Source organism: Lacrimispora sp. (assembly GCF_031982545.1).
In the GTDB taxonomy this organism is placed as follows: Bacteria; Bacillota; Clostridia; order Lachnospirales; family Lachnospiraceae; genus Lacrimispora.
In genome coordinates, this window is sequence record NZ_DALYXB010000013.1 from 57,672 (window position 1) to 115,342 (window position 57,671).

49 protein-coding genes (2 of these 49 cut by a window edge) are annotated in these 57,671 nt (G+C 41.8%); 38 read left to right on the plus strand and 11 right to left on the minus strand.

The window, feature by feature from the left end; translation table 11 throughout:
* From ABS301_RS20135 to ABS301_RS20190, 12 genes are all read left to right on the plus strand, one after another.
* Window positions 1-452: the 3' end of a LysM peptidoglycan-binding domain-containing protein gene (locus ABS301_RS20135; protein WP_349673908.1), read on the plus strand. 799 nt of this gene lie to the left of the window's left edge; only the last 452 of its 1,251 coding nucleotides appear in the window; its start codon lies off the left edge, out of view; its stop codon occupies window positions 450-452.
* Between the two features lie 72 nt (window positions 453-524).
* On the plus strand, window positions 525-1,799 hold the full coding sequence (locus ABS301_RS20140; RefSeq protein ID WP_349673909.1) for a DUF5711 family protein: 1,275 nt from the start codon (window positions 525-527) through the stop codon (window positions 1,797-1,799).
* Window positions 1,796-3,775: a transketolase gene (tkt, locus tag ABS301_RS20145; RefSeq protein WP_349673910.1), complete on the plus strand. Its 1,980-nt coding sequence runs from the start codon at window positions 1,796-1,798 to the stop codon at window positions 3,773-3,775. The genes ABS301_RS20140 and tkt overlap by 4 nt, the downstream gene beginning before the upstream one ends.
* A gap of 45 nt (window positions 3,776-3,820) precedes the next feature.
* Window positions 3,821-4,765 carry an ROK family glucokinase gene (locus tag ABS301_RS20150; RefSeq protein WP_349673911.1) on the plus strand — a complete coding sequence of 315 codons (945 nt, stop codon included), beginning with the start codon at window positions 3,821-3,823 and terminating at the stop codon, window positions 4,763-4,765.
* 346 nt (window positions 4,766-5,111) lie between these two features.
* A complete protein-coding gene (locus tag ABS301_RS20155; protein ID WP_349673912.1) occupies window positions 5,112-6,782 on the plus strand; it encodes a putative manganese-dependent inorganic diphosphatase in 1,671 nt (556 codons plus the stop codon).
* 15 nt (window positions 6,783-6,797) lie between these two features.
* Window positions 6,798-7,436 carry a flavin reductase family protein gene (locus tag ABS301_RS20160; protein ID WP_349673913.1) on the plus strand — a complete coding sequence of 213 codons (639 nt, stop codon included), beginning with the start codon at window positions 6,798-6,800 and terminating at the stop codon, window positions 7,434-7,436.
* A complete protein-coding gene (locus ABS301_RS20165; protein WP_349673914.1) occupies window positions 7,433-7,966 on the plus strand; it encodes a shikimate kinase in 534 nt (177 codons plus the stop codon). The genes ABS301_RS20160 and ABS301_RS20165 overlap by 4 nt, the downstream gene beginning before the upstream one ends.
* A gap of 303 nt (window positions 7,967-8,269) precedes the next feature.
* A complete protein-coding gene (locus ABS301_RS20170; RefSeq protein ID WP_349673915.1) occupies window positions 8,270-9,952 on the plus strand; it encodes a peptide ABC transporter substrate-binding protein in 1,683 nt (560 codons plus the stop codon).
* Window positions 9,953-10,042: 90 nt separating this feature from the next.
* A complete protein-coding gene (locus tag ABS301_RS20175; protein ID WP_349673916.1) occupies window positions 10,043-10,990 on the plus strand; it encodes an ABC transporter permease in 948 nt (315 codons plus the stop codon).
* Window positions 10,977-12,038, plus strand: a complete 1,062-nt coding sequence (locus ABS301_RS20180; RefSeq protein WP_349673917.1) for an ABC transporter permease — start codon at window positions 10,977-10,979, stop codon at window positions 12,036-12,038. Before ABS301_RS20175 ends, ABS301_RS20180 begins: the two co-directional genes overlap by 14 nt.
* A 10-nt stretch (window positions 12,039-12,048) precedes the next feature.
* Window positions 12,049-13,131 carry an ABC transporter ATP-binding protein gene (locus ABS301_RS20185; protein ID WP_349673918.1) on the plus strand — a complete coding sequence of 361 codons (1,083 nt, stop codon included), beginning with the start codon at window positions 12,049-12,051 and terminating at the stop codon, window positions 13,129-13,131.
* A complete protein-coding gene (locus ABS301_RS20190) occupies window positions 13,118-14,065 on the plus strand; it encodes an ABC transporter ATP-binding protein (protein WP_349673919.1) in 948 nt (315 codons plus the stop codon). Before ABS301_RS20185 ends, ABS301_RS20190 begins: the two co-directional genes overlap by 14 nt.
* A 58-nt stretch (window positions 14,066-14,123) precedes the next feature.
* Here the strand turns inward: ABS301_RS20190 and ABS301_RS20195 are convergent, their stop codons facing one another.
* Window positions 14,124-15,803, minus strand: a complete 1,680-nt coding sequence (locus tag ABS301_RS20195; protein WP_349673920.1) for a methyl-accepting chemotaxis protein — start codon at window positions 15,801-15,803, stop codon at window positions 14,124-14,126.
* Window positions 15,804-16,231: 428 nt separating this feature from the next.
* Between ABS301_RS20195 and ABS301_RS20200 the strand changes: the two genes are divergently transcribed.
* Together ABS301_RS20200 and ABS301_RS20205 are read left to right on the plus strand one after the other, a co-directional pair.
* Entirely contained in the window at window positions 16,232-18,496 is a 2,265-nt protein-coding gene (locus ABS301_RS20200; protein WP_349673921.1) for a glycosyltransferase, read from the plus strand.
* Window positions 18,497-18,520: 24 nt separating this feature from the next.
* Window positions 18,521-20,419 carry a glycosyltransferase family protein gene (locus ABS301_RS20205; RefSeq protein WP_349673922.1) on the plus strand — a complete coding sequence of 633 codons (1,899 nt, stop codon included), beginning with the start codon at window positions 18,521-18,523 and terminating at the stop codon, window positions 20,417-20,419.
* Window positions 20,420-20,485: 66 nt separating this feature from the next.
* Here the strand turns inward: ABS301_RS20205 and ABS301_RS20210 are convergent, their stop codons facing one another.
* The 3 genes from ABS301_RS20210 to ABS301_RS20220 all read right to left on the minus strand — a co-directional run bounded on the left by ABS301_RS20210 (window position 20,486) and on the right by ABS301_RS20220 (window position 21,757).
* Window positions 20,486-20,701, minus strand: a complete 216-nt coding sequence (locus tag ABS301_RS20210) for a hypothetical protein (RefSeq protein WP_349673923.1) — start codon at window positions 20,699-20,701, stop codon at window positions 20,486-20,488.
* A gap of 121 nt (window positions 20,702-20,822) precedes the next feature.
* Complete coding sequence (locus ABS301_RS20215; protein WP_349673924.1) at window positions 20,823-21,545, minus strand: hypothetical protein; 723 nt, start codon at window positions 21,543-21,545, stop codon at window positions 20,823-20,825.
* A 26-nt stretch (window positions 21,546-21,571) separates the two neighbouring features.
* Complete coding sequence (locus ABS301_RS20220) at window positions 21,572-21,757, minus strand: hypothetical protein (protein ID WP_349673925.1); 186 nt, start codon at window positions 21,755-21,757, stop codon at window positions 21,572-21,574.
* Between the two features lie 475 nt (window positions 21,758-22,232).
* On the opposite strand from ABS301_RS20220, the gene ABS301_RS20225 reads away from it, so the two are divergent.
* From ABS301_RS20225 to brnQ, 14 genes are all read left to right on the plus strand, one after another.
* Window positions 22,233-23,351 (plus strand): C45 family autoproteolytic acyltransferase/hydrolase, encoded by a 1,119-nt coding sequence (locus tag ABS301_RS20225; RefSeq protein WP_349673926.1) that lies wholly within the window; start codon window positions 22,233-22,235, stop codon window positions 23,349-23,351.
* A gap of 18 nt (window positions 23,352-23,369) precedes the next feature.
* On the plus strand, window positions 23,370-24,245 hold the full coding sequence (locus ABS301_RS20230) for an AraC family transcriptional regulator (protein ID WP_349673927.1): 876 nt from the start codon (window positions 23,370-23,372) through the stop codon (window positions 24,243-24,245).
* 108 nt (window positions 24,246-24,353) lie between these two features.
* On the plus strand, window positions 24,354-25,139 hold the full coding sequence (locus tag ABS301_RS20235) for an AAC(3) family N-acetyltransferase (protein WP_349673928.1): 786 nt from the start codon (window positions 24,354-24,356) through the stop codon (window positions 25,137-25,139).
* A 162-nt stretch (window positions 25,140-25,301) separates the two neighbouring features.
* Complete coding sequence (locus tag ABS301_RS20240) at window positions 25,302-25,811, plus strand: QueT transporter family protein (RefSeq protein ID WP_349673929.1); 510 nt, start codon at window positions 25,302-25,304, stop codon at window positions 25,809-25,811.
* A 181-nt stretch (window positions 25,812-25,992) separates the two neighbouring features.
* A complete protein-coding gene (locus ABS301_RS20245; RefSeq protein ID WP_349673930.1) occupies window positions 25,993-26,886 on the plus strand; it encodes a hypothetical protein in 894 nt (297 codons plus the stop codon).
* 257 nt (window positions 26,887-27,143) lie between these two features.
* On the plus strand, window positions 27,144-28,523 hold the full coding sequence (murC, locus tag ABS301_RS20250) for a UDP-N-acetylmuramate--L-alanine ligase (protein WP_349673931.1): 1,380 nt from the start codon (window positions 27,144-27,146) through the stop codon (window positions 28,521-28,523).
* A gap of 263 nt (window positions 28,524-28,786) precedes the next feature.
* Window positions 28,787-29,821, plus strand: a complete 1,035-nt coding sequence (locus ABS301_RS20255) for a DnaD domain protein (RefSeq protein WP_349673932.1) — start codon at window positions 28,787-28,789, stop codon at window positions 29,819-29,821.
* A 33-nt stretch (window positions 29,822-29,854) separates the two neighbouring features.
* Complete coding sequence (locus ABS301_RS20260; protein ID WP_349673933.1) at window positions 29,855-30,859, plus strand: ATP-binding protein; 1,005 nt, start codon at window positions 29,855-29,857, stop codon at window positions 30,857-30,859.
* A gap of 258 nt (window positions 30,860-31,117) precedes the next feature.
* The gene (locus tag ABS301_RS20265) at window positions 31,118-32,404 is read left to right on the plus strand and encodes a citrate transporter (RefSeq protein WP_349673934.1); all 1,287 of its coding nucleotides are present in this window, start codon (window positions 31,118-31,120) and stop codon (window positions 32,402-32,404) included.
* A gap of 39 nt (window positions 32,405-32,443) precedes the next feature.
* A complete protein-coding gene (locus tag ABS301_RS20270) occupies window positions 32,444-34,570 on the plus strand; it encodes a hydantoinase/oxoprolinase family protein (protein WP_349673935.1) in 2,127 nt (708 codons plus the stop codon).
* Window positions 34,560-35,195, plus strand: a complete 636-nt coding sequence (locus ABS301_RS20275) for a hypothetical protein (RefSeq protein WP_349673936.1) — start codon at window positions 34,560-34,562, stop codon at window positions 35,193-35,195. Before ABS301_RS20270 ends, ABS301_RS20275 begins: the two co-directional genes overlap by 11 nt.
* A gap of 148 nt (window positions 35,196-35,343) precedes the next feature.
* Window positions 35,344-36,081: a GntR family transcriptional regulator gene (locus tag ABS301_RS20280; protein WP_349673937.1), complete on the plus strand. Its 738-nt coding sequence runs from the start codon at window positions 35,344-35,346 to the stop codon at window positions 36,079-36,081.
* A gap of 209 nt (window positions 36,082-36,290) precedes the next feature.
* Window positions 36,291-37,469 carry a ribose-phosphate pyrophosphokinase gene (locus ABS301_RS20285; protein ID WP_349673938.1) on the plus strand — a complete coding sequence of 393 codons (1,179 nt, stop codon included), beginning with the start codon at window positions 36,291-36,293 and terminating at the stop codon, window positions 37,467-37,469.
* A 10-nt stretch (window positions 37,470-37,479) separates the two neighbouring features.
* Window positions 37,480-38,799, plus strand: a complete 1,320-nt coding sequence (gene brnQ / locus ABS301_RS20290) for a branched-chain amino acid transport system II carrier protein (RefSeq protein WP_349673987.1) — start codon at window positions 37,480-37,482, stop codon at window positions 38,797-38,799.
* A gap of 48 nt (window positions 38,800-38,847) precedes the next feature.
* On the opposite strand, the gene ABS301_RS20295 is transcribed toward brnQ, so the two are convergent.
* From ABS301_RS20295 to asnS, 3 genes are all read right to left on the minus strand, one after another.
* Window positions 38,848-40,710, minus strand: coding sequence for an ATP-binding protein (locus tag ABS301_RS20295; RefSeq protein ID WP_349673939.1), 1,863 nt, complete (start codon window positions 40,708-40,710; stop codon window positions 38,848-38,850).
* A gap of 3 nt (window positions 40,711-40,713) precedes the next feature.
* Window positions 40,714-41,784, minus strand: a complete 1,071-nt coding sequence (locus tag ABS301_RS20300; protein ID WP_349673940.1) for a metallophosphoesterase family protein — start codon at window positions 41,782-41,784, stop codon at window positions 40,714-40,716.
* A gap of 163 nt (window positions 41,785-41,947) precedes the next feature.
* Entirely contained in the window at window positions 41,948-43,339 is a 1,392-nt protein-coding gene (asnS, locus tag ABS301_RS20305; protein ID WP_349673941.1) for an asparagine--tRNA ligase, read from the minus strand.
* 245 nt (window positions 43,340-43,584) lie between these two features.
* Here asnS and ABS301_RS20310 point away from each other — a divergent pair, with 245 nt between their 5' ends.
* The 7 genes from ABS301_RS20310 to ABS301_RS20340 all read left to right on the plus strand — a co-directional run bounded on the left by ABS301_RS20310 (window position 43,585) and on the right by ABS301_RS20340 (window position 51,331).
* Window positions 43,585-44,859, plus strand: coding sequence for a glucose-1-phosphate adenylyltransferase (locus ABS301_RS20310; RefSeq protein WP_349673942.1), 1,275 nt, complete (start codon window positions 43,585-43,587; stop codon window positions 44,857-44,859).
* A complete protein-coding gene (gene glgD / locus ABS301_RS20315) occupies window positions 44,856-45,977 on the plus strand; it encodes a glucose-1-phosphate adenylyltransferase subunit GlgD (RefSeq protein WP_170824088.1) in 1,122 nt (373 codons plus the stop codon). The genes ABS301_RS20310 and glgD overlap by 4 nt, the downstream gene beginning before the upstream one ends.
* 26 nt (window positions 45,978-46,003) lie before the next feature.
* On the plus strand, window positions 46,004-46,291 hold the full coding sequence (gene spoVG / locus ABS301_RS20320; RefSeq protein ID WP_349673943.1) for a septation regulator SpoVG: 288 nt from the start codon (window positions 46,004-46,006) through the stop codon (window positions 46,289-46,291).
* Between the two features lie 143 nt (window positions 46,292-46,434).
* The gene (locus ABS301_RS20325; protein ID WP_349673944.1) at window positions 46,435-47,421 is read left to right on the plus strand and encodes a diaminopimelate dehydrogenase; all 987 of its coding nucleotides are present in this window, start codon (window positions 46,435-46,437) and stop codon (window positions 47,419-47,421) included.
* 21 nt (window positions 47,422-47,442) lie between these two features.
* The gene (locus ABS301_RS20330) at window positions 47,443-47,853 is read left to right on the plus strand and encodes a DUF3783 domain-containing protein (RefSeq protein WP_349673945.1); all 411 of its coding nucleotides are present in this window, start codon (window positions 47,443-47,445) and stop codon (window positions 47,851-47,853) included.
* Window positions 47,850-49,577, plus strand: a complete 1,728-nt coding sequence (locus ABS301_RS20335) for an ABC transporter ATP-binding protein (protein WP_349673946.1) — start codon at window positions 47,850-47,852, stop codon at window positions 49,575-49,577. Before ABS301_RS20330 ends, ABS301_RS20335 begins: the two co-directional genes overlap by 4 nt.
* Window positions 49,574-51,331, plus strand: coding sequence for an ABC transporter ATP-binding protein (locus ABS301_RS20340; protein WP_349673947.1), 1,758 nt, complete (start codon window positions 49,574-49,576; stop codon window positions 51,329-51,331). Before ABS301_RS20335 ends, ABS301_RS20340 begins: the two co-directional genes overlap by 4 nt.
* Window positions 51,332-51,374: 43 nt before the next feature.
* On the opposite strand, the gene ABS301_RS20345 is transcribed toward ABS301_RS20340, so the two are convergent.
* The 4 genes from ABS301_RS20345 to ABS301_RS20360 all read right to left on the minus strand — a co-directional run bounded on the left by ABS301_RS20345 (window position 51,375) and on the right by ABS301_RS20360 (window position 54,865).
* Window positions 51,375-52,124 (minus strand): phosphotransferase family protein, encoded by a 750-nt coding sequence (locus ABS301_RS20345; RefSeq protein WP_349667684.1) that lies wholly within the window; start codon window positions 52,122-52,124, stop codon window positions 51,375-51,377.
* A 129-nt stretch (window positions 52,125-52,253) separates the two neighbouring features.
* Entirely contained in the window at window positions 52,254-54,164 is a 1,911-nt protein-coding gene (gene glgB / locus ABS301_RS20350) for a 1,4-alpha-glucan branching protein GlgB (protein ID WP_349673948.1), read from the minus strand.
* A gap of 87 nt (window positions 54,165-54,251) precedes the next feature.
* Window positions 54,252-54,470: a YaaL family protein gene (locus ABS301_RS20355; RefSeq protein ID WP_104439700.1), complete on the minus strand. Its 219-nt coding sequence runs from the start codon at window positions 54,468-54,470 to the stop codon at window positions 54,252-54,254.
* A gap of 98 nt (window positions 54,471-54,568) precedes the next feature.
* Entirely contained in the window at window positions 54,569-54,865 is a 297-nt protein-coding gene (locus ABS301_RS20360; RefSeq protein WP_349673988.1) for an ArsR/SmtB family transcription factor, read from the minus strand.
* A 405-nt stretch (window positions 54,866-55,270) separates the two neighbouring features.
* Between ABS301_RS20360 and ABS301_RS20365 the strand changes: the two genes are divergently transcribed.
* The 3 genes in view from ABS301_RS20365 to ABS301_RS20375 are tightly spaced (at most 37 nt apart) and all read left to right on the plus strand, a layout consistent with a single transcriptional unit that may run on beyond the window.
* A complete protein-coding gene (locus ABS301_RS20365) occupies window positions 55,271-55,780 on the plus strand; it encodes a prepilin peptidase (protein WP_349673949.1) in 510 nt (169 codons plus the stop codon).
* A 14-nt stretch (window positions 55,781-55,794) separates the two neighbouring features.
* Window positions 55,795-56,796: a P-loop NTPase family protein gene (locus ABS301_RS20370; protein ID WP_349673950.1), complete on the plus strand. Its 1,002-nt coding sequence runs from the start codon at window positions 55,795-55,797 to the stop codon at window positions 56,794-56,796.
* Window positions 56,797-56,833: 37 nt separating this feature from the next.
* Window positions 56,834-57,671, plus strand: partial view of a TadA family conjugal transfer-associated ATPase gene (locus ABS301_RS20375; protein WP_349673989.1) — the 5' portion only. Its footprint extends 359 nt past the window's final position; the window shows 838 of its 1,197 coding nt (coding positions 1-838); it begins with the start codon at window positions 56,834-56,836; the stop codon falls past the right edge of the window.

Consider the following 57,671-nt stretch of genomic DNA (forward strand, 5'->3'; position numbering starts at 1 on the left):
TGGGTGATAAGGCCCAGCAAAAGGGTGAAAAAAAGGAATCGGGAGTAGTGGTGGAGGAAGCAGATGGAGAAGTTTATCCGACCTCTGCAGTCAACAAGGAAACCATGTCTGAAACCATGCCGGGAGCCACACAGGCGCAGACAGCAGTACAGGCTGGGGAGTCAGCGGGTGAGACAGTCAGTGAGACAGCTGCAGCCGCAGAGTCAGAGCCACCAGCACAAAAGGTAGTAGAAGAGAAGGTGACACAGGCAGCCAAACCTGAGACACCACCTGCAACCCAGGCAGCATCGACGGATGGCCAACGGATTCATACCGTGGTAGAAGGAGAGACACTGTATGGGATTTGTATTGCTGAATATAAGAGCGTTAATAAATTAAAGGAAATTTGTGAACTGAATGGACTGGAAGATGAAAATAAGATAGTTGCGGGCCAGAAATTGCGTCTTCCGTAGAAAAACTTAATGCGTTTCTCTCTAATTTGATGTATACTACAATTACATATGGGCATTTTTAGGAGAAACTGCATGAGCGATATGAACTCTATGAACAGAGAGATAAAGAAAGACCAGCTGCGGCGTCAGATTGTCCCGGCTTCACCGCAAAAGGACGAGGACAGCAATGAAATCATAAAAAGAGCCCGCACAAAGGTTAAAAAGAAAAAGTTAAAGATTTTTCTGGTGGTGCTTTTTATCCTGTCTGCAGGTGCAGTCAGTCTGTATACATATTTGAATTATTATCAGTATACTGGATTCAGCGTCGTCTGGGAAAAATCGCTCAATGAAGGAAGCTACGTTGGATATTTGGACTTTGGAACCAATGTGTTAAAGTACAGCAAGGATGGAGCTTCCTATATTGATAACCAGGGCAAAGAGGTATGGATACAGAGCTATGAGATGAAATCACCGGTTGCCAGTGTCAATGGCCCTTATGTGGTCATTGCAGATCAACAGGGTAATTCCATCTATATCTTTGATAAAACGGGGAATACCGGAGTGGCAAACACGGTACTGCCTATTATAAAGGCGTCTGTGTCAGCCCATGGAGTGGTGGCCGCGATCTTAGAAGATACTACTTCCAATTATGTTTATTTTTATAAACGGGATGGCAGTTCTCTGGATGTGAAGATCAAAGCTTTATTAGGAGGAGATTCCGGTTATCCGGTGGATATCAGCTTATCTCCTGATGGAACACAGCTGATTGGGTCTTATGCATTTTTAAAGAATGGAACAATGAATGGAAGAGTTGCCTTTCATAATTTTGCAGAAATCGGTAAAAGTGTTCCGGACAGGCTTGTGGGGGGATTTGATGAACCTTATGAGTCAACATTTGTAGCACAGGTAAGGTTTCTTGATGATACATACTCCTGCGCATTTGCAGATAACGGTATTTCGTTTTATTCCACAAAGAATGCACTTTCTCCGGAGTTGATTAAGCAGATTCCGGCTGAAAATGAGATAAAAAGTGTATTTTATTCGGACAAGTATGCAGGAATGATTACCGATAACCCTGAGGGGGAAAATCCTTATAAGCTTTCTGTATATAAATCCAATGGGAACCTGATGTTTACCAGCGGTTTCCAATATCAGTACACCCATGCCGATATTGACGGAAACCTGGTAATTTTGTATAATGAAGACTCTTGCAGAGTCTATAACATGTCAGGAAGGCTTAAATTTTCCGGTACATTTGATTTTCCCATAACAAAAATCCGAAACGGCAGATTTCCCAATACTCTGATCGTATCCGGACCCCAGAACATGAAAGAAATAAGATTACAAATAGGAGGACAATACCAATGAGCAACATCGATACTATGTCAATTAATGCAATCCGCATCCTTTCTGCCGATGCAATCCAGAAAGCCAACTCCGGACATCCGGGACTTCCTTTAGGCTGCGCATCTGCTGCGTATGAATTATGGGCAAATCACATGAATCATAATCCTGCAGATCCAACATGGGCTAACAGAGACCGTTTTATCCTGTCTGGAGGTCATGGATCCATGCTGTTGTATTCTATGCTTCATCTGTTTGGATATGGTAATTTATCCAAAGAGGATGTGATGAATTTCCGCCAGCTTGGCTCTAAAACTCCTGGACATCCGGAGTATGGCCATACGGTAGGAGTTGAGGCAACCACAGGTCCTCTTGGAGCTGGTATGGGTATGGCAGTCGGTATGGCTATTGCCGAAAGTCATCTTGCTGCTGTATTTAATAAGGACAACTATCCGGTAGTTGATCATTACACCTTTGCTTTGGGTGGAGACGGCTGTATGATGGAAGGAATCTCCTCCGAAGTATTTTCTCTTGCAGGAACTCTTGGTCTGGGTAAATTAATTGTTTTTTATGATTCCAATAAAATTTCCATTGAAGGCAGTACAGATATCGCATTTACAGAAAATGTACAAAAACGTATGGAAGCATTTGGTTTCCAGATTATTACGGTTGAGGATGGGAATGATTTAGAGGCCATCGGACGTGCAATCGAAGAGGCAAAGGCAGATACAGAGCATCCTTCCTTTATCACCATAAAGACACAGATTGGCTTTGGCTGTCCTGCAAAGCAGGGTAAGGCAAGCGCTCACGGGGAACCTCTGGGTGCTGATAACATTACTGCATTAAAGGAAAACTTAGGCTGGCCATCTATGGAACCATTCTATGTTCCGGAGGAAGTTTACAGCCATTACAGAAAGCTTGCTGAGGAAAAAGCTGAGACAGAAGCAGCATGGAATGTGATGTTTGCTGCTTACTGCCAGGAGTATCCGGACATGGAAGAACTTTGGAATGCTTATCATGATCCGGATGCAGGAGAAAAATCCATCGAGGCATGCGCTGATTTCTGGAAAAAGCCGGAGAAGGCAGATGCAACCAGAAATTTATCCGGGCAGATTTTAAACAGAATTAAGACATATATGCCGAACTTAATTGGCGGTTCTGCGGATTTAGCACCGTCCAATAAGACTAATATGTCAGATATGGGAGATTACAGCAAGGAGAATCCTGCTGGCAGAAATATGCATTTCGGAGTCCGGGAACTTGGAATGACAGCCATAGGAAACGGTATGATGCTTCACGGCGGACTTCGTACCTATGTGTCTACTTTCTTTGTTTTCAGCGATTATACAAAACCGATGGCACGTCTTTCCGCTTTAATGGGAGTACCGTTATCCTTCGTATTCACCCACGACAGTATTGGTGTTGGTGAAGACGGTCCTACTCATGAGCCAATCGAGCAGCTAGCCATGTTACGTGCATTGCCAAACTTCCATGTATTCCGTCCCTGTGATGAAACAGAGACAGAAGCAGCATGGTATTCTGCACTGACTTCCAAAAAGACACCGACAGCTCTGGTTCTTACCAGACAGAATCTGACGCCTATGCCAGGAAGCAGCAAAGAGGCATTAAAGGGTGGCTATGTAATCGATGACTGTGAAGGAACACCAGATCTGATTCTTATTGCCAGCGGATCAGAAGTAGAACTGTCTGTAAAGGCAAAAGCACTTATCCCTGATCAGAAAGTCCGTGTAGTTTCCATGCCATGTATGGATTTATTTGAGGAGCAGACCCAGGAGTATAAGGAATCCGTGCTTCCAAAGGCAGTTAGAAAACGTGTGGCAGTGGAAGCGTTAAGCGATTTCGGCTGGGGTAAATATGTGGGCCTTGACGGTGCTTATGTGACGATGACTGGATTCGGAGCAAGCGGACCTGCTAATCTGTTATTTGACCATTTTGGATTTACGCCTGAGCATGTGGCAGAAGTGGCAAAATCCTTATAATTAACTGCTTCTGTGGTACAAAAGCATAAAGGAGTGTATCTGGATATGGGAAAAAAGTGTGTTGGCATAGACGTGGGAGGAACATCTGTTAAGATCGGAATATTTGAAATAACAGGGGAACTTCTTCATAAGTGGGAGGTTGGTACCAGAACGGAAGAGAACGGAAGATACGTTCTTGATGATGTATCTGCTTCCATTCTGGAAACACTTAAAAAGCTTGATCTCTCTCTTGATGAGATTAAAGGCATAGGAATGGGAGTTCCTGGACCGGTTATGCCGGATGGATATGTGGAGGTCTGCGTTAATTTAGGCTGGCGTGATTTATATCCGGGCAGAGAACTGAGCAGCAGGCTGGACGGAATTCCAGTGCTGTGCGGAAATGATGCCAATGTGGCTGCCCTGGGCGAGATGTGGCAGGGCGGTGGAAAAGGATACGAAGACATCGTTATGGTCACTCTGGGCACAGGCGTGGGCGGTGGCGTAATCATAGGAGAGAAGATTATTGCCGGCAAGCACGGACTGGCAGGTGAAATAGGTCATATTCATATCCGGGATGAAGAGACAGAACATTGCAACTGCGGCGGCGTAGGCTGTGTGGAGCAGATTGCAAGTGCTACTGGTATTGCGAGGGAAGCAAGACGCAAGATGGCTTCTACGGATATACCTTCTGTATTACGGGATTTCGGAGACGATGTTACTGCCAAGGAAGTATTAGATGCGGCAAAGGCTGGAGATGAACTGGCAAAGGCTGTGATCGATATCGTGGGTCATTATCTTGGTCTTGCACTGGCTCAGATTACCATGGTCATTGACCCGGAAGTATTTGTTATAGGTGGAGGTGTATCAAAGGCAGGACAATATCTCATTGATGAGATATTCCGCCATTATGACAGGTTTACCCCTATATCAAAAAGCAAGAGCAAAATCGTTCTTGCAACACTGGGCAATGATGCTGGGATCTACGGTGCAGCAAGACTGATTCTTGACTGATGATGAGCATGTAATAGATAAGGAAGGCAGAGAGAATGAACGCTCTCTCTGCTTTCCTTTTTGCATTGAGAGGGAAATGTTCTCACTAAGAGAGGGATTGAAGCAGTCATCGCTTATTTACAATTTACTAAATTATGATATAATGGGAATACTTCACAAAGGATAAAACCTTGTAAAATGAGGAGACCCCGGCTGCCAGGCAGTCGGGGCAATTATGAAAAATCTATGTGCAATTTGACCATTTAAGCGTTTTTGTTTGTTTAATTTCTATACAATTAGTATAAAAAATACATGTGAACACAATATGAACGCTGTGTAAACAGATTATGAAATAAAGGAGGAACCCATGGAGGAGAACCGTAGAAACAGGAAAACAATTGTAATTGGACATAAAAACCCGGATACAGATTCCATTTGTTCAGCTGTCTGTTATGCCAATTTAAAAAGGCTGCTGACAAAGGAAGACTATCAGCCGGGAAGAGCTGGGCGGGTGAATGAAGAAACCCAGTTCGTACTTAATTATTTTGGAGTTGAACCTCCGGAACTGACAGAGAATGTAAAGACCCAGGTGATGGATATTGAGATAAGGGAGACCCGCGGGGTAAAGAAAAACTTATCTCTGAAAAATGGCTGGAATTTAATGCAGGAGGCAAATGCTGTTACCATACCTGCCGTGACTGACGATGGAATGTTAGAGGGGCTTATTACAGTTGGTGATATTGCAAAGTCCTATATGAATGTGTATGACAGCAGTATTTTATCAAAAGCCAATACCCAGTATGCCAACATTGTGGAGACTTTAGAAGGAAACATGGTGGTTGGTGATGTCAGCGATTATTTTAATAACGGAAAGGTATTAATTGCTGCAGCCAATCCGGACATGATGGAATACTATATTGCCAAAGGTGATCTGGTTATTCTAGGGAACCGCTATGAATCTCAGTTGTGTGCCATTGAGATGGAAGCAGCCTGCATTATTGTCTGTGAAGGTGCCGCAGTCTCCATGACCATAAAGAAGCTGGCCCAGGAGCGCGGGTGTGCAGTTATGACAACTCCGTATGATACCTATACCGCTGCCCGTCTGGTAAATCAGAGTATTCCCATCAGTTATTTTATGAAAACAGACGGACTGATTACCTTCGAAGTAGAGGATTATATTGACGATATTAAGGATGTAATGGCCAGTAAACGTCACCGTGACTTCCCTGTTCTTGATAAGAATGGAAAATACAAAGGAATGATATCACGTAGAAACCTTCTTGGCGCCAAGGGAAAACGTCTGATTCTGGTTGACCATAATGAGCGGTCCCAGGCTGTTGAGGGAATGGAAAGTGCTGAGGTGCTGGAGATTATTGATCACCACAGACTTGGAACTGTGGAAACCATAGCTCCGGTATTCTTCCGCAACCAGCCGGTTGGATGTACGGCTACGATTATATACCAGATGTATCAGGAAAATCACGTGGAGATAGAACCGAAGATTGCCGGTTTGTTGTGCAGCGCCATCATTTCTGACACGCTGCTGTTTCGTTCGCCTACCTGCACAGAGGCAGATAAGAGAGCGGCCCTTAATCTTGCAGACATTGCTGGGATTGAAGTGGAAAAATACGCTTCCTCCATGTTTGCAGCAGGAAGCAATTTAAAAGGGAAAACAGACGGAGAGATATTCTATCAGGACTTTAAAAAGTTTACATTTGGAAAGGTGAACTTTGGAGTAGGACAGATCAGCTCCTTAAACTCAAAGGAACTTGATGAATTAAAAGAGAGAATGCTTCCGTATATGAAAAAAGCCAGAGAGGAACATGGGGTAGACATGATGTTCTTTATGCTGACCAGTATTCTTACGGAATCCACGGAACTTCTTTGTGAGGGACAGGGTGCGAAACAACTGATTGCAACTGCATTCCGTTCAGAGGATTCCATAGACAGTGGTGAAGATCATCTGGTTAGTCTTCCTGGTGTTGTATCCAGGAAAAAGCAGCTGATTCCTGGTATTATGCTAGCCGTACAGGAATAGAGAGAGGCAGGAGTCATGAAAGATAAGAATAACAGAGAGTCCGGGCAGGCAAAGCCATCCGGCAAGATAGACTGGAAGCCTGGAAATATGCTTTACCCAGTACCTGCAGTTATGGTGAGCTGTATGCGGCAGGGAGAAAAGCCCAATATCATTACGATAGCCTGGGCGGGGACGATCTGTTCTTCTCCTGCGATGCTGTCCATCTCCATCAGGCGGGAGCGCTATTCCTATAATATTATTAAGGAATCCGGTGAGTTTGCTTTAAATCTGGTGACTGCGGATCTGGTTCGGGCAGCGGATTACTGCGGTGTGAAATCGGGTAGAGACGTGGATAAATTTGCGGATATGAAATTAACCCCCTGTTCTTTAACAAATATAGGAGTGCCGGGAATCGCAGAAAGCCCGGTGATTCTCTCCTGTAAAGTTACAGAGATCAAGCCCCTTGGAAGTCATGATCTTTTTCTCGCTGAGGTAGTGGGCGTAACGGTAGATAACCGGTATATGGATGAGCAGAACAAATTTCATCTGAATCAGTCCAAACTGATTACTTATTCCCATGGAGAATATTTTGAACTTGGAAAAAAGGTGGGCACTTTTGGCTATTCAGTAAGAAAATCGGATAAGAAGTCAAAGGACAGGAGGAAAAGGAAATGAGAAGAAACCAGAATCTTGACAACATTACCTTAATTGGAATGCCGGCATCAGGAAAGAGTACTGTAGGGGTTCTTTTAGCAAAGCGTCTGGGGTATTCCTTTGTTGATGTGGATATACTAATCCAGGAACAAGAGGGGCGGCTGCTAAAAGAGATCATTGCTGAGGAGGGACAAGAGGGCTTTCTTCATGTAGAGAACAGGGTGAATGCAGAGCTTTCCGTTCATAACAGTGTCATTGCCCCGGGAGGAAGTGTTATTTACGGAAAGGAAGCCATGGAACATCTGAAAAAGATCAGTACAGTGGTTTATTTAAAACTCAGTTATGAAGCAGTAGAGGAACGGCTTGGTAATTTGACGGATCGTGGAGTTGTGCTGAAAGATGGAATGACACTAAAGGATTTGTACGAAGAGCGGATTCCTTATTATGAGCAGTACGCGGATATCACCGTTGATGAGAGCGGAATTGATGCCGGCGGTATCGTTGATGTTTTAAGAAGCATATTGGAAGAGCGTTTCGGATTGGAAACATAATGGAATAAAAGCAAGACGTTGAATTGATAAGATTCTGCGTCTTATTTTATTTGTACCAGCATATTTATATAAAAAATGAGGTGATAATATTAATTTATTTAACGTATTGATTAAATAAATTAAGTAAGCAATTCAAAAATTAATTTATTGATTTTATAATAAGCAATGGATATTGAAAACTATTGACAAATATATAAAAATATCATAAAGTTATAGAAAATTAAGACTAAGGCGTCTGAACAGAAAATAATTCTGCCAGATACCTTAATTTTTTTAAATTTAATTAAAATGGGAGGTAATTAAATGAAGAAAGCCATAAAAAAAATGGTGTCACTGGGAATCTCCGGACTAATGGTCTGGTCTTTGATCGCTTGTGGCAATTCCAAACCTGCGGCTCCAGTATCAGGCACAACTCAGGCTGCGGCGGAAACAAAGGCGGCGGAAGCAGCAAAAGGGAATGCATTAAACGTACATATCGATGTGGAGGTTGCTTCGATGGACCCCCAGATAGCAACAGATGGAACATCATTCGAAGTAATTGCAGATACAACGGATGGACTTTATGAACTGGATGCAGACGGGAACCCGGTCCCCGCATTGGCAGAGAGTGTGGATAAGAGCGCAGATGGGCTGACTCTTACCTATCATTTAAGGGATGCAAAATGGTCCAATGGAACACCTGTTACAGCTAAGGATTTTGTATTTGCATGGAGAAGAGCAGTGAATCCTGTAACGGCAAGCGAATACGCTTTTATTGTTGGAATCGCAGGGATTAAAAACGCAGATGCGGTATCTTCTGGTGAAAAACCGTTAGAAGAACTGGGAGTAACGGCGGTTGATGATAAGACACTGAAAGTAGAACTTGACGTACCGGTGCCATTTTTTGAATCTTTAATGGCTTTCCCAACCTTCTATCCGGTAAATGAAGAATTTTTCACCAAGTGTGGGGATCAGTATGCGAGTACACCGGATACGCTGCTGTCAAACGGACCATTTAAGATTACCGCCTATGAGCCGGCGGCTACTACCATCACTTTGGAAAAGAATCCGGATTACTGGGATGCAGGAAAGGTAAAACTTGATGGTATTAATTATCAGGTTATTAAGGATTCCCAGCAGGCAATGCTTGCATATCAGAACGGAGATTTGGACTTAGTCACACTTTCTGGTGAGCAGGTGGAGCAGTTCCAGGCAGATCCTGAATTTAAGAATATTATGGCTGGATATTTATGGTATATGTCACCCAATACCAAAGTGGCAGGACTTGAAAATCTTAATTTAAGAAAGGCATTGTCCCTTTGCTTTGACAAAGAGGCAGTGTGCAAAAATATTTTAAAGGATGGTTCGATTCCGGCATATTTTGCAGTACCAACCCTTCTTGCAACAGGTCCTGACGGAAAAGATTATAGAGAAGATGCAGGAAGCAACTACTTTAAGACAGATAAAGCGGAAGCTTTGAAATATTGGGAAGAGGCGAAGAAAGAGCTGGGAGTTGAGAGCCTGACTTACACTATGATTGTGGAAGATACGGAATCCGCCATTAATGTGGCACAGTTCCTTCAGTCAGAGATTCAGACCACGCTTCCGGGTATCACCATTAACTTAGAGCAGATGCCTAAGAAAAACCGTGTAGAGCGGATGCAGGAAGGTACTTTTGAACTTGGTCTTACCCGTTGGGGACCGGACTATGCGGATCCTATGACTTATCTTGACATGTGGATTACTGACAGCCCCAACAACTATGGCTTCTGGTCCAATGCTGAATATGACTCCATCATCCAGTCCGCTAAGAAAGGGGATCTTGCACTTGATCCTGCAGCAAGATGGAAAGCCTTAATTGGTGCAGAAAAGATTGTTTGTGACAATGCGGTGATTCTTCCGGTTTACCAGAAGGGAAATGCAGTAATGCAGAAAGCTGGTGTTGAAGGCGTGGAATTCCATTCCATCGCGATCAACCGTTATTTTAAGAATACGACTAAGAAATAAGACTTTGTGAGTTTTATATTCTGGCTGCCGGAGGGGTTACAGGTCCTGCCTGTTATTCCTCTGGCTGCTTAATTTGGGAGGGTAACGTTTGTGAAACGATATATTGTTAAGAGAATCTGCATTTCAGCAGCCACTTTGCTGGCTATCCTGCTTATATTATTTCTAATGCTGGAACTGATGCCGGGTTCCCCGTTCAATGATGAGAAACTAACCCAGTCTCAGGTGGCGCTGTTAAATGCCAAGTACGGTCTGGATAAACCGGTATTCATACGGTTTTTAAACTATGTGAAGAACATGCTGTCCGGCGACTTTGGGGTATCCTATACCATTTCAAAGAATACGTCTATTACCACTCTTTTAGCAAGCAGGCTTCCTATTTCCATCAGAATCGGAGGGCAGGCAGTTTTACTTGGAACTGTGGTGGGACTGATATTGGGACTCATAGCCGCTTTAAAGCATAATACGATTTTTGATACCATGACAACGGTTATATCCGTTCTTGGAGTCAGTCTTCCATCTTATGTATTTGCACTGGGGCTGTCTTATACCCTTGGCTATCAGTTTAAATGGTTTCCTTTATTGTATCAGCAGCAGCAAGCGGTGAAATCTTCAGTTCTTCCTACCATCTCCTTAGCCATGTTTACAGTAGCAACTGTAGCTCGGTTTACCCGAACGGAAATGCTGGAGGTTCTGGGATCCGATTATATGCTTCTTGCAGAAAGCAAGGGACTTCCGGCCTGGCGGCTCATACTGATTCATGGACTTAGAAATGCACTGATTCCCATTGTCACAGTTCTGGCACCTCTTGTTGTCAGTCTGATGACCGGTTCTCTGGTGGTGGAAAAAATATTTTCCATTCCTGGAATCGGAAGCCTTCTGGTCACGGCCATTCAGTCCAATGATTATAATGTGATCGTAACTCTGGCATTTATATACAGCGCCATGTATATAGGGATTATGCTTGCTGTGGATATCTTATATGGTCTCATTGATCCACGGATCAGGCTGGCAAAGGAGGATGACTATGAGCAGTCATAACAGGGAAGCAGTAACGTTTGAATTTAAGCCGGAAGATTTTATTATGGCGGATAACCGCAGGATAGGAATTGACCGGGTTTATCCGGCACAGTCCTACTGGAAAGATGTTATATCTTCTTTTTTGAAAAATAAAGGGGCAGCAGCGGGTTTTATTGCTATCGTTTTTGTCATCTTCATGGCAATTGCGGGCCCGTATATGAATGGCTATACATACAATGAGCAGATCATAGCAAACCAGAATCTTGCTCCAAGAGTTCCGGTTCTGGAAAAGTGGGGGATTATGGATGGATCAGAGACCATGAACACCTCCACTGGTAAAGTAACGGTTAACCGGTATGTTGATACGCAAAAGACTACCGGACTTGAAAATACTTATTACTGGTTTGGTACGGATGTACTGGGCAGGGATATATTTACCCGGACGTTTATGGGAACCAGAATCTCCCTTTACATTGCTTTGGTGGCTGTTCTTGTTGATATGTGCTTTGGTATGAGCTACGGTCTGATCAGCGGATATTTTGGTGGTGCAGTGGATAATGCCATGCAGCGGTTTGCGGAGATTTTAAATGGAATTCCAACCCTTGTCATTGTTACCCTTCTTATGCTGGTGTTAAAACCTGGGCTTGCAACCATCACTCTGGCACTTGCAATTACCGGCTGGATTGGTATGAACAGGGTCGCCAGAGCCCAGGTATTAAAGCTGAAGGAGCAGGAGTTTATTCTTGCATCCAGAACACTTGGAGCAGGGGATTTTTATTTGATTTTTAAGGAAATACTTCCAAACATTTTTGGTCAGCTGATCATTATGTCCATGTTTTCCATACCAAACGCTATCTTTACGGAAGCATTTCTTGCATTTATCGGCCTGGGGGTTCCGGCACCGTTAGCTTCTCTTGGGTCACTGATCAGCGATGCGTTTAAGTCCTTCACAACCCATCCCTATATGATCATATCACCAGTGATCGTTCTGGCAGTTATTATGCTCAGCTTTAATATGCTGGCAGATGGATTGAGAGATGCGTTTGATCCGAAGATGAAAGAGATGTAGGAGGCAGATTATGAATAAAGATAAGGTTTTGTCAATCAGAGATTTATCCATCTCGTTTCAGACCTCTGCCGGCGAAGTAAATGCCATCAGAGGAGTCAATCTGGATTTATATCAGGGGGAAACGCTGGCTATCGTAGGAGAATCGGGCTCCGGTAAATCAGTGACAGTGAAGGCAATTATGGGTATATTAAGCGGGAACGGAAAAGTAAAGAGCGGAACCATTGATTTTACCTCACGTAAGAGTGGAGAGGAAATAAAAGAAGAACTATTGTCATTTAGTAAAAAAGAAATGCGACGCCGGATTAATGGCCGCCGGATCGCCATGGTATTTCAGGACCCTATGACTTCTTTAAATCCCACCATGCCAATTGGCAGTCAGATTATGGAAGGAATGCGTTATCACTATAAAACCAATAAAAAAGATGCGTATGAAAAGGCGGTGAAACTCCTTGATCTGGTTGGGATTACAGAGCCGGAAAAGAGAATGAAAAGCTATCCCCATCAGCTTTCCGGAGGGATGAGACAGAGAGTGGTAATAGCAATTGCTTTGTCCTGTGATCCTGAGATATTGATTTGTGATGAACCAACCACTGCTTTGGACGTAACCATTCAGGCTAAAATACTGGAGCTGATTAAAGATATTCAGAAGAAAACTGGAATTTCTGTCATCTACATTACCCATGATTTGGGAGTAGTGGCAAAGGTGGCGGATTATGTGGCAGTGATGTATGCGGGGAAAGTGGTAGAAAAAGGGCTTTCTGAGGAGATCTTTTATGATCCCAGGCACCCCTACACCTGGGGATTGTTATCTGCCATGCCGGATTTAGATACCAATGACGAGGTGCTTTATACCATTCCCGGAAGTCCATTCAATCTGTTAAATAAAACAGAAGGAGATGCATTTGCAGAGAGAAACCGGTTTGCATTAAACATTGATTACCGCCTGGAACCTCCTATGTTCCAGGTCACGGAGACTCATTATGCGGCAACATGGCTTCTTCATAAAAATGCACCCGCTGTGTCAATGCCAGAGGCATTAAAGGATAGGATAAAAAGAATAGGGGAGGAGGTGGATTCGCTTGGAGGAGAATAGAAAACCACTATTGGAAGTAAAAGATCTAAAGCAGCATTTTAAGCTTGGAAGAAAATTTTCCATAAAAGCAGTTGATGGAGTTTCTTTTCGAATTTACCCCGGAGAGACCTATGGTCTGGTAGGAGAGTCAGGAAGCGGAAAATCTACCATCGGAAGGTCTGTTATTCGCCTGTATGAGCCCACTTCTGGTGAGGTGTGGTTTCAGGGTACAAAAATTTCGGGTAAACTTTCCCCTCAGGATACAAAGCATTTAAGAACTAACATGCAGATGATCTTTCAGGATCCTATGGCTTGTTTAAATCCCAGAAAAAAAATTTTGGATATTGTTGCCCAGGGACTTGATATTCACCACATGTACACAACCCTGCAGGAGAGAGAGGAAAAAGTATACCGGATTCTTGATATGGTGGGGCTTTCCAGGGAACATGCCAATCGTTATCCCCATCAATTCTCGGGAGGTCAGAGACAGCGGATCGGAATTGCAAGAGCGCTTATTATGGAACCGGAATTAATTATTGCAGATGAGGCGATTAGTGCATTGGATGTTTCCATTCAGGCCCAGGTTGTAAACTTAATGAAAGAGCTTCAAAAACAGACGAAAACAGCCATATTATTTATCGCACATGATTTATCCATGGTAAAATATATATCTGACAGGATTGGAGTTCTCCATTTGGGACATTTGGTGGAAACGGGGACAACAGAAGAGATATTCTTAAGGCCGATCCATCCCTATACAAGATCTTTATTGTCCGCAATACCAAAGCCGGATCCTGTTTCAGAGCGGAGCCGGACAGCGTTTACCTATGATTTAAAAGGTATGGGGATCGATTATCTGTCGGGGACGGAGCATCACGTAGAGGGTGAGCATTATGTTCTTGGAACAGATGATGAGTTGAAACGGTGGATGGCCAATGATTTCTTACAACAATAAAAAGAAGAAGGTATGCACATTGACGAGCATACCTTCTTCTTTCTTCTTATCACTTAATTTAATCTTTTAACTGAAACTGTTTCATCAGAGACTTAAGCATCTGAGCCTGACCTGCCATCTCTTCGCTTGCGGCAGCACTCTCTTCCGACGTGGCGGAATTCGTCTGAACCACGCTTGCAATCTGGTCAATGCCCTGTGTAACCTGGCTGACTGCAGTGGCCTGCTGTTCGGATGCGGTGGAAATCTGGTAAACAAGGTTGGCTACTGTCTGGGATGATAATACAATGCGGTCCATGGATTCCTTTGTTTCTTTTGCAATGTGATTGCCGGATTCTATGGAAGCCAGTGCCCGTTCAATCAGTACAGCCGTATTCTTGGAAGCTTCCTGACTCTTATTGGCAAGATTTCGAACTTCGTCTGCGACTACGGCAAAGCCCTTTCCTGCATCACCTGCTCTTGCAGCTTCTACCGCTGCGTTCAGTGCCAGGATATTGGTCTGGAATGCAATGTCTTCAATGGTCTTTATAACCTTGCTGATTTCGGAAGATGCTTCGCTGATGGTATCCATAGCAGAATTTAAATGTTCCATCCGGGTTTTACCGAACTCTACCTCTGCAGAAGTTGCTTCAACCTGGGTATTTGTTTCTTTTGCATTCTCAGCATTTTGATTGATATTACTTGAAATATCGTTAATGGTTGCTGCCAGCTCCTGAATGGAGGAAGCCTGTTCTGTGGCACCCTGACTGAGGGCCTGAGCACTGCTTGCAACCTGTTCAGCACCGCTTGCAACCTGATCAGATGCCTGGGTGATTTTACTCATAACATCATTAAGGGAATCAGTAAGATCCTGAATGGAGATCTGAACACCCCGAAATTCACCTTTAAATTCTTCCGGATCGTGAGGAATATTAAAATCCCCGTCCGCCATACGCTGTGTAGTTACGGAAATATAATTCATATAGTAGGAAATCCGTTCCATCATGGTTCTCATGCTTTCGGCCAGATGTCCCAGCTCGTCATTAGAAGTATACTCAACATGACAGTTTAAGTCACCCTGAGCCATCTTGTCAGCCACGTCTTTTAATTCATCAATTGGTTTTATAATACCGCGGGTGATATAGATTGCAATGACTATGGAGGTTGCAATGGAACCCAGTATGATAATTACCATAATAAAGATAAAAATATTTGTTTGCATCTCTAACTGGTTTGATTTTACATTGCCGTCATTGGATTTATTTGCCAGCATTGTATTGATGGTATTAGCGATATCAGCTGCCAGAGGGGCTGCCTGGCTGCGGAAAGTGGCCATGGCTTCCTGGGTGGATTTACCTGCAAGTTCTATGGTATTGCTTCGAATTCCTTCGTATTTGGTCATTTTCTCAACAAGCTGGCTGTAAAGTTCTTTCTCAGCCGGAGTCTTCATTCGACTCTCCACCTGCTTCATCATCTTATTAATTGTATCAATCTGTGTGTCTAGATTCTGTTTCTGTTTTTCTGTTTCAGATGCATCCTCTGAAAAGATTATGTATAAAACTGTTGCACGATGTGCCTGAAATGCCTGCCCAAGGCTTCCGATATCTCCCTGCGCGAAACCATAATCCTGAAGTTCAATACTATACTCCTGATTTACTTTGTGGATGAGCAGGATTCCTATGGTTCCTGCAAGACCAGAAAATAATACTACAATAAGAAATGTAAGCAATAACCGTTTTCCAACTTTTAACTTTTTCAGCATGTGTTTTCCCTTCTTTACCTTTGTTTTTCATATTCCTTTATTCCATAAAAATTCTTAAACTCACTGTAAAATAATTCCGTTTATAACAATATTATATAGCAATGGTAAGAATTAGTAATATCCAAATTATGGTATTATTGCAATATTATAGTTGCTTTATTGACATTAGTCAAGAACAGTTAATGACAATTATTCCGCATGAGGTCCCCCCCGTTTTAGGGAAGTTTTAACGGATTTTTCCTTGTAATATCAGAAACAGAATCAGGAGGTGTTCTTTGGAATCATTGTTACATTGTTCCCATCCACTGATTCCTTCCTACAGATCTGTTGACTTAAAGCCGCAAACTGTATATGATAAGACTCGGACTTCACATGATAACTTCTTTTGGTGAGGCAGGAAATTAATCTGTCTGCATATGAGGGGGAATATGATGAGACGAGAAGATAGTAAAAGAAATCTGCTTTTTATCGTAACAATCATTTTGATGTCGATCTATTTAATCTGGAGACTTGTATTTACGCTGCCTTATCATCAGGGCGCAGCAAATATGATTTTTGGAATTCTTCTGTATACTGCGGAAGCAGTTACTGTCTTTACCACCTTTGAGCTTTTTTACCAGAAAATGCGCATGAACCGGTATCATCTGGAATGCCCGGAAGTACCGGCTGAATATTATCCTGACGTAGATGTCTTTATCGCTACTCATAATGAACCTGCAGATATTTTGTACAAAACGGTAAATGCCTGTACATTTATGGAATATCCGGATAAGAATAAGGTTCATATCTATCTTTGCGACGACGGAAACAGAGAAGAGATATCGAAACTGGCAGAAGAATTTCAGATTGGATATCTGGGACTTGCTGATAATAAACATGCAAAATCAGGAAACTTAAACCATGCTCTAAACAGGACAAGTTCTCCACTCATTGCCACATTCGATGCAGATATGATACCGCAGAGAACGTTTTTAATGAAAACAGTTCCTTATTTTCTGCTTTCCAGATTTAAGAAAGAAGATGGGGGCTGGAAGTTAAGAGCGGAGGTAGAGATTGAGAAACAATTCCGGATGGGGTTAGTCCAGACCCCTCAAAGCTTTTATAATCCGGATTTATTTCAATTTAATCTTTATGCAGAAGGTAACATACCAAATGAACAGGATTTCTTTTCAAAAGAAGTGAACATTATGAGAAATTCCTCCAATGCAGTAGCCTATACCGGAAGCAATACAGTAATTTCCAGAGAAGCGCTGGAGGAAATCGGAGGCTTTCCCTATAACACCATAACAGAGGACTTTGAGACAAGTATCCGTATTCAGGAAGCCGGTTATATCACTTATGCAACAGATGAGATTCAGGCAGCAGGACTGACAACGACTACAGTAAAATCCATGTTAAAGCAGAGAGTGCGCTGGGCAAGAGGCGTGATTCAGAGTCTGCAGAATACAAAAGCAATCGTTACAAAGAAGCTTTCACTGCCTGCAAGAATCACTTATTTAAACAGCTTATTGTATTGGTGGTCATTTTTTAACCGTCTGATTTTTATTCTTTCGCCAATCCTGTTTGCCTTATTTGATTTTAAGATTGTAAACAGCGGATTCTGGGATGTAATTGTTTTCTGGCTTCCTGCTTACATTTTCTACAGCACCTCAATGCGGTATTTATCAGGTAATATTAGAAATCAGAGGTGGAGTCAGGTCATTGACACCATCTTCATGCCGTATTTGATTATTCCTGTGATACTTGAAACGCTTCATATTCACCAGAGAAAATTTAAGGTTACGAATAAGAAGAGAAACGTAAATGAATCCAGGTTTGGCTATATTCTTTATGCAATTCCCCATATGATTCTTCTTATTTTATCAGCAGCAGCCATGATACGGTTTGTCAACGGAAAATATGGCTGGGCACTTTTATACAGCAGTGTCATTATATTCTGGATCGCTTACAATATGATCGCACTGTTTTATGCTATCTTTTTTATGCTTGGAAGACCGGCTTACAGAAAATCGGAACGTTTTATGGCAAATGAAAAAATAGTGGTGGAGTATAAGGGACAGGAATATGAGGCAGTCACTGTGGATTTGTCTGAGAATGGAGTGGCATTTCGTATGGAAAAACCGGTTTATTTACCGGAGCAGGAAACCATTCATTTTACAGTTATTTCCAACCATTATAAGGCTCGTCTTTGCGGGAATATAAAGTATGTGAAAAAGGATGAAGTTGAAGGGGGATGGCGTTATTCAGCCTTAGTAGAACCGGAAGATGAAGGCAGCAGACGTCAGTATATGCAGCTTATTTATGACAGGGTTCACAGTCTGCCAATGGAAATGAATCTTTGGATCACTGCTTACGACGATATGTTAAGAAATATTAAAAAGAGGCTCAGTAAAACATTTTTCGATCAGAGAAAATTACCTCGGATACCGGTTAATAAGGAGATTGCTTTTTCAAATGGAGCGACCTGTAAAGTAGTTAACTTTAATTTCAATTATTTTTCTGTTCTGAATTTTGATGCAAATGGGAATGAGGAAGAGCAGTTTGATTATAATACAGAGAAAGGAATCAAGCTGACTTTAAAGAGAACAGGAAAATACCGGCAGCATTCGGTGGAAGAGCTGTTGGCAGTTACTAATATTGATGAACTGATTGAAAAAAATCAAATCGATCAAATCCTGTCTGAAATTTCATAAATGGACGAAGGTGAGAAATAAAAAATGCTATGGCTGATTCAAAATGGATTGATTATTTTGCTGATAGGTTCAATGACTGGCTATATGCTTTTTTCAAAGGAGTTACTTCAGTTTCAGAGTGAATTTGTACCTGTTTTCGTTTTTTCATCTCTGGCCTGCGGAGTATATTTGGGAGGTCTTGCAGGGTATTTATACCCTGGAGCCGTGGTTCTACTGGCAGGGGGAGTTTTGCTTGCGGGAATTTATGGGGTCAGGTTTCTATTTAAGAAATATAAAATCCATGCAGAAATTACTTTATTTAATAGTTTGTTTGTGATTGGCAGCCTGTTCTTTTTTTATCTGTTATATAAGAGCAGGTTGATTCACTATGACAATTTTTCTCACTGGGCAGTGGTTCTAAAGCAGATGTTAAGCACCAATGCGTTTCCCGACGCTTCCTCTGCGCTGATCGATTTTAAAAATTATCCATTGGGAACTTCTTCGTTTATATATTTTATCTGTCGGTTTGCGGGGCACTCAGAGGAAGTAATGCTGATTGCTCAGGGACTTTTGATTTTTTCCTGTTTTTATGCTTTGTTTGGCGTCATAACGGAAAAAAAACGGTTTTTACTCTATGTGTTTTTAGCGGCAGGCTGCTCTACCCTTTCTGTGTTTAATATTACTATAAGAATCAGCAATCTGCTGGTTGATTTTCTGCTGCCAATTTTTACGTTGGTTTTATTTGCTGTTGTTGACCGGTATGAGAAACAATTGGTAAAGGCATGTTTTGTAATTGCGCCGGTTGCCGGGCTTTTAATGATTATTAAGAGTACTGGAACGATCTTCGCAGGAATCGGGTTTTGTTATCTTATATTTATATGGTTAAAAAACAGGGATAGAGATTTAGTTAAGAATGGATTTGCGGTACTTCTTTCCATTGGAGTGGCATTGATTCCCTGGTTATTGTGGAGCTGGCATATGGCGGGGGCTTTTAAGGGAGTTGAAAATAAGTTTGATGTGACACGACAGGTGGATACCATATATGGTGGGAAAACTCAGGAGGAAGTCAGGCAGATTGTAAGTCTGTTTATTCAGTCAGTTTTTGATTTGAAAAGCAGGCCTTTTATGGGAATTTTGGCGTTTAATTTTATGGCAGCGGGAGGTAGTATAGTTGCCTGGGCAGTGTTGAAAAAGAACTGGAGACTGTGGAAGGCTTTAATTGCACTGGATGCTGTAGTTGTATTATATTATGCCGGTATTTTAGGGCTATATATCTTTTCCATGCCTTCTGATGAGGCACTCAGGCTGGCGGGATTTGAACGTTATGCTTCCAGCATTGTAGTTCTTTTTGCGGGAGGTCTGGTTTTATGCGCGACCGGGGATTTTGAACGAACTTTTTATTATAGAATCGGACAGGTTCCGGATCTGATGGCTTTTAAAAGTGTGGATAGCAAGGATCGGTATCAGAAAGGGGTTATTGTCTGCATTGCATTAGCGGTTATTCTTCTGATGTCGGAGTTTAATGGTATGGAGACGATACAGAAATCTTATACTTCCACATTGCCTTATAAGGTACGGCAGGTTACGGGAGACCGGTGGTATCGTGACGGAAAGATGGATGAGAGCAGGTATTTGTTTTATGCAACAGATGCGGACGGGCAGGTGACGGATTATTATTTGCAGTATATTGGGAAATATATGCTTTTTGCGCCTCATGTGGATGGCATATGCGCTTTCTATGAGGACAATATGGATAATCTTCTCAGCGGGTATGATTATCTGGTGGTGGTTGAGAGTGATGCGGAGGCGCGGTATTTGCTTAGGAAGCATTATGGGGTAGAGGGGGAGGTTGGGGTTTATCGGGTTGAGAGAGATGGGGGAAGGGTTGGATTGGAACGTCTGGATTCTGATTTTTTACAGATTAATATAAGTAAATGGCATTAGTTTTATATAAATAAAATCCCCCGGATATAAAGTCTATAACCGGGGGATAAATGTTAATAACTTAATTTATACAATAATATTTCTGTCAATAAGAATGTTTTTTACGATGTCTCTTATGGAGGCAGGGACGTCCTCAATTGTTTTATAGGTTTCATCTGTTTTAACACTCCGCTCAATCAGATCTGCATATACATTTGAAATTGATTTCATATCAGGAGTCGCTGATAATTTATTGCCAATTTCAGCAATGGTGTTTTTTAACAATGCAAATATGGAGTTCATAGAGAGCTTTAATTCATAGATATCAGTAAGCAGACTCGGAATTTCTACTGCTTTTTGATTAAGCTCTTAAAACAATTTTCTTTTTGTGGGAATGTATTCAACCGGAATTTTTGAATCATCCTCAAGAATACGAACCGTATCCGTCAGAATCACAATAATCAATTTCATAATCTTTTTCATAAATCATTTCTGGCTCTGCACCATCCTTATCCTGTATAAGGATCACGTCTTCTTTCCAGGACACATTACAGTCTTTCACAATTACAATGCGCGGCATAGAAACGGGAATGGAGCCACTGCAGATTAAAGCCTGATAGGCCTCCAGCTTGGCCGGTATCAGCCTTTTGTTTAAATCTCTGTCATTGTCCATTCGTTTTTTAATTTCATCGTAAATACGTTCACTTACATAAGTTATTGTAGACTTTTTGACACCACCGTTGGTGCCCAGAAGTCTTCGGTACCTTGTGCCATTTACTGAAAATCCTTTGTTTGCCCTGTAATAATCCTTGCTTGAATTCATAATCAGATAAATGCAGTCTTTCTGATATTGGAGGTCGTATAAGCTCTTGTATAATTCTTTTATCTGTTTCTTAGCTTCTTCACATCTTTCCATTTTTCTAAGTATTTTTAATTTTTGTTTAATAGAAATCACCTTGCTGTCTATATCCTCATTGCCGTTTAATTCCATAATCCAGCGCAGCAGCTGACTGTCTCCTGTAGCTACCACATCGTTTTTGTTATTAAGTGCAGCAGAAAGCGAAAGTGTTAAGTTCCAGTCAGCCTTGGCAAGGTGTTTACTTTGCAGCTTATATATAAATTTGTGACAGGATTGTTCTCTGATCAATTGTTTTCTCCCCCTTATTATTTGTTTTAAATATTATTTTTGTGCTGCATCTGAGTCTTTTCTGACTGAACTTTACGTTCTTCCGGCGTATATGGGGGTATATGGCGCTGATTTGTACGTTCGGTGCAGAAATCGCGAATACTGACTTCACCTGCATAGACTCTGTGAAATTCTTCTCTTGTTGGTATGGTTTGTTTTTTAAATGATTTCATATAGATTGGCTCTCCTTTTTGTTTTTATCTTTTGGCAGTTTGCCGGTTAGATATTTTTAAAATAGGAGAGAAGAAATATAGGAAGTAAAATAAATAGTTTTTAAAGGGGTATATTTGTTGATAGCTTTTTTTTGCGGCGTGGACAAATAATAACATGATGTAGACGATATGTCAACTATTGAATTATATGTTTTATATTATTGACTATTGACTTTATAGGTTGCCAGTGCTATCATGAAAACAGAACGTGTGTTCGAAAACGGGAGAGGGAATAGAGGAAGAATAAAACCATATTATGAGGAGATAGTATAAATAATTTATAGGTGGTATATTGTATAGGTTAGATTGTGGGTAATTACTTTATAGAAAAGTACTTTTATATATGGCTGATAATAGCATATAAAAAGAGCAGAAAATATCATGCAACATACCTTCTTTCTGATTAAACTAAACTCAGAACAGGAGGAATAATAATATGAATCATGTAACAGCTTATACCGTGAGTCTGGAAGGTAGCAATTATGAAGTAGGTTACCAAGCTGGAAAGTTTATGGGGGAGAATTCCCAATTGAGATCACTTCATACCCAATCGGTGGAAGGATTTGGAGCAGGAGATTTCAAAGAGGCACAGACATTGTTCAGCCGATGGTGTCCGGGATTGAATGAGGAAATTCATGGATTTGCAGATGCGTTGCAGGTCAGGGCGGAACAGATATATTTCTATGGAATGACTTATCTGTTGCCCCGTTGCAGCCAGGTCGCACTTTTACCATCTATGACGGCAGAACAAAAGCCTCTTCTTGCCCGGAACTATGAATTTAATCATGAAGTAGAAGATTTTTGTCTTGTAAAAACTAATATTACAGGAAAGTTTGCCCATATTGGCACCAGCGTACTGTTTTTTGGGCGGGATGATGGTATTAATGAGCATGGACTTGCGGTGACAATGAGTTCCTGTGGTTTTCCAGTAGGGGCGATGCCGTATATGCGTGAACCAAAGATGAAAGGTCTTCAATTCTGGGCAGTCATTCGGTCTTTATTGGAGAACTGTAAAGATGTAAGGGAAGGCCTTGAGTATATTCGTGATATGCCAATTGCTTATAACCTGAATTTAATACTCCTTGATCAGACGGGCAACGCAGCTTTGGTAGAAACGATGGATGGTAGATTATCCTATAAAAAACTGGAGCCCACTTCACCTCAACAGTTTTTACATGCCACCAATCATCCGGTCTTACCGGAATTAATTCCTTATGAACCCAAAGCATTTGTCCATTCTTTAAAACGCTATGATTACATTACAGGAACCCTGACCGACGCCAGTAAAGTTACCAGAGACCAGTTGAAGTATATGCTTTTGTCAAAATATCCGGAGGGATTGTGTACCCATTATTACGAAGAGTTTTTTGGCACTACGAAGAGCATGATTTTATCTCCGGCAGATAAATCAATTGATATTTGCTGGGGTGGTAGAGAAGAGAACGGTTGGGAACGCTATCAAGTGGGCGATGCCATGAAAGAAACGGTCAGAGAAATTGAATTGAATTTCGAAAACGCCGATCCGGATATTTATACGTACCGGCCAATTTTATAAAAAGAGGAGAGATTAGTTATGGATTACCGGAAGTCGCTGGAACAGGCAGTGATTTATATCGAAGCCAACTTAAGAGAAGACATTCGTGTAGAAGAAGTGGCCAAGGCTGCCGGTTATTCCTACTATCATCTCAATCGGCAATTCTATTCCCTTCTGGGTGAAACCATAGGAAGCTACATTAAAAAACGCCGCCTTGCCGATGGAGCAAAGCGGCTGCTCTATACAGATGAGCGAATTATTGATATTGCAATTGACAGTGGATTTGAGTCATCAGAAGCATTCAGCAGGGCATTTAAAACAGTATATCGGGTGAGTCCTCAGCTGTATCGTATCAATCGACTGGATGCTTATGTTGGAGCAAAAGAACGATTGGATCAGGGACTTTTACAGCATCTCATATCAAACGTAACGGTTCATCCAAAAATTGTGACCATGCCAGAGATTAAAGTGGCAGGAATACGGGGGGAAACCACTCTCTCTGATATAAAGCTAAGAGATCTTTGGAAAAATGTTAACAGTATGCGCCGCCATATACCCAATCTGGTAAAGGGAGGCAGAGGTTTTGGAATTTGTGAAGCCTGCAATGAAAATACTCTGTATACCATGAATGATTTTGTTCTATTTACTGAAGTGGCGGGTTTTGAAGTGGACTCATTTGAAGACCTTCCATCACAATTTGTAAAAAAGGTTCTGCCTGCAGGAAAGTGTGCTGTTTTCACTCACAGGGGAAGCTTAAAAATGCTTCCTCAGACCTTTGAATATATTTGGGGGACCTGGTTTCTGGAAACGGATGAGGAATTGGATTTACGGGAAGACTTTGAACTCTACGATAATCGGTTTCTGGGCTACGATCATCCTAATTCCGAAGTGGATTTATATATTCCCATTCGATAATAGATGGGATTGGCGAGATAAACGAGGCTTACTTGCAAAATCCCCCTGACTCCCTTATGATATTAGATACATAACTATTAATTTATTTGGGATAAGAAAGGTAATATTATGTTTACAAAACAAAGTCTGAAACAGAATTTAAAAGAAATGGGAATCCAGCCTGATGACACATTATTGGTTCATTCATCCATGAAAGCAATTGGAGGGGTTGAAGGTGGTGCAGATACTGTATTAGATGCATTTATGGAATACTTATCTGATGGACTTCTTATACTGCCAACGCATACATGGTTTTCCATGTCGGAATATCATAATGTTTATGATCCACGGATAGAACCGGCTTGTGTAGGGATTTTACCCAATCTTTTTATGAAACGAAAGGGCATACTCCGTTCCCTCCATCCAACCCATAGTGTAGCAGTCTATGGTAAAGACAGCGAAGCCTTTATTGAAGGGGAAGAGAATCGTACAACCCCCTGTCAGCAAGGTGGATGCTATGATCGCTTAATGGAAAGAGGCGGTAAGATCCTGCTTCTCGGTGTGGGACATGAGAGGAATACCTTTATTCACTGTGTGGAAGAGCATTTAGATGTGCCTGACCGTCTTACTAAGGAGCCCACATATTTTAAGATAGTGATGCCGGACAAACAGATAAAACCTTGCTTTATGCACCGGCATGAAAATTCCGTTACAGACCATATCTCAGAAAATTATAAAAAACTGGAGCAGGCTTTCTATGAAAGACATGCTGCAGCAAAGACCACATTTGGCAATGCCGCCTGTATTCTGTGTGACACGAAAGCAATTTTTGAAGTGACAAAAGACGTGCTGTCCCACCAGATCAATTGCCTGATTGAATTGGAGACGATTCCGAAGGAGTGGTGGCAGAAATAATAAGGCAGATTCTGGGCATGACTTGCATTTGTACCGGATTTGTGCTATAGTATCACCCGTAATAAGGCCGTGGAACTCTTTCTTTTACAGGGGATTTCACAAAACAAGACCGGTGTGTTCGAGACCTTCCACACCTAAAACAAAACTAAAGGAGAATTTAATATGAATTACAAATCATCAGGGAAAACCCATTTCATGGTTTTTTCCGCAGTTATCGCTGCAATCTACACGGTTCTGACCATTGCATTTGCCCCAATCGGCTTTGGACCCGTCCAGTTTCGGATTTCCGAAATGCTTTGTATTCTCCCCTTTTTTACGCCGGCTGCAATTCCAGGATTATTTATTGGTTGTTTCCTGTCCAATTTTTTGTGCGGTGCAGCAGCTCTTGATGTGGTTTTCGGAAGTCTTGCCACTCTGTTCGGAGCCATTGGAGCATATAAACTCCGGGGAAATAAGTGGCTGGTCTGTATTCCGCCCATCGTGTCCAATGTTCTTATTATTCCATGGGTTCTTCGATATGCTTACGGTTCGCCGGATATGATCTGGTATATGATGGTTACTGTTGGCATTGGGGAAGTTCTTGCAGTCGGAGTATTGGGAAATCTTTTGCTGGGCGTACTTAATAGATATAAACATATTATATTTGGTCGCTTTTTATCGGAGACGGTTTAATAGAAGATCAAAAAACTTAGAAACTCCTGACCCAGTTAAAAGTCAGGAGTTTTTTGTTGATTTCTCTTTCAATAGATAGTTACATGTGGTAAAATATATTTATCTGAAACAATGTTATGTAACCGATATGTAACCGCTTTATTATATAATAAATTTGTAAACAAAGGACTATGGTGAAGGGATGACAGTTGGAAGAATGAGTGTGGTTCGTAATGGAGATAGATATTTTACAATAGCAGTAGATGAATTTGAAGATAGTAGCATTAAAGGAGTTTTATTCCATGACAGAGACTCTGAAGGAATATTATTTGATAGTCTTCTGGAGATGTTTTTTAATATGGATCGGATCTTTGATCAACTGGGAAGCCCCAAACAGACAGTTCAGAGGCGGCAGTTTTCCGGAATAGAGGATCTTTCTCCGGAAATAAAGAAAAGCAATGAAAAAGAAAGAGCCGGTAAACTGGCCACTTTTTATGTTTTTGTACAGTATCGGTATTATGCAAGCTGGCAGGGGAACTTTAAGTGGATCGAAGGTGACGAAAAGATACCATTTGAAAGTGAACTTGATTTAATTCTTTCCATGTATCGGTTATTGAGCGGTAATGAAAAGAAAGAACAGGTTAATAATATTATTACTACCTGCCATGTGGCGATTGACAGCTACCATTCAGGAAAGTTTACTGGGAACTATCAGAATATACCGTCTGAGATATTAGAACAGCAGATGAATCCAGTGGACCTTGCAAAGTCCCTGGGTACTTTTATGGAATACGAATTAAAAAATGATGATATTCCCAAGTACGGGCTAAACTATGGACAACTAATATCCAGTGATGCCTGTACGTTTTGCAGAAGAGGAGGAAAGATCGCTTCTTTTTCCATTAAAGTATTATTTCACGAACACTCAACCTGGCAGGGGATTATCTACTGGAGAGAGGGACGGCAGCAGCAGCTGTTCCGCAGTTATAAGGAAATGCTTTATTTAATTGCATCAGTAGCAGAGGCTTCAGCAGGAACCCCGGGTTTTAGGGGACTTCTGCATGCAGGAGCGGAACTGGCATTATCCGGATCTTGATTTCAGTGTCATAAATTGCACTTTACAGGTCATAGAATCTGTAAGGTGCATTTTTTTAAATTGGGGGGATATATTGCAGCTGCAAATGGGGCATTTCATCACCAGGCTTCGTCCTTGTTTGGATTACCCGGTAGATTTTCTGCTGTTTTTCTTATATAATAAAGAAGAAAGCAATTGACTTTATAAGAAAAAAGCAGTAAAAGTAAGTGAAAGTAACAGTTACATAAATAAATTATAAATTTAAGGATGGATAAAGCATGTATCAGATTGATTTTCATAAACCACAGGCAGTTCATTTTATCGGTATTGGAGGAATCAGCATGAGCGGTCTGGCTGAGATTCTCATGGATGAGGGATTTTCGGTGACAGGATCAGATTCTCATGAATCGGAGCTGACACATCACCTGGAAGCAAAAGGCGCAAAAATTGTGTACGGACAGCGCGCAGAGAATATTACTGAAGGAATCGATGTGGTGGTTTATACAGCTGCGGTACATTCTGACAATCCGGAGCTTATGGCTGCAAAAGAACAGGGACTTCCCATTTTAAGCAGAGCAGAACTTCTTGGTCAGATGATGAAGAATTATGAGAATGCGATTGCTATTTCAGGTACTCACGGAAAGACTACCACAACCTCTATGATTACAGAGGTTCTTCTCTGCGCGGATGCAGACCCTACTATTTCCGTAGGCGGAATATTAAATTCCATAGGGGGAAACATACGTGTAGGCGGTCCGGAACTATTTGTGACTGAGGCCTGTGAATATACCAACAGTTTTCTTTCTTTTTATCCAACAGTGGAGATTATTTTAAATATAGAAGCAGATCATCTTGATTTCTTTAAAGATATCAAGGATATTCGTAATTCATTCCGTCTGTTTGCCCAGAAGCTTCCAGCGGACGGACTTCTGGTGATTAATAATGATATCGAAAATATTGAGGAGATTGTCCGGGATCTTCCATGTAAGGTGATTACTTTTGGTAAGAAAGACGGAAGCAGATATCAGGCGGAAGGAATTGCGTTTGATGATCTGGCAAGAGCCACCTATCATTTAAAGATTGATGGCTCCATTGTGGATACGGTAACTCTTGGAGTACCGGGAGAACATAATGTGTATAACTCCCTGGCGGCAGCCGCTGTGTGTGCAGAACTGGGAATATCATTGGATCAGGTGAAAAAGGGACTGAAGCATTTTACAGGCACCAACAGGCGCTTTGAAAAGAAGGGCGAACTGGGAGGTGTGACCATTATTGATGATTATGCTCATCATCCACAGGAGATCCGTGCGACCTTAAGCACAGCACAGCACTATCCACACAAAAAACTGTGGGTTGTTTTCCAACCCCATACTTATACACGTACAAAGGCATTTCTTGACGAATTTGCAGATGCGCTGTCTCTGGCGGATGAGGTAATTCTTGCAGAAATTTATGCAGCAAGAGAAACTGACAATCTGGGCATCAGCTCTGCAGATATCGTGGAGAGAATCGAGAAAAAAGGTGTAAAAGCTCATTACATTACCTCGTTTGACGAGATTGAAACATTTATTTTAGAAAATTGTATACACGGTGATTTGTTGATAACTATGGGTGCCGGAGACATTGTAAAAGTGGGAGAAAAGCTGTTGGGCTTATAGTTATCCACATTATCCACATAGTTTTCAACATTTTATGTTAAGAAACTATGTGGATTTTTTAATTTACATAAATTATCGTCTCACAATTTAGAAAATCTCGATTTTATCAGCAATTCAACAGAATCATAGTGGATAAACTAAGATTATGTATACTTGGTTTCCACATTATCCACAATATCCACAATTGATTTAGTGGATAACTGCCCCTATTTTCTTTTGGAAAGACCTGTGGTATGATAGGAACATGATAAAAAGGTGAGGTTATGGCGGTGAACTTTAAAAGCAGTTTTAAGATCAATGGAACGATAATATCCAATCAATTCATAGACGATTTTATGGCTTCGGCCAATGGTGAATACATAAAAGAATATCTGTTTCTGATGCGTCATGAAGGGGAAGAGGTTACTGTTTCCATGATTGCTGATGCCTTAAACCATACAGAGGCAGATGTAGCCCGTGCCTTATCCTATTGGAAAAAAGCAGGAGTATTAGGCGAGGCGGCAGCCTCAAAACCGGAGGTTTCTTCGGCCGCTTCGGAGACTGCATGTTCCGGGCGCCCGGCAGAAGCAGTGAAAAAGGAGATACCTGCACCATCTGCAAGCAGAAAATCCTACACTCCGGATCAAATCAGCGGGCTGGCAGGAGATGAAGATTTTTCTCAATTGCTTTATATTGCCCAAAAATATATGAACAAAGTTTTCACTCAAAGAGAATGTGAGGTATTTGCGTATCTGTATGATGGCCTTCATATGCCTGCAGAGCTTTTAGAGTATGTTGTGGAATATTGTGTACAGGGCGGTCATACCAGCATTCGATATATTGAGACAGTGGCCATCAGCTGGCACGAAAAGGGTTTTAAGACAGTTGATGATGCTAAGAATAATGCACTTACATTTTCTAAGGATTCCTTTGCAGTCATGAGAGCATTTGGACTGAGCGACCGTAATCCCGGAGATTCAGAACGGGAATACATGGATAAGTGGTTCCGTACTTACGGATTTACCAAAGACCTGGTTATGGAGGCCTGCAGCAGGACTCTGACGGCGACACATTCTCCCAGTTTTCCTTATACGGACAAGATTATAGAAGGATGGAAGAAAGCAGGAGCCCGTACCATGGAGGATATTAAAAGACTGGACGAGCAGCACGCAGACCGGAAAAAGAGCGGCGGCGATAAAGGTACTAAGGCTGCAGCCGGTGCAAAAGGGAAGAACGGACAAAACCAGTTTCAGAACTTTCCTCAAAGAGAAATTGATTATGATGCTCTTATTCTTGAACAGCTGACAGAGTTTAAGTAACGATAGATAAGCACGATAGAAACGGAGGTAATTATGGCACTGAGCAATTCACAGTATGATGCCATCATGCGGGCTTACGGGCAGCAGCAGTTAAAGGACCGGCATGAACAGGAAAAGCGGATTGCGCAAGTATATAATAAAATACCTGTGATTAAGGAACTTGATGATTCCATCAGTACAAGAGCAGTCTCCTGCGCCCGCAGGCTTTTGGATGGGGATAAACAAGCCCTAAAAGAGCTGAGAGAGGAAATTGCAGATCTGCGGGAACAAAAGTCGGTTCTTTTAAAGTCTGCCGGATATAAGGTTGATTTTATGGAGATGCAGTACTTGTGTCCGGACTGTAAAGACACGGGGTATTCCGAAGGCATAAAGTGCCACTGCTTCCGACAGTCAGAGATGAAATATCTATATGCACAATCCAACATTGAGCAAATCATTGCAGTGGAGAATTTTAATACATTTTCTTATGAATATTTTGATGATACAAAAGCAATGCCGGTTTTAAACCGGACGGTGAAGCAGTATATGATTCAGGTTACGGAAACCTGCCGCAGTTTCGTAAAAAACCTGCCTAAAGAACATGGGAATTTGTTGTTTACAGGCCCTACTGGCGTGGGAAAGACATTTTTAACTAATTGTATTGCCAAAGAGCTGATCGATAAGTTTTATTCCGTGATCTATTTATCCGCTAACGATCTCTTTGAGGTATTTTCCAAAAACCGGTTTGATTATCAGGATGAAGACGACATGAAAGGAATGTATCAGTATATTCTGGACTGTGATCTTTTAATCATTGATGATCTGGGAACAGAGCTAAATAACAGCTTTACCTCTTCCGAATTGTTTTACTGTATTAACGAACGGCTTAATTCTTCAAAGTCAACCATTATATCTACCAATCATTCCATTAACGAGCTGAGGGATCGATATACGGAACGTGTTACTTCCAGGCTGATCAGCCGATATACGGTAATTCCTATATATGGAGATGATATCAGAATTAAGAAGAAGGCTGGAACTGTAAATAACCGGTACTAACAGAAATTTAAAATAGTTTTTTAGAAAATAAAGTGTGCCCTGAAACGGCTTATTGAGCCGGTTCAAGGTACATTTTTTGCTTTTAGTAGGAAAAATAGACAAAATAATTTGTTCCTTTTCAGTTATTTTATCAATAGACTTGGTATGAAATGGTAGTATACTAATGTGTGTAATATATTAGTCGCACAGATGAAGGCAAGGCAATTCCTTTTCGTGCAGGCTGAACTACTAATCATATCTTGTTGAAGGAGGAAGTGTATGAGTCTTTATGTTATTGTGGCGGGTATTTTATTACTCGTATCGTTTGCAGGACTTATTGGTTACTGTATGAAGGGGGGGAACCTGTTAGTTGGGTTTGTCTTTATGGCACTGATCTGGTGCCTTGTGGGACGGGTGCCATATCGGACTGTAATAGATACTGTGTTCCAGTCATCCGTGGAAAGTTACGGACCAACCATAGCTATTATTGTCTTTGGAAGCTGGTTTGGCAGGGTGATCGTAGATACGGGAATCGCAGGTTTTATCATTAAAAAAACGGTGGAGATGGCTGGAGACAAGCCGCTTGTAACAACTATTCTGGTATCTCTGGTTTGTACTCTTATTTTTACCAGCGCATTTGGCGTAGGATCTGTAATGGCAATCGGTATGATAGTACTTCCTATTCTGTTTTCTCTTGGGGTTGAGAAACGTGTAGCAGTAGGTGCCTATATGATGTCTGTTGCAGGTGGAATGTATTTAAATCTTGGGTATGTAAATCAGCTTCTCGCTCTGTTCCCCAATATGACTTACGATAACACATATTTGAGATTTGCAGTAATTGCCACCATTATCCATGTAATTGTCATGCTCATATTTATTATATATCATTTTAGAAAAAGCGGACAGGGAAAGGCCCGTGCTTGGGCGGTAATGAATTCAGGGTCTGTGCAGCAAATTCCGGCAGTTGCGGCGATTGTCCCCTTTTTGCCAATTTTAATGGTAGCAATATTTAAGTGGAAACCGGTTCCAGCTTTCCTGATTGGTATTTTCTTTGGACTTCTTCTTACGAGAAATATGACAAGCTATAAACTGGCAATTGAAAAGGTACAAAAAACTCTGTACGACGGAATTGCTGATGTGGGTCTTCTTATCGGTATGCTTTATGGCGTTAATATTTTCAGTACTGCAGCAAAACAGGTAGCTCCAATCCTCAGTGAGCTTCTAGGCGGAGTCATTCCTCAGTCGGCTATTATTATCTTAATTGCATTTATAATTTGTGCGCCTTTGGGACTTTTTAGAGGACCACTTATGGTATTTGGTTCTGGTGCTGCTACACTTGCTATTTTACAGGCCACCGGATTTTTCCCGGAATCATTCTTATTTATTCTGTTTTTGGTGCCGCCGGTTGCAATTGTTGCAAACTCCTGCCCAACCCAGTCCTGGAGTATGTGGGGAATCAGTTATGCAAAGCTGGAGCCCAAAACTTATATTCGCACCAACTTTCCCTGGTCCTGGCTGATTTTTGCGGCTAATTTATTGGCAGGGTATATGATAATAGCTAGATGATTCAGTTGTTGAAATAAAGCAGTTAGATTAGGAGGACAAATGAGCAGACGATCAATTCGTATAGGAATCGATGTTGGCGGTACTCATACTAAGGCAGTTGCCATTGACAATGATACAAACCAGATAGTAGGCAAGGGTATCGTTATGACGACTCACTTCCACGAAAGCGGAGTTGCAAAAGGTGTCGTGGAGGCTTTTGAAAAATGTCTGATGGAAAATGATATCAAGCCAGACGAAGTGATTTTTATTGCGCATAGCACAACACAGGCTACCAACGCACTTTTGGAGGGTGATGTTGCCAAAGTGGGCGTTATAGGTATTGGAAGAGGCTTCTTAGAGAGCATGATGGCAAAGAAACAGACTCATATCGAAAATATTGATTTGGGAACAGGGAAATACATTGAGATAAGCAATGATTTCATCCGAAGCAAAGATATGACCCAGGAAGCCATAAAAGAGAAAGTAGATGCTCTGATCAAGGATGGAGCCAGAGTAATTGTTGCCAGTAAGGCCTTTGGAGTGGACGACCTCACGGAAGAGAAGGAGGTGGCAAAAGAAGTTGAGAGCCAGGGGAAGCCCTGTACGCTTGCCTCTGATATTACAAAGCTGTATGGTCTGACAACACGAACCAGAACTGCTGCTTTAAATGCCAGCATCCTACCCAAAATGCTTGAAACAGCCACCAGCACGGAGTCAAGTGTAAGAAGCACCGGTGTGACAGTACCTCTTATGATTATGAGAGGGGATGGGGGCGTTATGGAAATCGAGGAGATGAAAAAGCGTCCTATTCTAACCATGCTTTCTGGACCGGCTGCCAGTGTAATCGGAGCTCTTATGTATTTAAGAGCCTCCAACGGCATTTACTTTGAGGTGGGAGGTACCTCCACTAATATTGGTGTCATTAAAAATGGACGTCCTTCGGTAGATTATTCTATTATTGGCGGACATAGAACTTATGTAAACTCTCTGGATGTACGGGTCTTAGGCGTAGCCGGAGGCAGCATGGTACGGGCCTGTAAAGGAAAGATTGTAGATGTGGGACCGAGAAGTGCTCATATTGCCAATATGGGATATGCAGCGTTTACACCACCAGAATTGTTTGATGGAGCAAAGCTATATTACATGCAGCCTCGCAGCAATGATCCAAAGGACTATGTGGCAATTCGATTAAATAACGGGGAAAGCGTTACTATCACAAATACTTGTGCAGCCAATGTCCTTGGCATTTTGAAGGAAGGCGACTATGCTCAGGGAATTTATGAATCCAGCGTGAAAGCTATGACGCTGCTTGCAGAGGAAGTGAACCTGTCGGTGGAGGAAGCCGCCAGGGTTATATTAACAAAAGCCTGTGAAAAGATTCAGCCTGTTATTGAAGATCTCATTGCAAAGTATAAACTGGAGCGAGATCAGGTGGTGCTGGTAGGTGCAGGAGGAGGTGCAGGGACACTTCTTACATTTACGGCCCAAACGATGGATTTTCAATATCAGATTCCAGAACACGCCGACGTTATTTCTTCTATTGGAGTTGCACTTGCAATGGTTCGGGAAATGGTAGAAAGAACAATTCCTAACCCTACAGCAAAGGACATTGCGGAATTAAAGAAGGAAGCAAAAGAACTTGCTATGAGCAGCGGTGCAGTAGAAGACACCATCGAAGTTTATGTAGAGATTGACGAGCAGTCTCAAAAGGTTACTGCAATTGCAATGGGTTCCACTGAGGTAAAAACAACGGACTTAATGAAAAACTGTCAAGAGGAAGAGGCTGTGGAAATAGGGGCTCAATCCGTGGGAGTACAAAACAGTAATGTGACCATGAGGGCAGCAACCAGCGGATTCTTTATTATGACCGTTAAAAATAATGGTGATCAGGCACTGAGAGTTATTGATAAAAAAGGGTTCATTAAGGTACAAAGAAGAAATGGCAATGTCATGAAGACTACAGTAAGATCGGCTCCAGAAGAGTTAAAAGGAATATGGGATCAGACCAGCAGCTTCGCAGGAGAGGTTCGGATCAATCCAGATGTGTATGTGGTTGCTGGAAGCAAAATGCTTGACTATTCCGGAGTACCAGAGCTTGCTCAGGTGGCAGGTCTTATAGAAGCAGAGCTTTGTGACCGGGAGCCGGATGAAGAGTGCATTCTGGTGGTAGCTAAAAATGATTTGTAATGAAAAAAGAAAGCAGTTATTAGAAGATATGAACCGGCCAAATAAGTTTTGGAGGGAATATACCTTTAATAAAGATGCATCCACTTCAGCTCTTTTGCAGGAAAGCAAAGAGGAAATAATAGAAAAAAGTATTCAAACTGCTATGGTTATGTATAAGAAATACATGAAAGCTTACGCTGGCTGTTCCCCTGAGGAATGGCCGGCGCGGTTTTCTTTAGAGGTGGAGCACCGATATTACTATGAACAGTATGAGATTCAAAGATATATCGCCCTTTATCTCCCATTAGAAAAAACGATTGTACTCCAGCATAAAGCCCTTAATAAGGTTCAGGAGTTTATTGCACAGAATGATCTTTGTGATATGTTTTCAGAGGAAGAGATGAGACATATCGCGATGTATCACGAGATATTCCATCATATCGAAACCATAACACCGGAGATATATACCGCTTCCAGAATGATAAAAAAGCGGTTTTTTCGGGTGTTTTCCTATAATACCAGCTGCATCGCTGCCAGTGAAGTAGCGGCAGTTGAATTCTCCAGGCTTATGAGCCAATCAGACTGTCACCCTTGTGTATATGAACGATTGCTTGACATGGCTTTAAGTGATGACAAGCTTAATTAATTTGACGTTTCTCCGCAAATGTGGTATATTAATATATTAGTATAAAATAAAAAAATGGCTTGTTTATAAAAAGAAATAGGTCATATTTGTACGGTTTGTGGCACTTTATAAACGCCTAATTAATAAAGATAGAAAAGGAGGACATCTGTTGCTGAATAAACCCGAAAAGAAAACCACTGCTGATAATATTTATAGTGAACTTGGCAATAGCATTATCGAAATGCGGATCCGGCCGGGGGTCATTCTTACCATTAATGATCTTGCACAGGAAATGAATGTAAGCCGTTCGCCGGTACGTGATGCTTTAATTCGTCTGGAAAGAGAAGGGCTTATCATGACTCTTCCCCAAAAAGGCATTATGATTTCAAAAATCAATCTGGAAAAGGCACAGAAGGAACAATATATCAGGTACAGCGTTGAGATAAACGTTTTAAAAGAATTTGTTGATAATTATACAAGAAAACATATATCGGATTTAAACAGTCTGATTGAACAGCAGGAAAAAGCCATAAAGGAAAAAGACACCAGGGCTTTTTTGTCTCTGGATGACGAATTCCATAAGTATTTTTTTGCTGCAACGGATAAGCAGTATTGTGCGGAGCTTATCTGGGGCGATGCTGGCAATTACCAGCGTCTTCGTCAGCTTATCTGTGTAGATACCACTCATGAGGAAAGCGTGCTTTCTGAACATCGGCAAATGATTGAGGCAATTAAAAAGAAAGATGAGGAGTCTCTGATTCATATAGCAAGCCAGCATCTGCTTGATATCGATGATAATGCTATTAAAATTGGGGAACAGTATCCGGAACTATTTGAGGCCCTGCCCAAAAAGGGTAAGATGAGGATCTTTGGTGATGATTTCCTTGGAGGTCTGGTAAAAGGCTAGATGCCGATATAAGTATAGTAATAGCTTCTCCATTTATTGGATGAAGCTGTTCTTATTTCTAAGTTTTGGAATATATGGTAAAAGCTTGAATAAATGAAATAGATATTTTAGAAATTAGGGGCAATTCTTCTGATTGACTTGACTAAAGCGACACATAATGTTATAAAAGAACCGTTGCATTGCATAAGGACACGTTGGAGGAGAAACAAATGCTTTATGAAGAGAAAACGATAGAAACCATTCCGGTTGGACCATTGGGCTTAATTCCTTTAAAAAGCTGCAAGGAACTGGGAGAAAAAGTAAATGATTACCTGGTGTCATGGAGACAGGAGCGGGAAAGTGAACATAAGTCTACCATCGCTTTTTCCGGTTATCAGAGAGATACTTACATCATAGGAGCCAGCACCCCCAGATTCGGAACCGGAGAGGCAAAAGGCACCCTGCAGCAGTCTGTGCGAGGTGATGACCTTTATATCATGGTCGATGTGTGTAACTACAGCCTGACCTATTCTCTATGCGGTATGACCAACCACATGTCCCCTGATGATCATTTTCAGGATTTAAAGCGTGTGATCGCTGCATCAGCAGGTAAACCAAGACGTATTAATGTAATTATGCCTTTCTTATATGAGAGCCGTCAGCATAAGCGTTCCAGAAGAGAGTCTCTTGACTGCGCACTGGCACTTCGTGAGCTTGTGAACATGGGTGTGGAGAATATTATCACATTTGATGCCCATGACCCCAGAGTGCAGAATGCAATTCCGTTAAAAGGTTTTGAGACGGTTCAGCCGATCTACCAGTTCATTAAATATTTGTTAAAAGAAGAGAAAGAACTGGATATTGACAGCGAACATATGATGGTAATCAGCCCGGACGAAGGCGGCATGGGACGTGCAGTATTCTTTGCCAATGTACTGGGACTGGATATGGGTATGTTCTATAAGCGTCGTGATTACACCCAGATTATAAATGGACGCAACCCCATCGTAGCCCATGAGTTCCTTGGTGCGTCCGTAGAAGGAAAAGATGTAATTATTGTTGATGACATGATTTCCTCTGGCGAAAGTATGCTTGATGTTGCAAAAGAACTGAAACGGAGAAAGGCAAGAAAAGTATTTGTCTGCGCTACGTTCGGACTCTTTACCAACGGACTTGCAAAGTTTGATGAATATTATGAAAATGGATTAATTGACCGGATCTTAACCACTAATCTGGTATATCAGACACCGGATCTTTTGTCCAGACCTTATTATATTAATGTTGATATGAGCAAGTATATTGCCCTTATCATTGACAACTTAAATCATGATGCTTCCCTCAGCGGTCTGCTTAACCCAACAACCAGAATCAACCGGCTGCTGGAGCGTTACCGCGCCGGAGACCGTTAATTACGAGGATATTATGGAGCGATTGACTAAAGAAAAATTAGTTTTAGCCGGACTTACGGTATTCTCCATGTTTTTTGGAGCAGGAAACCTGATCTTTCCGCCTTTTCTGGGAGCGTCAGCAGGAACCGCTACCTGGATTGCGGTGGCGGGATTTGCAGTAACTGCAATCGGCTTTCCGGTTTTAGGCGTCGTGGCGGTGGCTCAGTCCGGAGGGCTGGATAAACTGGCGGGGCGTGTTCATCCGAAGTTTGCTTTTATTTTTACCTTATTAATTTATTTATCCATTGGCCCTTGTCTTGCAATTCCAAGGACTGCAAGTACATCTTTTGAGATGGCAGTGGTTCCCTTCTTAAAAGAGGGAACTTCAAGTGCACTGATGCAGTTTCTGTATTCGGTAGTATTTTTTACCATTGCATTCGTAGTAGCCCTAAAGCCAGATAAACTGACAGACCGTCTGGGGAAGATTCTGACTCCCATACTTTTGGTTCTGATCGCAGTGATCTTTGCCGGATGTATCATTCACCCGGCGGGAGCCTATGGAACACCTTCTGAAACATATCAGAAAGCTCCGTTTATTAAAGGATTTCTGGAAGGTTATATGACTATGGATACCATTGCAGCCTTAAATTTCGGTATTATTATATCGTTAAATATTAAGGCCATGGGCATAAAGAAAGAAGCAGATGTAGTTCATGAAACCATCAGGGCCGGTTTATTTGCAGGTGGAATTCTCCTGCTGGTTTACAGTGCCTTATCACATGTTGGCGCAGTGACCGGTGGTGCATTTGGACTGGCAGATAACGGTGCTCAGACCTTGAACCAGGCAGTACAGTTTTTATATGGAAAAGCAGGTCTTATTCTGCTGGCAGCAGTTTTTTTCATTGCATGTCTGAATACCTGTATTGGTCTGATCAGCTGTTGCAGCAAGTATTTCTGTACCATTGTACCGAAGATTGGGTACCGGACGTGGGCGTTTTTATTCGCTTTTGTCAGCCTTATCATATCCAACGCAGGACTTAATAAGATACTCGAGATATCAGTACCTGTTTTAAGTGCTTTATATCCCATTTCCATTGTACTGATTATCCTGTCTTTTGCTTTTCGTGATGGAAAACGATGGAGAGCGGTCTATGTCTGTGCCATGGGTTTAACGGGAATCATAGGAGTGTTGCTGTCACTGGAAACGGCAGGAGCAGATATTTTACATGCAGAACTTATAAAGCTTCCATTTTATTCATACGGGCTTGGCTGGATATGCCCGGCAGCAGTGGGTATTGTAATTGGAGTTATAATCGAAGCAATAATGGGGTCACTAAAAACACATGAATAATAAAAAATCCCTGAAAGAGATGTGAATCAAATCTCCTTCAGGGATTTTCTATATTTCGATTAAATGATAAGGCATCAAGTTTGCAGTCATCATCTGAGCTTCCCGCTGGTGGCAGGTAAAAATAATGATCTGATTTGTATAAGTACCAGCCAGCCATTTTAATCCGGTCTTTAACCTGTCGTCGTCATAAAGAACGAAGCTGTCATCAAATATAAATGGCATTCTTTCGTCACCGGCCTGAATCAGCGTTGCAGCAGCCAGACGGAGAGCCAGATAAACCTGATCCATAGTTCCGCTGCTGACCTGCTCCAAAGGTACCAGCTTGGTTTTCGTATTTAAGAAGATGTTTAAGTTCTCATCTACACTCATGCTGGTGTAGATTCCTCCAGTAATTCCGGAAATTAAATCGGAAGCCGCTTTATTTAAGTATAGTCCGAACGAGTCTCGGATTGAGGAAGATAAATTGGTCATGGTTTCCAAGGCTAAGTCTACCGCGGAGATTTCTTCCCGTATACGGTCATTTTCTGCAAGTATATGCTTTAATCCTTCCGCCTGGGTTTTACAGCCGGATAAATGATCCAGCTTCTTCTCCAGCTCCCACTGACTTTTTTGCTGTGTCTCTATGGTAACTCCGCAGCCTTCCAGCTTCTTATTAAGCTCCTCGATCTGGGCTGCTTTCTGGTTGATGGCTGCTTCTGATTTGGATACGGCAGAGCAAAGCCGTGTGAATTCAGCCATGCGGTTCTTAAATGCCTGTATGGATTCCGGAGTAATGTCTGTATCACCTAAGTGCCGGGATAAAATCTCTTCAAGTACCTTGCCACTCATTTCCATATCCTTCATGTGATGACGAATCCTTAGAAAAAGGAGTAGGCCAATCAGATAGAAAATAAGAGCGCCGCTTACAAAAACACTTAAGAGCAAAATGAGATCAACGCCGTAATACGCGGAAAAATAATTGGATTCTCCCATATAATAAATAACACCGGTGCTGCAAAGTAAAAGTGTGGCTAAAATAAGTGATATGGCGGAAGCAAACTTTTTAGGTTTCCTATTGCAGGCGGCCTGGGCTTCCATATAATCATCATAATGCTCCTGAGCTTTTTGGGAATAGGAATTTATGGAGTCGTGGTCGGTAAACTGGTTGCTTGTAAGAACCTGTCTGCCTCTTGCCACTTTTTTAATTAACTCTTCCTTTTCTGCCTGGCGTTCTTCCAGATCCGTCTTCATATCCACCCGAAGCTTTTGATAGTTCTGTATCTGGTTTTCGTACTCAGGGGCTGAAATTTCCTTTTCAATGTTGCGTATTTCACTTAACAGAGAGGTGTAGGTACGGGCAGCTTCCGGAACCATCTGGGATTCCAGTTCCTTTCTCTGAGACTTTAAGCAGGCGGCTGCTTTGGTTATATTAAGTGCAAGATTGCCCGTTGTATTCAGGTTTGCAATGTAATTTTTCAGCTCCGTCACCATACCTTCATCAGTGGCACTTTTTAACTGACCGATGCTGATGGTGTTGATGTAGGAGGTTTCGCTTAAACCGCAAAGAAGATCATCTAAAAACGCCTTAGTGGGCTCGATTTCTTTTCCAGCCGTTTCATCCACTACCTTAAACTCTTTTTTGTTTTTCTGGAAAGTCCGTTCAATCCGATAGATGTGTTCCTTATGTTCCACCCGGATCTGGCCTTCATAAGTTCCGCTGTTTTCCCATGGCTCGAAACGGGAGTAGAGATCATTTCTGGAAGCTCTGCCTCTTTGCCGTTCAATTCCAAAGAGCATGCTGCGGATAAAGGTATGGATTGTGGATTTTCCAGCTTCATTTTTTCCGTAAACAATGTTGATTCCATCATGGAACGTTAAGTTCCTGCCGTGAAATTTCCCAAATCCATTGATGTAGATGTCCAGTATTTTCATGGGTCAGCTCCTTTCATCCGTTGTACGAAGCAAAGCATTGATTCCGTAATAAAGTGCTTTCTTCTCAACCCCGCTCATCTCCGGCTTTTGAAGTGCCTGGATAAAAAAGCCGATCATATCACTGGGGTGTTCCGCAAAGAGAGCAGAGAAATTATACTGTGGTTCAGACTCGTCTATCATTTCCAATATTTTAAAACGGGCGGAAAGCATATCCAAATCAAAGGTAATATCAGGATCCCTCATACCACGTATGCGGAACCGGTAAATATTCTCCCCGCCCCGGTTTTGAATCTCCTGGGTGATTTTCATGGCTAGTTCTGTATTGGTCGTGGCTGGGGTGACATTGACTGCAAGAGAGATGTACTGAAGCTTTGCAAGAGGGATGAATTTTAATGAGGTCACCATACGGGTCACCTCGTTGATCTCTCCTACCATCATGCCGTGAGGGCCGGACTCTGTCTTGTCCAGAGGTTCCAGAGAACCTGCAAATGCCATACGGTTTTCAATGAGAATCTCAGGACGGTGAATATGTCCCATCGCGATGTAGGAGAAGTCCAGACTGGACATGGCGCCTTTATCAAAGGGGATATGGTTGGCATCTCCTCCGTGGCCTAAAAGGACGTGAATTCTTCCGTTGTTTGGTACCTTTAAATGATCAAGACGGTTTTCGGGTATCTCCACAGAGTGATAGCTAAAGCCATAAACCTCCGTATTGATCTCTTTAAAATAAACGCTTTCCAGCTCCTCTCCCATGATATAAGACACGTTAGGAGCCCATGTAAAGCTTAAAAGGGCTGAATTATTACGGATGCGGTCATGATTTCCTGCAATGATGACCACACGGACGCCCGGAATGGTTGAAAATAAATAATTAACCTCTTTTAAGTCTCTGGCAAGGGGCTGGCGGTGAAAAAGATCACCGGAAATAAAAAGACAGTCAGCTTCCAGAGTCTTTGCCTGGTTTACCGCCTTTGCAAAAGTGTCTTTTATATCCTGGGAACGTTCCCGGCTCCAGGGCTTATCGCTGTCAGGGCTCATGCCCCAGTGAACATCTGCAATATGTATGAATTTCATCGTCAATACCTCGCTGGTACAGCACTGTACAGAGAATCTGGTCTTGCTGTACGGAATCCTCTTTCATAGACTTGGAACCACATATAAAAGAAATCTTAAACTCCCTTCATACATGGTTCCGGTATAAAGAGGCTGTCTGATTACTGGCAGCAGCCTCAACGGCTTAAAGTTCGCAGTTGTTAACGGTTCTTGGGAATGGAACCACGTCGCGGATATTGGACATACCTGTTAAATACATAACACAGCGTTCAAATCCAAGACCGAATCCGGCATGACGGGTAGAACCGTATTTTCTTAAATCAAGGTAGAAATCGTAATCTTCTTTCTTAAGTCCCAGTTCATCCATACGTGCGGTGAGCTTCTCCAAGTCGTCTTCTCTCTGGCTTCCGCCAATAATCTCACCGATACCTGGTACCAGACAGTCAACAGCAGCAACAGTCTTGCTGTCCGGGTTCATCTTCATGTAAAATGCTTTGATTTCCTTTGGATAATCAGTTACAAATACCGGTTTTTTATAGAGCTGTTCTGTTAAATAACGTTCATGCTCGGTCTGTAAATCACAGCCCCAGAATACTTTATAATCAAATTCTTCATTGTGTTTCTCTAAAAGCTCAACTGCTTCGGTGTAAGTCACATGAGCGAATTCGGAATTTAATACATGGTTCAGTCTTTCTAACAATTCCTTGTCCACAAACTGGTTAAAGAAGTTCATCTCTTCCGGTGCGTGCTCAAGAACATAACGGATCACATATTTTAACATGGATTCTGCCAGTTCCATATCATCCTGAAGATCAGCAAAAGCCATCTCAGGCTCAATCATCCAGAATTCTGCTGCGTGCCGGGTGGTATTGGAGTTCTCAGCACGGAATGTAGGACCAAAGGTATAAACACTTCGAAAGGCCATGGCATAGGTTTCTGCATTGAGCTGTCCACTTACGGTTAAGTTGGTTGGTTTTCCAAAGAAATCCTGAGAAAAGTCTACAGCGCCCTCCTGGGTCATGGGAATATTCTTTAAATCCATGGTTGTTACCTGGAACATCTCACCAGCACCTTCACAATCACTTCCTGTGATAAGGGGGGTGTGTACATAGACAAAATCCCTCTCCTGAAAGAACTGATGGATGGCATAGGCAATGAGAGAACGTACACGGAAAACTGCCTGAAACGTATTCGTTCTTGGACGAAGATGGGAGATGGTTCTTAAATATTCGAAGGTATGACGCTTTTTCTGAAGTGGGTAGTCAGGGGCAGACGCACCTTCAATGTCGATTTTTGCGGCTTGAATCTCGAAAGGCTGCTTGGCTTCCGGTGTCGGAATCAGGGTTCCTGTGACGATAACCGCTGCTCCAACGTTTAATTTGGATATCTCTGAAAAATTATCCATAGTGTCATGATATACGATCTGAAGCGTGTCAAAATAGCTTCCGTCATTTAATACAATGAAACCAAAGGTTTTGGAGTCCCTTAAGCTTCTCACCCAGCCGCCAATTGTAACTTCCTTGTTGAGAAATGAATCTTTGTCTCTATATATTTGTCTTACTGTGGTTAATTCCATAATAGCTTCTCCTTTTACATGTTCGCATACTTAGTAAGATTATACTGTATTTTCGGCCTCGATTCAAGGGGGATGGGGGGCAAAAACGCTGTATCTGTACTAAAATGTAAAAGAAATGACAAAAGCATGAAAAATGTCGGAAAATGCACAAAAAATTATGACAATAATTCAAAAATTTGTTCACTATTTTACGAATGTGTGGTATAATGCTAGTACAATAAATATCAACAGCAAGAGGTGATAACGTGATTAAAAAAGAGATGATTGCCATGCTTCTTGCGGGCGGTCAGGGCAGTCGTTTAGGTGTTCTGACGCAGAAGGTGGCAAAACCCGCAGTATCCTTTGGCGGAAAATACCGGATCATCGATTTTCCGCTCAGCAATTGCATCAATTCAGGAGTCGATACAGTAGGGGTCCTGACTCAGTATCAGCCATTGCGTTTAAACACTCATATTGGAATAGGTATTCCGTGGGATTTAGACCGTAACGTTGGCGGTGTCACGATTCTTCCTCCCTATGAAAGAAGCAAGGGAAGCGACTGGTATACCGGTACAGCCAATGCCATCTATCAGAACCTGGAGTATATGGAAACCTATAACCCGGATTATGTTCTTATCCTCTCAGGGGATCATATTTATAAGATGGATTATGAGGTTATGCTGGAGTATCATAAAGCAAATAATGCTGATATCACGATTGCTGCCATGCCGGTCCCTATTGAAGAGGCCAGCCGTTTCGGAATTCTGATCACCGATGAGAACAACCGGATAACAGAATTCGAGGAAAAACCTGCAAATCCCAGAAGCAATCTTGCTTCCATGGGCATCTACATATTCAGCTGGAAGGTCTTAAAAGAAGCATTACTCAAAATGTCAGATGTTCCCGGCTGTGACTTTGGAAAGCATATCATACCAGATTGTTTTGACTCAGGGAACCGTGTATTTGCATACGAATACAACGGTTACTGGAAGGATGTAGGAACCTTAAGCTCTTATTGGGAAGCCAATATGGAGCTGATTGATATCATTCCGGAATTTAATCTTTATGAAGAGTATTGGAAGATTTATACCAAGAGTGATATTATTCCCCCTCAGTATGTGTCAAAAGAGGCTGTCATTGACAGAAGTATCATCGGAGAAGGAACTGAAATCTGCGGAGAGGTTCATAACTCCGTCATTGGTTCTGGTGTAGTAATCAAGCCAGGGGCTGTAGTGAAAGATTCAATTATCATGAGAGAGTGCGTGATAGGGGAGAACACTACAATCAGTAAAGCAATCATCGCTGAGAACGTTATTGTCGGTGCAGACTGTGAATTGGGAGCAGGTGATTTCGCACCCAGCAAATACGATCCCAAGGTTTATCAGTTTGATCTGGTAACCATTGGTGAAAATTCAGTCATACCAGATAAAGTAAAGGTGGGGAAGAACACAGCAATTGTCGGTGAGACCAGACTGGAGGATTATCCGGATGGGGAGCTGGCAGGCGGTGACTACATCATAAAGGCAGGTGGTATGAAATGAGGGCCATAGGAATTGTATTAGCAGGCGGAAACAGCAAAAGAATGAGGGAATTATCCAATAAAAGGGCCATAGCCGCTATGCCCATCGCAGGAAACTACCGCAGCATAGATTTTGCACTCAGTAATATGACGAACTCACATATACAGAATGTGGCGGTTTTAACCCAGTATAATTCCAGATCTCTTCATCTGCATTTAAGTTCTTCCAAGTGGTGGGATTTCGGTAGAAAGCAGGGAGGCCTGTATGTATTCACCCCTACCATTACAGCAGAAAGCAGCGACTGGTACAGAGGAACTGCCGACGCCCTTTATCAGAATCTGATATTCTTAAAAAATAGTCATGAGCCGTATGTGGTTATCGCTGCAGGAGATGGCATCTATAAGCTTGATTATGGAAAAGTACTGGAATATCATATTGAAAAGAAGGCTGACATCACCGTTGTCTGTACGGAACTTCCGGCAGGAGAAGACACAACCCGCTTTGGAATTGTGAAAACCAACGATGACGGAAGAATTACAGATTTTGAGGAAAAGCCAATGGTTGCATCCTCTAACACAGTCTCCTGCGGTATTTATGTAATCCGCAGACGACAGCTGATTGAGTTAATTGAGCGGTGTGCCATGGAAGACCGTTATGATTTTGTGAGTGACATTCTCGTCCGTTACCGGAATCTTAAAAGAATCTATGCCTACCGTATGAATACATACTGGAGAAACATTGCCTCTGTGGAGTCCTACTATAAGACCAATATGGACTTTTTAAAACCAGAGGTCAGGGATTATTTCTTCCGACAGTATCCGGATGTTTATTCGAAGATTGATGATCTGCCACCGGCAAAGTACAATCCTGGAGCTTCTGTGAAAAACAGCCTGATCTCCAGCGGCAGTATTGTCAATGGAGTAGTAGAAAACTCCGTTTTATTTAAAAAAGCTTATATCGGTAACAACTGTGTCATCAGGAATTCCATCATTTTAAATGATGTTTATATAGGAGACAATACGGTAATAGAAAACTGTATCGTGGAAAGCCGGGATACCATCCGGGCCAATACCACCTATATAGGAACGCCAGACAATGTAAAAATTGTCATAGAAAAAAACGAGAGATACACATTATAGGAAATGTGACGGGAAGGGGCTTTAACATGCAGATTACAGACGTAAGAGTTAGACGCATCGAAAAAGAGGGTAAGATGAAAGCTATTGTATCCATAACACTGGACAATGAATTTGTGATTCATGATATTAAGGTAATTGAAGGAGAAAAAGGCTTGTTTATTGCCATGCCAAGCCGCAAGGCTGCAGACGGGGAGTACCGGGATATCGCACATCCCATTAATTCCGGAACCCGGGATATGATCCAGAAAGTAATTTTGGATAAGTATGAGACCACGGCTCTTGAGATGCCGGAGGTCGCAGCAGCATTTGCTTAAGTAACTATATAATTATAATCCGCAGACCAGATTTTATCCGGCTGCGGATTTTTTTATCAAAAAATCAATAGAATACGGGATTTACACCAGTGTCCTTGTAATCTATAATAGATAGTAATAAATTTGCGAAAGGTGGGTCATTTATGACTATAAAAATAGGAATTTTAGGCTACGGAAATCTTGGAAGAGGTGTGGAATGTGCAATTCTACATAATCCGGATATGGAACTTTGTGCGGTATTTACCAGGAGAGATCCTAAATCAATCAGTCTTCTTACACCGGGAGTGGAGGTTTATCCGGTTGAAGAGGCCATTTCCATGAAAGATGCAGTTGATGTACTGATTCTCTGCGGAGGAAGCGCGCATGATCTTCCAGAGCAGACTCCCCAGTTTGCCAGATATTTTAATGTGGTGGACAGCTTTGACACCCATGCTAAAATTCAGGAGCACTTTGAAAAGGTGGACGCCAGCGCCAAAGAGGGTAATAAAACAGGAATTATCTCCGTTGGCTGGGATCCGGGTATGTTCTCCTTAAACCGCCTGTATGCAGGAGCCATATTACCAGGTGGTCACGATTATACCTTCTGGGGCAAGGGAGTCAGCCAGGGACATTCAGATGCCATACGTAAAATAGAAGGTGTTAAAGACGCAAGGCAGTATACCATTCCTGTTAAAGAATCTTTGGAAGCAGTGCGTAGTGGGAAAAATCCAGAGCTCACTACCAGACAGAAACATACCAGGGAGTGCTATGTAGTTTTAAAAGAAGGAGCAGATCAGGAAAAAATAAAGGAAGAGATTGTGACCATGCCCAATTATTTTGCTGATTATGATACAGAGGTTCATTTTATCAGTGAAGAGGAACTGATGCGGGACCATAAAGGAATTCCACACGGTGGATCTGTGATAAGAACTGGAACAACCGGCTGGAACGATGAGAACGGTCATGTGGTTGAATACAGCTTAAAACTGGATTCAAACCCTGAATTTACCGCATCTGTTCTGATTGCTTATGCAAGGGCTGCCTATCGTTTGAATAAAGAAGGGGTGAGCGGTTGTAAAACCGTGTTTGATATTCCACCTTCTTATTTAAGCATATTAGATGGCGAACAACTTCGCAGACAACTGCTATAGACAGCAACAGGAGGAGACGAAATGTCAGTAAAAAAAGAAATGGTATTGTATTATTGTCCGGAAAAGGATAGTCAGAAAGGGAATGATTCAAGAATTGCCAGGTTAAAGGCAGTTCTGGTACGAATGGGAATCCGCATTAAAAATATTACACCAGACCAGACTGGTCAGGCTATCGGTTATCTGGCTGGTATTGAGGGATTTGAAGAGCAGCCATCAGGTGAATATCCGATGGTGGAGGAAGAAGTTCTGGTAATGAAGAATTTTTCCAGCAGAAAAATTGATGAACTGCTAATGAATTTAAGGCGTTCCGGAGTATCAAGAATAGCTTTAAAGGCTGTGATAACAGATACCAATTCAAAATGGAATTTCTACGAATTATATCAGGAACTGAAAAAAGAGCATGAGACTATGTCTGGTAAAGAAGAGTCATGAAACGAATTATAACGTATTATTTAAAGCCCTATTATCTTCGGATGACTGTGGGCTTTTTCATTAAATTTTCAGGTACACTGATGGATCTTTTTCTCCCCTGGACACTGGCCCGCATGATTGATGTGGTGATTCCAGCGGGAAAAAAAGAAGAAATTTATCTGTGGGGATTCTTCATGCTGGTATGCTCTGTTTTGGCTGTGACACTAAGCATTATTGCAAACCGCATGGCATCGAGAGTGGCAAGTGACTCGATTTTTACCATACGGGAGGATTTATTTCGCAAGGTAATGATTCTTTCAAACCGGCAGGTTGATGAATTAACAAGACCCTCCCTGATCTCCAGACTTACCAGTGATACTTATAATGTGCACCAGATGATTGGAAGAATTCAGAGACTTGGAGTACGATCCCCAATCTTACTGGTAGGCGGAATTATAATGACTTTTTTACTGGATCCTGTTTTAGCCTGTATCCTTTTAGGAGTTCTTCCCCTTCTGACAGCAGTGGTCATTGTTGTTTCTGGTAAAAGTATTCCTCAGTTTACCCAGCTGCAGGAAAAGGTGGATGGATTTGTGCGTCTGATTCGGGAGGACATAGCTGGAATCCGTGTCATTAAAGCCCTTTCTAAAGAAGACTTTGAGAGGGAACGGTTCAATCAACATAATCGTGAGGTAGTGGATTGGGAAAAACGTGCTACCGTTACAACAGCCATAATAAACCCGGTTATGAACATGTTTCTCAATATGGGGCTGGTGTGTGTCGTAATTGCAGGTGCATACCGTGTTAATGAGGGGCTATCAAAAGTTGGCACCATATTGGCATTTATGACTTACTTTACAATAATTTTAAATGCCCTCATGTCTATTTCCAGAATGTTTGTTATTGTATCAAAGGCAGCCGCGTCAGCGGAGCGGATTGACAGAGTTTTTAAAGGTGAAGATGAGTCCTCTTTCCTATTGGCATCTGCATTAAAGGAGATGGAAAATGAAATTTCATTTCTGGAATTTGATCATGTATCCTTTTCTTATGACGGTACTGGTAACCATTTAAGGGACATCTCGTTTCGAATGCAAAAGGGAGAAACGCTGGGGATAATAGGGGCAACGGGATCGGGAAAATCTACGGTTGTCAATCTTCTTATGAGATATTACGATCCGGATGAGGGTACAATTCGTATTAATGGGCGGGATATCCGTGCAATGAGCCTTAAAGATTTAAGGTCCAGATTTGGAACTGTATTTCAAAATGATGTGATATTTGAAGAATCCATATTGGAAAACATACGAATGGGGCGTAATATTTCTGAGAAAGAAGCCGTTGATGCAGCCGGTTATGCCAAGGCACTTGATTTTATCGGACAAAAAGGGGGCATATTAGAATCTTTAAATATCCGGGGCGCCAATTTAAGCGGAGGTCAGAAGCAGAGAATTCTTATAGCAAGAGCCCTCGCCGCCCATCCTGAAATTTTAGTACTTGATGATTCTTCAAGCGCACTGGACTACAAAACAGATTCCCAGCTAAGGAGTGAACTAAAGGAAAATTTCTCCCGAACTACCTGTATCCTGATTGCCCAGAGGGTTAGCTCCGTTATGAACTTAAATCAGATTCTGGTACTGGATGAGGGGGCTGTTATTGGGCAGGGTACTCATGAAGAATTAATGAAAACCTGTGAAGGCTATCGGGAAATAGTTACTTCTCAGATGGGAGCGGGAGGAAACGTATGAAAGACTCACAAAAAAGCACAATAAAACGTTTGATGCCTTATCTGATGAAATACCGGTTTTTACTTCTTCTTGCCTTTGTTATGACAATAGGAAGCAATCTGCTGGCATTACTGGGACCTTTGCTTTCCGGTTATGCTGTTGATGCCATAGAACCTGGGAAGGGAAGTGTGAATTTTCCCCGCGTGTTTCAATACGCAGGTCTTATGGCCATGTTTTATCTGATATCTTCTATCCTGTCCTATATCCTTTCTGTATTGATGATTACAATCAGTCGAAAGGTAGTGTATCAGATGCGTAAGGATGTTTTTGAACGAATGCTTTACCTGCCGGCCGGTTATTATGATACCCATCAGACAGGGGATATTATAAGTCGTATTTCTTATGATATTGATACGGTAAATGAATCTCTGTCCAGTGACTTAATTCAGATTCTTACCACGCTGGTGACGGTTGTGGGGGCTCTTTATATGATGGTAATCATCTCGCCAAAACTTGTGCTGGTATTTGTAATAACGGTGCCCTTATCAGGCCTGATGACCAGATTTATCACAAGCCGAACAAGGCCTCTTTTTCGTGAGCGGGCCAGAAGCCTTGGTGCGCTCAATGGATTTGTGGAAGAAACGGTTACTGGGCAAAAAAGTATTAAAGCCTATTGTGAGGAAGAAGAGGTTATCCGTAAGTTTTCATTCAAAAATAAAGAGGCTGTGGAAAGTTATTATAAATCAGAATATTATGGAAGCATGACCGGTCCAATGGTTAATTTCATTAATAATCTGTCCCTGACCTTAATCAGCGTATTTGGTGCATTCCTTTATCTGACAGGTGCCATGTCAGTGGGCCAGATCTCCTCATTTGTACTCTATTCAAGAAAATTTTCTGGTCCTATTAATGAGGCTGCAAATATTATGAATGATCTTCAGTCTGCCCTTGCAGCGGCAGAGAGGGTGTTTAAGCTTATGGATGAAATTCCGGAGCAGGAAGACAGAAAAGATGCGGTGGTAATTTCTGATTTAAAACAATCCGTCGAAGGCTGTGTTGAATTCGCTCATGTGGATTTTGAATATGAGCCTGGAAAACCCATACTGCAGAATCTATCCTTAAAAGCAGAACCTGGAAAGTTGATTGCGATTGTAGGCCCGACTGGAGCAGGAAAAACAACAATCATAAATTTGCTAATGCGCTTTTATGACGTGGATGGCGGTAAAATTACCATTGATGGTATGGATATAAGAGATCTGACCAGGAAAAGTCTCAGAAAGTCATTTGCCATGGTATTACAGGAAACATGGCTGTTTCAGGGAACGATCTATGAGAACCTGGCTTATGGAAAAGAAGACGCAACTTTGGATGATGTGGTAAAAGCGGCAAAAGATGCACGGATTCATTCCTTTATTGAACAGCTGCCGGAAGGTTATAATACCATCTTAAAAGAAGACGGAACAAATATATCTAAGGGTCAGAAGCAGCTTTTAACCATAGCAAGAGCCATGCTGCTTGATAGTAAAATACTAATTCTGGATGAAGCAACATCGAATGTGGACACAAGAACTGAACTTCGGATTCAGCAGGCTATGCGCCGCCTGATGGCAGGAAAAACCTGTTTTGTTATTGCACATCGTCTCTCTACCATTCAGGATTCAGATCTGATAGCGGTTATTTATCAGGGGGGAGTTGCAGAACAGGGGACTCATCAGAGTTTAATGGAAAAAAAGGGCAGATATTATGAAATGGTCATGGCTCAATATGATTCTTAAAAAGGGAACGGATGAAATAATATCCGTTCCCTTTTTCTGTCTTTTACTGGTAATCACAAACTCCGGCCCATTTATTCAGAAGTTCTGCTTCTTCCGGCCGTTTCTTGGAAAGCTGGGCAGCTGCAACAATGGGAAGCCATGACTGAACATACTTTTTCGCGGTTCCGGTCTTCTTACAGAACAGGTTCATATACATATCTGCCTTATTCTGGTCCTGCAGACAGAACAGCAGATAGGTTCTTGCTACATCTGCACTGGCATTGCCCTGAGTGGCATGAACCCAGTCCAGAACAAACATGGTGCCGTCTTCCTTTACAATGATATTGGAGGGGTTAAAATCGCCATGGCAGAGTTTTGTATGCTTTGGCATGCTGTCAAGCTGAGTGCGCATGTCATATCTTGTTACGTCACCAAGCTCTTCAATGTCCTGGATCTGCTTGGATATTTTATCCTTCAGCTTATTTAAATGGGGACAATGCTTAGACATGACATTCAGGTGAAGATTTACCATCTGTTCCATATATTCAGGCAGTTTTTCCGGATTTTCATCCATAAGCTGCTGGAGGGTTTTGCCTTCAATAAAATCAAAGGTAATGGACCACTGGTTATCAAAAACACCGACTTCCAGTACTCTTGGAACATTAACGCCGCCAATTTCTTCTACTCTGGCGCTGATCAGTGCTTCGTTTAATACTTCAGCCTTTGGAAACTCAGCGTTGAAAACCTTAATTGCCTTTTCACCATCGTGAAAGACCTTTTTTGTTGCTGTTGTAGCGATTAATTCTGCTGCCATATGAACCTCTCCTTCCATCTTTGAGTCTAGCATATTAAGTAATTTTATACGTTTATTTTACTACAAAATACCGAAAAAGTATAGCAATTTATAGAAATATATAGAATAAATTACCAAATAATTTGTGAATCAAAAACAAAATATGGCCGCTCCATAAGCTGGAAGTGGATAAGCAATGGAATAATCCTGACCATCCCATGGAGTCTTTTCAGATTTATAAACCAGAGCTGTTTTTGCTTTTTTATACAGACCGTTGGAAGTATCCAGCACAAGTGTGTATTTTCCTGATTTTGGCACACCCACACGGTACTCAGAACGGGATACAGGAGTAAAGTTAAGAACAAACAGCAAGCTTCCCTGAGTGCCCTTTCCGTGCCTTATAAAACTGAAAATACTATGCTCGTTGTCATTGGCATTTATCCAGGAAAAACCTTCCCAGACGTAATCATTTTCATAAAGTGCAGGGAATTTCCGATACAGGTGAAGAAGATCTCTGACATAATTCTGAAGGTCTTCCCCAAGCGGTTCTTTGGCCAGATACCAGTCCAGGGAATCCTTTTCATCCCACTCATGGAACTGCCCGAAATCCTGTCCCATAAAAAGCAGCTTCTTGCCGGGATGACCAAGCATGAAGGTATAACCAAGTTTTAAATTAGAAAACTTATCCTCAAGAAGTCCGGGCATTTTGCCAATCATGGAACCTTTTAAATGAACCACTTCATCATGGGATAATACAAGTATATATTTTTCACTGGTAAAATATGTAATTCCAAAGGTCATTTTATGATGGTTATATTTTCTGAAATACGGATCCAGCTTCATGTACTCCAGGAAATCATGCATCCAGCCCATATTCCACTTAAATGTAAAACCAAGACCTGAATTTTCCGACTTCTCCGTAACCTTTGGCCAGGCAGTGGATTCTTCCGCAATTACAACAGCACCTTTTCCGCGTTCCTTCATAACGCTGTTTAAGTGCTTAAAAAACTCGATTGCCTCAAGATTTTCATTACCGCCCAGACAGTTTTTCACCCATTCACCCTGGGATCTTCCGTAGTCTAAATACAGCATGGAAGCGACTGCATCCACCCGCAGCCCGTCAATATGATATTTTTCTACCCAGTAAAGAGCATTGGCAATCAGGAAATTATCTACCTCATACTTGCTGTAATCAAAAACCTTGGTACCCCAGTCGGGGTGTTCTCCCTTACGTGGATCTGCGTATTCATAACAGGCCTCTCCATCGAATTCAGAAAGTCCGTGGGCATCCTTGGGAAAATGTGCAGGCACCCAGTCAAGTATGACTCCAATTCCTTTCTGATGCATGTAATCAACAAAGTACATGAACTCTTCCGGTGTCCCGTACCGGGAAGTAGGAGCATAATAACCGGTCACCTGATAGCCCCAGGAACCGTCGTAGGGGTGTTCTGCAATGCCTAATAGCTCTATGTGGGTATAACCCATATCCTTTATGTATTCTGCCAGTTCATGAGCAGCTTCTTTGTATGTGTAAAAACCTTCTTTATCTTCTCGGTCTTTTCTTTTCCAGGATCCTAAATGGACCTCATAAATGCTTAATGGCCCTGATAATGGATCCTGTTCTTCCCTCTTTGCAACCCATTCCAGATCATTCCACGAATATACAGATAAATCTGCAGTAATAGAAGCGGTCTGTGGGCGGAACTCTGCATAAAATGCATAGGGATCTGCTTTAAAAAGAATCTTTCCGCTGCGTGTGGCCACAGAATATTTGTATAACTGTCCCAGACCGACTCCTGGTACAAATACTTCCCAAATCCCGGAGTCGGCCAGGGGAACCATAGGATTTAAGTCGGGGTTCCAGCCATTGAAATCTCCCACAACACCAACCTGACTGGCATGAGGTGCCCAAACAGCAAAATACATTCCCTGTTTTCCGTTGCATGTTTTTGGATGAGCGCCCAATTTTTCATAAATTTCGTAATGCCGGCCGTTGTTATACAAATACCGGTCAAGCTCAGTAATAAAACCTGTTTCCAATTCATTCGTTAAATCTTCCATTTGCTCACCCCTCCATTTTGGTACACGATTCCACAGGCAGAAGCAGCGTTTGCAACAGGTTACGTATTAAAACGGTTTTATGTCTGACTATACTTCACGGCTTTTAAAACGACGCAAAAGAAACTGGTAACGTAGCTGTGCGGCATTAAGCTCGTAAATGTAACAGTCAATTAATGTCGGGTCAACGACCTGTTCAAAATGATTTCTTGCTGCATCAATGGCGGTTTTGGAACGTTCGATTTCTTTGCGTAAATTCCGTTCCTCTTCCGTAAGGGAAAAGTGATTTCCTAACAATAAATTTTTCATGCGATCATCTCCAGATAAGAAATTAACGAGGTACCTATAAATCTCAGTATATCTGGAAATTGGAACTTTATTCATCTATTGCCTGAATCTCCATAAATTTATTGGATTGGATCCATAAAAATCTGGAGATACTGCCCAAGAGTACATAACTTTCTTGTGCTTTCTCCAAAGGTAAGAAAGTAATAATTAGCAGTTCCTTCCTGTCTGGCAGACACCAGTCCTGCTTCCTTCAGAATCTTTAAATGATGAGATATGGCCGGCCGGGATAAGTTTGTCTGATCCGTGATCTCGTTCACGTTCATTCCCCGGACATTTGTCTGAAACGAATCTGTACTGGCAAGAACTTCAATAATTGTTAGCCGGACCTCGTCTCCCAACGCAATAAAAAGCGGCATGCAGCTTTTAAAAAGCTCAGAAAATTCGCTATTTGCCACCTGAAACATCTCCTTTGGTTTAAAATAGTAAACTAATATTATATTAACACCCGGGAAGAAAAAGGTCAACTGATATTGTGCAAAATCACTTATATAAAACAAAAAAATGATTAAATATTGTAAAATATAACAATAAAACACGATTGTTGTTACACACACCTGTATAACAGTTTTAAAAAAATGTAAAAAGCTGTTGACTTTTGTATTTATCTTGTGCATAATAAAGTCAGAATCCCGCATGCGTTCTGTATACGGACTCTCTCATTATCAATGAATTGGAATTCTTTATTCCATCGTTCAAGGCCGATATTCCGGCACTATTTCCAGATTTATAGTTTAAATAAAGGGGATGATATTGTAAAATTTGTGGTATTATTTTTTATTCTCGCAGCCGGTTCTTATTTTGATGTAAGAGAACACAGAATACCCAACAGGCTGGTGTTGTTTGGTGTGGCTGGAGGAGCTTTTTTATCCGGCTGGGAGGCAGGGAATCAGGCAGTACTATGGGGAGCAATGTTCTTCTTAAGCCGTTTCTTCGTAGTAACAGCGTTGTTTTTTCTTCTGTTTTTATTTCGTATGATTGGTGCCGGTGATATTAAAATCATTGCTTTGATATTCGGGTATCTGGGTTATGGCAACGGTTTTGCAGCAGTTGCCGTAGGTTTCATAATAGGGGCATTCTGGTCCCTGGTTCTAATGACTGTGAAAGGCTTTACCTTTCAGCGGTTTTCTTACTTTCTGGCCTATGTCAGGTCATTGATTCAGACAAAAAAAATTACAGCTTATTATAGTTCCGCCCGGGATGGGTACAACGCAGTAATTCCGTTAGGATTCTGTATGTTTTTAGGAACAATACTTACTGTTGTTTTCTTTTAACAAGGAGGTTTGCTATGACAAAACGTATTATGGCAATATACGATGCGGACTCAGGATTTGGGGAACGGTTTGCAGAATTTGTAAATTTTAAAGAGCGGTTTCCTGTATCCATTGTGTCGTTTTCATCACTAGAGGAACTTAGGAGTTACAGCTGTGATCATGATATTAAACTTATGCTCATCAGTTCCAAAGTATCAAACGAGGAGATCGGACAGATTGGTGCAGATAAAGTAGTTCTGCTTGCAGAAGAGAAAATAATTCCTGCAAACGAGTCGTATCCCAGTGTTTATAAGTACCAGGCGGCAGATCACCTCATTCGGGAGATTATGGAACAATACTGCGCAGATTTGGAAGAAGCAGGATATACCGCACTGTCTGAAAGGGGCAGGGTGGTAGGTGTTTATTCACCGGTAAACCGTTGTTTAAAAACATCCTTTTCTCTGGCTATGGCCCAGCTTTTGTCTCGGGATTTAAAGGTTCTTTACTTAAATATGGAAGATTGCTCTGGATTCGCGGGTCTGACAGGAGAAGAGTATAAAAGGGGGATGTCAGATCTGTTTTATTATTACAGACAGGGCAGCTTTTCATTTGGACGGCTTGGTTCTGTTATATATACATGGGGAGATTTGGATTATGTGCCACCGGTTCAGTATCCGGAAGATCTGGCATTTATTTCATCTCAGGAGATAGCGGGACTAATTAAGCAGATCTCTAAGGAGAGTACATACGGTACCATTATCCTTGATCTGGGGCAGATGGGAAAAAGAGCGGCTGACGTTTTGGAAGTATGTGACGGAATCTATATGCCGGTGAAAGATGATTGCGTATCAGCAGCCAAAGTCGAAGAGTTTGAAGCATACCTTGCTGCTTCCGGTCACAATGCCGTAATGAGCAGGATTCAGAAAATCAATCTTCCCTATCATTGTACCTTTGGCAGGAAGGACAATTATCTGGATCAGCTTTTGTGGAGTGAATTAGGAGATTATACCCGGCAGCTGTTAAGAAAACAGCCATAGGGAGGGAGAAGATGTGAACGAAGAACAACGCATCAGGATGCGGGAAGATATTATGTTGGAACTAAATCAGCATCAACAGATTTCAGATGAAGAGCTGTACACCATGATCGATGAGAAGATAATCAGATTGGGAATGACCGAATATCTGCCTTTAAGAGAAAAATTAATATTAAGAGGGTGGCTGTTTGACTCCTTCAGACGCCTGGGGATTCTTCAGGAACTGATAGATGATATAACCGTCACAGAAATCATGGTAAATGGAGCAAATAACATCTTTATTGAGCGAAATGGCCGTATGGAGCGGTGGGAAAAGGAATTTGAGAGTCAGGAACAATTGGAAGATATGATTCAGCAGATTGTCAGTCGCGTAAACAGGACTGTGAATGTTTCAAGACCTATAGCAGATGCCAGACTAGGCGACGGTTCCAGGGTTCATGTTGTCCTGCCCCCGGTTTCCATTGACGGACCAGCCGTTACAATCAGAAAGTTTCCAGAACCCATCACCATTGGTAAGCTTTTAAAGCTGGGATCAATAACCAGGGAAGCAGCAGACTTTTTAAAAGCAATTGTGGAGGCTGGATATAATATTTTCATCAGCGGAGGAACCAATTCCGGTAAAAGTACTTTTTTAAATGCTCTTTCTTCTTACATACCTAGAAGCGAGCGAATTGTAACCATAGAAGATTCTGCAGAGCTTCAAATCACTCATATGTCCAATCTGGTACGTCTGGAGACGAGAGGTGCCAATGGAGAAGGGGAGGGAGAGGTGACCATTGGCGATTTAATAAAGGCAGCACTTCGCATGAATCCATCCAGGATTATCGTGGGTGAGGTAAGAGGAAGAGAAGCGCTTGATATGATTTCTGCCATGAATA

What these genes read in the sequence shown, in the direction of transcription:
- ABS301_RS20185 (WP_349673918.1), top strand. Translation starts at nt 12,049, where the DNA reads ATGAATAAAGATAAGGTTTTGTCAATCAGAGATTTATCCATCTCGTTT.
- ABS301_RS20255 (WP_349673932.1), top strand. Translation starts at nt 28,787, where the DNA reads ATGGCGGTGAACTTTAAAAGCAGTTTTAAGATCAATGGAACGATAATA.
- ABS301_RS20370 (WP_349673950.1), top strand. Translation starts at nt 55,795, where the DNA reads ATGACAAAACGTATTATGGCAATATACGATGCGGACTCAGGATTTGGG.
- ABS301_RS20230 (WP_349673927.1), top strand. Translation starts at nt 23,370, where the DNA reads ATGGATTACCGGAAGTCGCTGGAACAGGCAGTGATTTATATCGAAGCC.
- murC (WP_349673931.1), top strand. Translation starts at nt 27,144, where the DNA reads ATGTATCAGATTGATTTTCATAAACCACAGGCAGTTCATTTTATCGGT.
- ABS301_RS20150 (WP_349673911.1), top strand. Translation starts at nt 3,821, where the DNA reads ATGGGAAAAAAGTGTGTTGGCATAGACGTGGGAGGAACATCTGTTAAG.
- ABS301_RS20300 (WP_349673940.1), bottom strand. Translation starts at nt 41,784, where the DNA reads ATGAAATTCATACATATTGCAGATGTTCACTGGGGCATGAGCCCTGAC.
- ABS301_RS20180 (WP_349673917.1), top strand. Translation starts at nt 10,977, where the DNA reads ATGAGCAGTCATAACAGGGAAGCAGTAACGTTTGAATTTAAGCCGGAA.
- ABS301_RS20140 (WP_349673909.1), top strand. Translation starts at nt 525, where the DNA reads ATGAGCGATATGAACTCTATGAACAGAGAGATAAAGAAAGACCAGCTG.
- ABS301_RS20325 (WP_349673944.1), top strand. Translation starts at nt 46,435, where the DNA reads ATGACTATAAAAATAGGAATTTTAGGCTACGGAAATCTTGGAAGAGGT.
- ABS301_RS20285 (WP_349673938.1), top strand. Translation starts at nt 36,291, where the DNA reads ATGCTTTATGAAGAGAAAACGATAGAAACCATTCCGGTTGGACCATTG.
- ABS301_RS20200 (WP_349673921.1), top strand. Translation starts at nt 16,232, where the DNA reads ATGATGAGACGAGAAGATAGTAAAAGAAATCTGCTTTTTATCGTAACA.
- ABS301_RS20275 (WP_349673936.1), top strand. Translation starts at nt 34,560, where the DNA reads ATGATTTGTAATGAAAAAAGAAAGCAGTTATTAGAAGATATGAACCGG.
- ABS301_RS20165 (WP_349673914.1), top strand. Translation starts at nt 7,433, where the DNA reads ATGAGAAGAAACCAGAATCTTGACAACATTACCTTAATTGGAATGCCG.
- ABS301_RS20160 (WP_349673913.1), top strand. Translation starts at nt 6,798, where the DNA reads ATGAAAGATAAGAATAACAGAGAGTCCGGGCAGGCAAAGCCATCCGGC.
- ABS301_RS20335 (WP_349673946.1), top strand. Translation starts at nt 47,850, where the DNA reads ATGAAACGAATTATAACGTATTATTTAAAGCCCTATTATCTTCGGATG.
- ABS301_RS20355 (WP_104439700.1), bottom strand. Translation starts at nt 54,470, where the DNA reads ATGAAAAATTTATTGTTAGGAAATCACTTTTCCCTTACGGAAGAGGAA.
- ABS301_RS20205 (WP_349673922.1), top strand. Translation starts at nt 18,521, where the DNA reads ATGCTATGGCTGATTCAAAATGGATTGATTATTTTGCTGATAGGTTCA.
- ABS301_RS20245 (WP_349673930.1), top strand. Translation starts at nt 25,993, where the DNA reads ATGACAGTTGGAAGAATGAGTGTGGTTCGTAATGGAGATAGATATTTT.
- ABS301_RS20360 (WP_349673988.1), bottom strand. Translation starts at nt 54,865, where the DNA reads ATGCCGCTTTTTATTGCGTTGGGAGACGAGGTCCGGCTAACAATTATT.
- spoVG (WP_349673943.1), top strand. Translation starts at nt 46,004, where the DNA reads ATGCAGATTACAGACGTAAGAGTTAGACGCATCGAAAAAGAGGGTAAG.
- glgB (WP_349673948.1), bottom strand. Translation starts at nt 54,164, where the DNA reads ATGGAAGATTTAACGAATGAATTGGAAACAGGTTTTATTACTGAGCTT.
- ABS301_RS20235 (WP_349673928.1), top strand. Translation starts at nt 24,354, where the DNA reads ATGTTTACAAAACAAAGTCTGAAACAGAATTTAAAAGAAATGGGAATC.
- tkt (WP_349673910.1), top strand. Translation starts at nt 1,796, where the DNA reads ATGAGCAACATCGATACTATGTCAATTAATGCAATCCGCATCCTTTCT.
- ABS301_RS20340 (WP_349673947.1), top strand. Translation starts at nt 49,574, where the DNA reads ATGAAAGACTCACAAAAAAGCACAATAAAACGTTTGATGCCTTATCTG.
- ABS301_RS20330 (WP_349673945.1), top strand. Translation starts at nt 47,443, where the DNA reads ATGTCAGTAAAAAAAGAAATGGTATTGTATTATTGTCCGGAAAAGGAT.
- ABS301_RS20240 (WP_349673929.1), top strand. Translation starts at nt 25,302, where the DNA reads ATGAATTACAAATCATCAGGGAAAACCCATTTCATGGTTTTTTCCGCA.
- asnS (WP_349673941.1), bottom strand. Translation starts at nt 43,339, where the DNA reads ATGGAATTAACCACAGTAAGACAAATATATAGAGACAAAGATTCATTT.
- ABS301_RS20295 (WP_349673939.1), bottom strand. Translation starts at nt 40,710, where the DNA reads ATGAAAATACTGGACATCTACATCAATGGATTTGGGAAATTTCACGGC.
- ABS301_RS20210 (WP_349673923.1), bottom strand. Translation starts at nt 20,701, where the DNA reads ATGAACTCCATATTTGCATTGTTAAAAAACACCATTGCTGAAATTGGC.
- ABS301_RS20270 (WP_349673935.1), top strand. Translation starts at nt 32,444, where the DNA reads ATGAGCAGACGATCAATTCGTATAGGAATCGATGTTGGCGGTACTCAT.
- ABS301_RS20155 (WP_349673912.1), top strand. Translation starts at nt 5,112, where the DNA reads ATGGAGGAGAACCGTAGAAACAGGAAAACAATTGTAATTGGACATAAA.
- ABS301_RS20195 (WP_349673920.1), bottom strand. Translation starts at nt 15,803, where the DNA reads ATGCTGAAAAAGTTAAAAGTTGGAAAACGGTTATTGCTTACATTTCTT.
- ABS301_RS20260 (WP_349673933.1), top strand. Translation starts at nt 29,855, where the DNA reads ATGGCACTGAGCAATTCACAGTATGATGCCATCATGCGGGCTTACGGG.
- ABS301_RS20225 (WP_349673926.1), top strand. Translation starts at nt 22,233, where the DNA reads ATGAATCATGTAACAGCTTATACCGTGAGTCTGGAAGGTAGCAATTAT.
- ABS301_RS20345 (WP_349667684.1), bottom strand. Translation starts at nt 52,124, where the DNA reads ATGGCAGCAGAATTAATCGCTACAACAGCAACAAAAAAGGTCTTTCAC.
- ABS301_RS20170 (WP_349673915.1), top strand. Translation starts at nt 8,270, where the DNA reads ATGAAGAAAGCCATAAAAAAAATGGTGTCACTGGGAATCTCCGGACTA.
- glgD (WP_170824088.1), top strand. Translation starts at nt 44,856, where the DNA reads ATGAGGGCCATAGGAATTGTATTAGCAGGCGGAAACAGCAAAAGAATG.
- ABS301_RS20265 (WP_349673934.1), top strand. Translation starts at nt 31,118, where the DNA reads ATGAGTCTTTATGTTATTGTGGCGGGTATTTTATTACTCGTATCGTTT.
- ABS301_RS20220 (WP_349673925.1), bottom strand. Translation starts at nt 21,757, where the DNA reads ATGAAATCATTTAAAAAACAAACCATACCAACAAGAGAAGAATTTCAC.